Origin of the sequence: Providencia sp. PROV114, from assembly GCF_032704305.1 — a bacterium.
Classification (GTDB): domain Bacteria; phylum Pseudomonadota; class Gammaproteobacteria; order Enterobacterales; family Enterobacteriaceae; genus Providencia; species Providencia rettgeri.
In genome coordinates this window covers 1-57,671 of the sequence record NZ_CP120528.1, presented here as the reverse complement: position 1 = coordinate 57,671, position 57,671 = coordinate 1, and the positions used below count along the sequence as shown (strand labels likewise).

The 57,671-nt window shown below is 40.5% G+C and carries 45 protein-coding genes (1 of these 45 running past the window's edge); 23 read left to right on the top strand and 22 right to left on the bottom strand.

Going from position 1 to position 57,671, the window contains the following annotated elements; translation table 11 throughout:
• The 5 genes from rbsK to rbsD form a co-directional block, all read right to left on the bottom strand.
• Positions 1 to 903 carry the 5' portion of a ribokinase gene (rbsK, locus tag P3L37_RS00225; protein ID WP_004906700.1) on the bottom strand. The gene continues 27 nt to the left of window position 1, outside the view, so the window shows 903 of its 930 coding nt (coding positions 1-903); the start codon lies at positions 901 to 903; its stop codon lies off the left edge, out of view.
• An 80-nt stretch (positions 904 to 983) separates the two neighbouring features.
• Entirely contained in the window at positions 984 to 1,874 is an 891-nt protein-coding gene (gene rbsB, locus P3L37_RS00220; RefSeq protein WP_004906703.1) for a ribose ABC transporter substrate-binding protein RbsB, read from the bottom strand.
• 18 nt (positions 1,875 to 1,892) lie between these two features.
• A complete protein-coding gene (rbsC, locus tag P3L37_RS00215; protein WP_004906340.1) occupies positions 1,893 to 2,855 on the bottom strand; it encodes a ribose ABC transporter permease in 963 nt (320 codons plus the stop codon).
• Positions 2,852 to 4,366: a ribose ABC transporter ATP-binding protein RbsA gene (rbsA, locus tag P3L37_RS00210; protein WP_109912557.1), complete on the bottom strand. Its 1,515-nt coding sequence runs from the start codon at positions 4,364 to 4,366 to the stop codon at positions 2,852 to 2,854. Before rbsA ends, rbsC begins: the two co-directional genes overlap by 4 nt.
• Positions 4,367 to 4,373: 7 nt before the next feature.
• Complete coding sequence (gene rbsD, locus P3L37_RS00205; RefSeq protein ID WP_004906713.1) at positions 4,374 to 4,793, bottom strand: D-ribose pyranase; 420 nt, start codon at positions 4,791 to 4,793, stop codon at positions 4,374 to 4,376.
• Between the two features lie 282 nt (positions 4,794 to 5,075).
• Here rbsD and ravA point away from each other — a divergent pair, with 282 nt between their 5' ends.
• Together ravA and viaA are read left to right on the top strand one after the other, a co-directional pair.
• Positions 5,076 to 6,593, top strand: coding sequence for an ATPase RavA (gene ravA / locus P3L37_RS00200; RefSeq protein WP_109912556.1), 1,518 nt, complete (start codon positions 5,076 to 5,078; stop codon positions 6,591 to 6,593).
• A 2-nt stretch (positions 6,594 to 6,595) separates the two neighbouring features.
• The gene (gene viaA, locus P3L37_RS00195; RefSeq protein ID WP_115166308.1) at positions 6,596 to 8,053 is read left to right on the top strand and encodes an ATPase RavA stimulator ViaA; all 1,458 of its coding nucleotides are present in this window, start codon (positions 6,596 to 6,598) and stop codon (positions 8,051 to 8,053) included.
• On the opposite strand, the gene asnA is transcribed toward viaA, so the two are convergent.
• Positions 8,054 to 9,046, bottom strand: a complete 993-nt coding sequence (gene asnA / locus P3L37_RS00190) for an aspartate--ammonia ligase (RefSeq protein WP_004906722.1) — start codon at positions 9,044 to 9,046, stop codon at positions 8,054 to 8,056.
• 161 nt (positions 9,047 to 9,207) lie between these two features.
• On the opposite strand from asnA, the gene asnC reads away from it, so the two are divergent.
• The 16 genes from asnC (at position 9,208) to P3L37_RS00110 (ending at position 25,453) form a co-directional block, all read left to right on the top strand.
• Positions 9,208 to 9,669, top strand: a complete 462-nt coding sequence (gene asnC, locus P3L37_RS00185) for a transcriptional regulator AsnC (protein ID WP_004906728.1) — start codon at positions 9,208 to 9,210, stop codon at positions 9,667 to 9,669.
• A 91-nt stretch (positions 9,670 to 9,760) separates the two neighbouring features.
• Entirely contained in the window at positions 9,761 to 10,201 is a 441-nt protein-coding gene (gene mioC / locus P3L37_RS00180; RefSeq protein WP_109912554.1) for an FMN-binding protein MioC, read from the top strand.
• Between the two features lie 377 nt (positions 10,202 to 10,578).
• Entirely contained in the window at positions 10,579 to 12,468 is a 1,890-nt protein-coding gene (mnmG, locus tag P3L37_RS00175) for a tRNA uridine-5-carboxymethylaminomethyl(34) synthesis enzyme MnmG (protein ID WP_004906733.1), read from the top strand.
• A gap of 1 nt (position 12,469) precedes the next feature.
• Positions 12,470 to 13,090: a 16S rRNA (guanine(527)-N(7))-methyltransferase RsmG gene (rsmG, locus tag P3L37_RS00170; RefSeq protein WP_004906735.1), complete on the top strand. Its 621-nt coding sequence runs from the start codon at positions 12,470 to 12,472 to the stop codon at positions 13,088 to 13,090.
• A gap of 601 nt (positions 13,091 to 13,691) precedes the next feature.
• Positions 13,692 to 14,069: a F0F1 ATP synthase subunit I gene (gene atpI / locus P3L37_RS00165; RefSeq protein WP_004906317.1), complete on the top strand. Its 378-nt coding sequence runs from the start codon at positions 13,692 to 13,694 to the stop codon at positions 14,067 to 14,069.
• Positions 14,070 to 14,102: 33 nt separating this feature from the next.
• Positions 14,103 to 14,921: a F0F1 ATP synthase subunit A gene (gene atpB, locus P3L37_RS00160; protein ID WP_004906738.1), complete on the top strand. Its 819-nt coding sequence runs from the start codon at positions 14,103 to 14,105 to the stop codon at positions 14,919 to 14,921.
• Positions 14,922 to 14,969: 48 nt separating this feature from the next.
• Positions 14,970 to 15,209: a F0F1 ATP synthase subunit C gene (gene atpE, locus P3L37_RS00155; protein ID WP_004093904.1), complete on the top strand. Its 240-nt coding sequence runs from the start codon at positions 14,970 to 14,972 to the stop codon at positions 15,207 to 15,209.
• A 58-nt stretch (positions 15,210 to 15,267) separates the two neighbouring features.
• Positions 15,268 to 15,738 (top strand): F0F1 ATP synthase subunit B, encoded by a 471-nt coding sequence (atpF, locus tag P3L37_RS00150; protein WP_004906301.1) that lies wholly within the window; start codon positions 15,268 to 15,270, stop codon positions 15,736 to 15,738.
• Positions 15,739 to 15,750: 12 nt separating this feature from the next.
• Positions 15,751 to 16,284, top strand: coding sequence for a F0F1 ATP synthase subunit delta (gene atpH, locus P3L37_RS00145; RefSeq protein ID WP_004906300.1), 534 nt, complete (start codon positions 15,751 to 15,753; stop codon positions 16,282 to 16,284).
• 14 nt (positions 16,285 to 16,298) lie between these two features.
• Positions 16,299 to 17,840 (top strand): F0F1 ATP synthase subunit alpha, encoded by a 1,542-nt coding sequence (atpA, locus tag P3L37_RS00140; protein ID WP_004906297.1) that lies wholly within the window; start codon positions 16,299 to 16,301, stop codon positions 17,838 to 17,840.
• A gap of 51 nt (positions 17,841 to 17,891) precedes the next feature.
• On the top strand, positions 17,892 to 18,755 hold the full coding sequence (gene atpG, locus P3L37_RS00135; RefSeq protein ID WP_110731519.1) for a F0F1 ATP synthase subunit gamma: 864 nt from the start codon (positions 17,892 to 17,894) through the stop codon (positions 18,753 to 18,755).
• 34 nt (positions 18,756 to 18,789) lie between these two features.
• Complete coding sequence (atpD, locus tag P3L37_RS00130) at positions 18,790 to 20,172, top strand: F0F1 ATP synthase subunit beta (RefSeq protein WP_004906293.1); 1,383 nt, start codon at positions 18,790 to 18,792, stop codon at positions 20,170 to 20,172.
• 21 nt (positions 20,173 to 20,193) lie between these two features.
• A complete protein-coding gene (locus P3L37_RS00125; protein ID WP_004906291.1) occupies positions 20,194 to 20,619 on the top strand; it encodes a F0F1 ATP synthase subunit epsilon in 426 nt (141 codons plus the stop codon).
• Positions 20,620 to 20,745: 126 nt separating this feature from the next.
• The gene (glmU, locus tag P3L37_RS00120) at positions 20,746 to 22,116 is read left to right on the top strand and encodes a bifunctional UDP-N-acetylglucosamine diphosphorylase/glucosamine-1-phosphate N-acetyltransferase GlmU (RefSeq protein ID WP_042851475.1); all 1,371 of its coding nucleotides are present in this window, start codon (positions 20,746 to 20,748) and stop codon (positions 22,114 to 22,116) included.
• 210 nt (positions 22,117 to 22,326) lie between these two features.
• On the top strand, positions 22,327 to 24,159 hold the full coding sequence (gene glmS, locus P3L37_RS00115) for a glutamine--fructose-6-phosphate transaminase (isomerizing) (protein ID WP_004906751.1): 1,833 nt from the start codon (positions 22,327 to 22,329) through the stop codon (positions 24,157 to 24,159).
• 127 nt (positions 24,160 to 24,286) lie between these two features.
• Positions 24,287 to 25,453, top strand: a complete 1,167-nt coding sequence (locus P3L37_RS00110) for a hypothetical protein (protein WP_272667501.1) — start codon at positions 24,287 to 24,289, stop codon at positions 25,451 to 25,453.
• 112 nt (positions 25,454 to 25,565) lie between these two features.
• On the opposite strand, the gene P3L37_RS00105 is transcribed toward P3L37_RS00110, so the two are convergent.
• Together P3L37_RS00105 and P3L37_RS00100 are read right to left on the bottom strand one after the other, a co-directional pair.
• Positions 25,566 to 26,474, bottom strand: coding sequence for a hypothetical protein (locus tag P3L37_RS00105; RefSeq protein WP_272667503.1), 909 nt, complete (start codon positions 26,472 to 26,474; stop codon positions 25,566 to 25,568).
• A gap of 69 nt (positions 26,475 to 26,543) precedes the next feature.
• Positions 26,544 to 27,089 (bottom strand): TetR/AcrR family transcriptional regulator, encoded by a 546-nt coding sequence (locus P3L37_RS00100; RefSeq protein WP_272667504.1) that lies wholly within the window; start codon positions 27,087 to 27,089, stop codon positions 26,544 to 26,546.
• A gap of 95 nt (positions 27,090 to 27,184) precedes the next feature.
• On the opposite strand from P3L37_RS00100, the gene P3L37_RS00095 reads away from it, so the two are divergent.
• Complete coding sequence (locus tag P3L37_RS00095) at positions 27,185 to 28,681, top strand: MFS transporter (RefSeq protein ID WP_272667505.1); 1,497 nt, start codon at positions 27,185 to 27,187, stop codon at positions 28,679 to 28,681.
• Between the two features lie 210 nt (positions 28,682 to 28,891).
• Here the strand turns inward: P3L37_RS00095 and P3L37_RS00090 are convergent, their stop codons facing one another.
• Positions 28,892 to 30,301, bottom strand: coding sequence for an MFS transporter (locus P3L37_RS00090; protein WP_272667506.1), 1,410 nt, complete (start codon positions 30,299 to 30,301; stop codon positions 28,892 to 28,894).
• Positions 30,302 to 30,375: 74 nt separating this feature from the next.
• Here P3L37_RS00090 and P3L37_RS00085 point away from each other — a divergent pair, with 74 nt between their 5' ends.
• Positions 30,376 to 31,038: a helix-turn-helix transcriptional regulator gene (locus tag P3L37_RS00085; protein ID WP_117162963.1), complete on the top strand. Its 663-nt coding sequence runs from the start codon at positions 30,376 to 30,378 to the stop codon at positions 31,036 to 31,038.
• 37 nt (positions 31,039 to 31,075) lie between these two features.
• Here P3L37_RS00085 and P3L37_RS00080 read toward each other — a convergent pair whose 3' ends face one another.
• From P3L37_RS00080 to nagK, 6 genes are all read right to left on the bottom strand, one after another.
• Complete coding sequence (locus tag P3L37_RS00080) at positions 31,076 to 33,589, bottom strand: penicillin G acylase (protein WP_272667507.1); 2,514 nt, start codon at positions 33,587 to 33,589, stop codon at positions 31,076 to 31,078.
• Between the two features lie 167 nt (positions 33,590 to 33,756).
• Positions 33,757 to 34,332, bottom strand: a complete 576-nt coding sequence (locus tag P3L37_RS00075) for a rhomboid family intramembrane serine protease (RefSeq protein ID WP_109912547.1) — start codon at positions 34,330 to 34,332, stop codon at positions 33,757 to 33,759.
• The gene (locus tag P3L37_RS00070; protein WP_272667508.1) at positions 34,332 to 39,269 is read right to left on the bottom strand and encodes a DNA repair ATPase; all 4,938 of its coding nucleotides are present in this window, start codon (positions 39,267 to 39,269) and stop codon (positions 34,332 to 34,334) included. The genes P3L37_RS00075 and P3L37_RS00070 overlap by 1 nt, the downstream gene beginning before the upstream one ends.
• Positions 39,270 to 39,350: 81 nt before the next feature.
• A complete protein-coding gene (locus P3L37_RS00065) occupies positions 39,351 to 41,552 on the bottom strand; it encodes a hypothetical protein (protein ID WP_272667509.1) in 2,202 nt (733 codons plus the stop codon).
• Positions 41,553 to 41,627: 75 nt separating this feature from the next.
• Positions 41,628 to 42,266, bottom strand: coding sequence for an OB-fold-containig protein (locus P3L37_RS00060; RefSeq protein ID WP_196719893.1), 639 nt, complete (start codon positions 42,264 to 42,266; stop codon positions 41,628 to 41,630).
• A 389-nt stretch (positions 42,267 to 42,655) separates the two neighbouring features.
• Positions 42,656 to 43,567, bottom strand: a complete 912-nt coding sequence (gene nagK / locus P3L37_RS00055; protein WP_094962017.1) for an N-acetylglucosamine kinase — start codon at positions 43,565 to 43,567, stop codon at positions 42,656 to 42,658.
• 248 nt (positions 43,568 to 43,815) lie between these two features.
• On the opposite strand from nagK, the gene P3L37_RS00050 reads away from it, so the two are divergent.
• The 3 genes from P3L37_RS00050 to asd all read left to right on the top strand — a co-directional run bounded on the left by P3L37_RS00050 (position 43,816) and on the right by asd (position 45,777).
• Positions 43,816 to 44,076, top strand: a complete 261-nt coding sequence (locus P3L37_RS00050) for a type B 50S ribosomal protein L31 (RefSeq protein ID WP_004906261.1) — start codon at positions 43,816 to 43,818, stop codon at positions 44,074 to 44,076.
• Between the two features lie 2 nt (positions 44,077 to 44,078).
• Positions 44,079 to 44,219: a type B 50S ribosomal protein L36 gene (ykgO, locus tag P3L37_RS00045; protein ID WP_004906789.1), complete on the top strand. Its 141-nt coding sequence runs from the start codon at positions 44,079 to 44,081 to the stop codon at positions 44,217 to 44,219.
• 451 nt (positions 44,220 to 44,670) lie between these two features.
• Positions 44,671 to 45,777, top strand: a complete 1,107-nt coding sequence (gene asd / locus P3L37_RS00040; RefSeq protein ID WP_004906793.1) for an aspartate-semialdehyde dehydrogenase — start codon at positions 44,671 to 44,673, stop codon at positions 45,775 to 45,777.
• A gap of 70 nt (positions 45,778 to 45,847) precedes the next feature.
• On the opposite strand, the gene P3L37_RS00035 is transcribed toward asd, so the two are convergent.
• From P3L37_RS00035 to dnaA, 7 genes are all read right to left on the bottom strand, one after another.
• Positions 45,848 to 46,195, bottom strand: coding sequence for a DUF1622 domain-containing protein (locus P3L37_RS00035; RefSeq protein WP_004906795.1), 348 nt, complete (start codon positions 46,193 to 46,195; stop codon positions 45,848 to 45,850).
• A gap of 74 nt (positions 46,196 to 46,269) precedes the next feature.
• Positions 46,270 to 47,853 carry a phosphoethanolamine transferase gene (locus tag P3L37_RS00030; protein ID WP_196718930.1) on the bottom strand — a complete coding sequence of 528 codons (1,584 nt, stop codon included), beginning with the start codon at positions 47,851 to 47,853 and terminating at the stop codon, positions 46,270 to 46,272.
• Positions 47,854 to 48,062: 209 nt separating this feature from the next.
• Positions 48,063 to 50,960: an autotransporter domain-containing protein gene (locus P3L37_RS00025; RefSeq protein WP_222960120.1), complete on the bottom strand. Its 2,898-nt coding sequence runs from the start codon at positions 50,958 to 50,960 to the stop codon at positions 48,063 to 48,065.
• 296 nt (positions 50,961 to 51,256) lie between these two features.
• The gene (gene gyrB / locus P3L37_RS00020; protein ID WP_004906802.1) at positions 51,257 to 53,671 is read right to left on the bottom strand and encodes a DNA topoisomerase (ATP-hydrolyzing) subunit B; all 2,415 of its coding nucleotides are present in this window, start codon (positions 53,669 to 53,671) and stop codon (positions 51,257 to 51,259) included.
• A gap of 18 nt (positions 53,672 to 53,689) precedes the next feature.
• Positions 53,690 to 54,784 carry a DNA replication/repair protein RecF gene (gene recF / locus P3L37_RS00015; RefSeq protein WP_004906804.1) on the bottom strand — a complete coding sequence of 365 codons (1,095 nt, stop codon included), beginning with the start codon at positions 54,782 to 54,784 and terminating at the stop codon, positions 53,690 to 53,692.
• A gap of 9 nt (positions 54,785 to 54,793) precedes the next feature.
• Entirely contained in the window at positions 54,794 to 55,894 is a 1,101-nt protein-coding gene (dnaN, locus tag P3L37_RS00010) for a DNA polymerase III subunit beta (RefSeq protein ID WP_004906806.1), read from the bottom strand.
• A 5-nt stretch (positions 55,895 to 55,899) separates the two neighbouring features.
• Complete coding sequence (gene dnaA, locus P3L37_RS00005; RefSeq protein WP_109912543.1) at positions 55,900 to 57,291, bottom strand: chromosomal replication initiator protein DnaA; 1,392 nt, start codon at positions 57,289 to 57,291, stop codon at positions 55,900 to 55,902.
• Between the last annotated feature and the right edge of the window lie 380 nt (positions 57,292 to 57,671).

Below are 57,671 nucleotides of genomic sequence, written 5' to 3'. Positions count from 1 at the left end.
AATTTCTTTACGCCATGGAACAGAGGGTTGAGCTCCAGGGCGAGTCACAGCTATCGCTGCTGCCGCATGGGCAAAAATAATCGCTTCTTCGTCAGCCTTACCTTCCAGCAGTGCAGTAACGTAAGCCCCATTGAATGTATCACCTGCGGCAATAGTATCCACTGCTTTTACGCGAAATGCAGAAATTATTTTACCTTCTGCACCTTTTTCACTATACCAAACGCCTCGAGAACCGAGTGTTATCATCACTTTACTGATACCTTTTTGATGTAAGACTTCAGCCGCATCCTGAGCACCTTGATTATCATTAACCGCAATGCCTGTTAAATGTTCAGCTTCTGTTTCATTTGGTGTGATAATATCCACTAATGATAATAATGAATCAGGTAAAGATTGAGCGGGTGCAGGGTTCAAAATGACTTTTGTATTGTTTTTCTTCGCTATTTCAGCAGCCATTTGTACTGTTTCAATGGGAGATTCCAGTTGCATCAATACCGCATCCGCTTCCACAATTTTTTGCTGATAATGTCCTAACCTTTCCTTGGTAAGTTGCGCATTTGCACCTGCATTGATACCAATCGTATTTTCCCCTTGTTGATTCACATAAATGAGGGCGACACCTGTCGTTTCACCTTCAATGGCATCAATACATTCGGTTTTAATGTTATCGAGAGATAACTGTTTTTTTATACTCGCCCCAATATCATCATCACCAACACAGGCAATAAATGTTATGTCAGCACCACTGCGACCAGCAGCAACAGCTTGGTTAGCGCCTTTTCCACCAAACGCAACTTGGTAATGATCACCTCTAACTGTTTCACCCGGTTGAGGGAAATGCTTAACATTTAATATATGATCAGCATTGATACTACCGAGAACCACCAGCTTTGCTGTACCCATAACGTTTATTTCCTTTTTTGATGACCCAATGAATTGCAAACTAAAATAAACCGCCGCAGTATGCCGCGGCGGTTTTTATCTTATTGTTTTACCACTAATTCTAATTCAACCGGAACCGTTGGAGCCACTTTTTCACCTTTTAAGACTTTATCTGCAATCTGAACACCAACAATCCCAATTTGGTCTGGGCGCTGTGCAATCGTTGCACCTAATTTTCCGCCTTCAACGGCTTTGATACCATCATTTGTTCCATCAAAACCGACAACCAGAACATCAGTACGGCCTGCAGTTTGCAGAGCTCTTAACGCCCCTAATGCCATTTCATCGTTTTGTGCAAATACAGCTTGAACAGCTGGATGTGCCGTTAACAAGTTTTGCATTACGTTCAAGCCTTTTGTTCTATCGAAATCAGCCGGTTGGCTCGCCAGTAAATTGAATTTGTGCTCTTTCGCACCGGTGTTAAAACCTTCACCGCGCTCACGTGCGGCTGATGTGCCTGAAATGCCTTCTAATTGAATAACTTTAGCCTCACTGCCTGTTTTTTGTGCAATGTAGTCAGCGGCCATCTTCCCGCCCATGCGGTTATCAGATGCGACATGGCTGACAACTTCACCTTTGTTAGCCGCTCTATCCAAAGTAATTACAGGTATATTCGCTTTATTCGCCATTAATATTGAGTTACCCACTGCATCTGAATCTGTTGGGTTAATTAACATTAATTTTGTACCGCGAACGGTTAAATCTTGTACGTTTGCTAACTCTTTGGCTGGGTTGTCTTGAGAATCTAAAACAATCAGCTCATAACCGAGTTTATCCGCTTCTTTTTGTGCGCTGTCTTTCATCGTCACAAAGAATGGGTTATTCAATGTAGAAATTACGAGTGCAATGCTATCTTTCGCCATCGCATTCACACTAACCGTTGCACTCAGTGCAACTGCAGATAATAACGTTGCTAGTTTGTTCAGTTTCATAATAATTTTCCTGTAGGGTTACTTTTTATTATCAACAAGTACAGCAAGTAAGATGACGACAGCTTTAACAATCATCTGGTAGTTTGACGAAATACCTAATAAGTTTAATCCATTGTTTAAGAAACCAAGGATAAGCGCACCAATCAATGTTCCGACGATACGCCCCTTACCACCAGCAAGGCTGGTACCACCAAGTACAACCGCAGCGATAGCATCAAGTTCATACCCATTACCTGCCATTGGCTGAGCTGATGATAAACGTGCAACTTCAATGACACTCGCCAATGCCGCTAGCAGTCCACATAAGGCATAAACCACTATTTTAATGCGATCGACATTAATACCAGAAAGACGGGTAGCCGCTTCATTCCCACCAAGTGCGTAGATGTAACGACCAAGGCGAGTATGGTGCAACATATACCATGCCGCAGCAAAAACGATGATCATTAACCAGACTGGGGTAGGAATACCAAATGGGCGGCCAATACCAAACCAACCAAATAAGTCTGCGTTATCACTAAATCCTGTATTGATAGGGCTGCCGTCTGTGTAAACTCGTGTCACACCGCGCAGCAGTAGCATCATGACTAAAGTCGCAATGAAAGCTTGGACTTTTCCTTTTGCAACAATCACTCCTGTACATGCACCGATAGCGGCACCGAGTGCTAGTGCTCCCGCAACAGCCACTAATGCGTTAACTTCAGCCCCGACCATTGAGGCTGCAACTGCTCCCGTTAAGGCTAATAAGGACCCAACAGAGAGGTCAATTCCAGACGTTAAGATAACTAATGTCATTCCAACGGCCATAATGGCATTAACGGAGGTTTGTTGTAGGATATTGAATAGGTTATTAACCGTAAAAAAATTCGGGCTTAATGTTGATACGATGGCAATCAAAACTAATAGTGCGATTAATGATTTTTGCTCCATCAGCCATGCTTTGCTGAACCAACGTTTTGATGATGCGGTAGTTGAACTCATACTGATAACTCCTGAACTGAGCCATAATTTTTACCCACGGCGGCTGCCATTAAGGCTTCCTGCGTCGCGTCTTTGGCTGAAAATTCACCACTGATATGACCTTCGTGCATCACCAAAATGCGGTCACTCATTCCTATTACTTCAGGCATTTCTGAAGAAACTAAAATGATACTCAGCCCTTCTTTTTTAAATTGGTTAATTAATTGATAGATTTCTTTTTTAGCACCAACGTCTACACCGCGAGTTGGTTCATCAAGGATCAGTACTTTTGGTCTTGTCATCAAGCCGCGCGCAATGGCCACTTTTTGCTGATTACCACCTGAAAGATTGCCAATTATTTGGTCCATTGACGGGGTTTTAATATTGAATAACCGAATGAAATCGCTAACGGTTTGCTGTTCTTCCCCATGCTTAAGGCTTCCTCCCGCACGACTGAAATAACGTAATGCTGTCAATGACATATTTTCTTTCACTGACATACCTAATACTAATCCATCACGTTTACGGTCTTCTGAAATATAAACAATGCCATTATTCAGCCCGTCTTGTGGTGTTTTCAGTGTTACGAGTTTGCCTTCCAGTTTTATCGTGCCCGATTTTTTTGTCGCCGCGCCGTAGATGATTTTCATCAACTCTGTACGCCCCGCGCCCATCAAACCCGATACACCTAAAATTTCCCCGCTCCTCAGGGTAAAGTTGGCATTTGTTACACCAGGCCCAGATACGCCTTCAAGTTGCAGCCTAATATTTCCGGTTTCTACCTCAACTCTTGGATACTGGTCTTCAAGTTTACGACCAACCATCATTTCAATGAGTTTTTCTTCTTCTAATTCACTCACGGGTTTCTCACCAATAAACTGGCCATCGCGAAACACCGTTACATCGTCGCAAATTTCAAAAATTTCTTTTAAACGATGGGAAATATAAACAATACCGCAGCCTTGAGCTTTTAAGTCTTCGATAACTCTAAATAAGGATTCTGTTTCTGTGTCGGTTAGCGCATCTGTGGGTTCATCCATAATAATGACTTGTGATTGAAAGCTCAGGACTTTAGCGATTTCCACCATTTGTTGTTCGCCGATAGAAAGCTCCGCAATAGTTTGATGGCTATCATAATCAAGGTTAAGCCGTTTAAGCAGTTTGTCAGACTCACTGAACATTTTTTTCCAGTCAATTTTGCCAAACGCATTAACATACTCTCGACCAAGAAAAATATTCTCTGCGATGGTTAATTCAGGTATTAAATTAAGTTCTTGGTGGATAATCCCTATTCCTGCTTCTTGGGAGCTTTTAGGGCCATTGAATGCGACTTCTTTACCTAAATAGCGGATTTGACCAGCATCTTTTTTATAAATACCCGTCAGCACTTTCATCATGGTTGATTTGCCAGCCCCATTTTCCCCCACCAGCGCCATGACTTTTCCTGGGTAGACATTTAATGTCGCACCACTGAGGGCCTTTACCCCTGGAAATGATTTATCGATCCCGATAAGTTCTAATAAAGGTTGCATAATCACCTCAGAAAGTCACACCAGAACAAAGAATAATGTTAGCGAACGGTGAACATTCTCCGGTACGGATCACCGCTTTACTGTCATGAGTCAGCTGTTTAAAACGTTCATGGCTGCAATAAATAATTTCAATCGTATTATTTTGGGTGACTTCTAACTGTTGTAAGTGAGCTAAAATAGCGTCTTCCATTTGTGGGTTAATGGTACTGATTTCCTCAGCTAGAATGGCTTTTTCGACTTGCATCTCTTGAGTAATGACACTTAAAACTGACATGAAATCGGGTAAGCCTTGAGTAATGGCTAAATCAATACGCTCCGTTCCTTGAGAAATAGGCAAACCTGCATCAGCAAGCGTTATTTGGTCCGTATGACCTAACTTGGCAATTACAGAGGTAACGTTGGCATTAAGTAAAACACCCTTTTTCATTTTTCACCGCCATTCTAGTAAGCGAAACGTTTCGCTCATGTAATCATAGTAAAGATAAATCACAACTCAATATTGATGGTTGATATTTGTGATCAATATCGAAACGTTTCGTTCGCATTAGAAATACTTAAAAACAATAACTTATTGAATCACTTGTAGCTGAATCGTTTTTTCTTATTTATTGGGGCATGTCAAAGAAAAATGGAAAAATAGGTCGCAGTATGTAATAAAAGAAATTGATAGTTTTGATATCAACACCTCTATTAATAAAAGGAATGAATAATGCAGCTTGCTGAACGAATTGCCCAACTAAGCAATTACCTTGAAAGCGGTTTATATGAACGCCAGCAGGCTATTCGTTTGTGCTTATTAGCCACATTAAGCGGCGAAAGCGTATTTCTATTAGGCCCTCCGGGTATTGCCAAAAGCTTAATTGCACGAAGAATGAAATATGCTTTTCGTCATGCGAATGCTTTTGAGTACTTAATGACACGATTTTCAACACCCGAAGAAATCTTTGGCCCTCTTTCAATACAAGCGTTAAAAGATGAAGGGCGATATGAACGTTTAACTAAAGGTTATTTACCTGACGCTGAAGTCGTATTCCTTGATGAGATATGGAAAGCAGGCCCTGCCATCTTAAATACTTTATTAACCGCGGTAAATGAGCGCAAGTTCCGTAATGGTGATGAAGAAAAATCTATCCCGATGCGGTTATTAGTAACGGCATCCAATGAATTGCCTGATGCAGATAATAGCCTTGAAGCGCTATTCGACAGAATGCTAGTACGTATTTGGCTGGATAAAGTGCAAGAAAAACAAAATTTTCGCGCACTATTAACAGGAAAATCATCACTGAATGAATCTCAAATGCCGGAACATTTAAAAATCAGCGATGAAGAATACCAACAGTGGCAACAAGAAATACCCAAAATTACGCTACCCGATCACTGTTTTGAATTAATTTACCAATTACGTCAGCAACTAGATGCAACAGACAAACGGGTTTATGTTTCAGATAGGCGCTGGAAGAAAGCGGTTTATTTATTACAAGCAAGTGCTTTCTTTAATGGTCGTAATAGTGTATCTCCTCTAGATCTTGTGTTATTAAAAGATTGCCTCTGGCATGACATGCAATCTATGAATGCGTTACCACAACTATTACAGTCATTATTACAAGAAGATGGCTGGCAGCAGCGAAAGTTGACTCGAGAAATAGAGCAGACTTATCAGCAATGGATGTCATCGACCCAAGACCAAAACAACCAAGATGCATTTAAAGTCAATAAAAACAATGCGATGTTTGCTCGTAAAGCGTCATATGTATTGCCCGAAAATATCAGTGATGGTCGAATTACCCTATTTTTACATCGTCCACTGCAACTACATAATATGAAAGTGACTTTTGTAACTACTGATAAAAAATCCCTGATAACGTTTTTAAATAAAGGAACGACACTATCCGCTCACCTAAATGGGATTGGTTTTGCACAAGACATTGCCGCTGAGGTGAATAATTTAAACCAGATACAGTTATTAGATATAAGTCATCAATCATCTACTTTATATATTCAAGATAAAGCCTCATCACTCACGCCAAATACAAATAATCAAGAATGGCTAGACAAGCTAGATAAAATTCAAGGAGAAATTCAAGCCGCACGCTATCAGTTTGAAAAACAACAGCCCAACTTATTTATTGAATCACACTGGCTTGCAGATATTGAACAAAGCTTCATGAAACTCACAGAGAAACTAAACCAATTACGTAACCAAATCACGGGTAAAGTGGCTGAATAACGATGATGAGTTTAGCCACACTAGAAATGCTGCTTTCGGTTAATGAAGGTCAATTAATCGAGGAGATAATTATCTCTTTGTTAGCAACCCCTCAATTGGCGGTCTTTTTTGAAAAACACCCTAGATTAAAAAAAGCGTTACTAAAAGATTTATCCGGTTGGAAAAAAGATCTCAAACAGCGTATGCAAGATGCGCTTGTTCCTGCTCAACTTTCAGAAGAGTTTGAACTTTATCGTCAATCTCTTGGCATATCGACAGACGCCTTTTTTATCCAATTACCAAGTGTCATAGCAAAACTTCACCAACTGGATTCTCCTTTTTACCGTGAAGCACATCAGTTACAGAGCGGGAAAATAGAAAATCGCAGTGCAAGGCAATCACTGTTTGTACAAAAATGGCGAGTCAGTTTAATTTTACAAGTGACGACTCTACATAAAGAAATGTTAGAACAAGAAAAAGAACAATTGCTGGCGGAACTACAGCGCCGATTAGCACTAAGTGGCAATTTAGAGGATATCTTAGGTGAAAATGAACGTGCTGCAGGCCGGTTGTGGGATTTAACCAAAGGTGTGAACATGACTTCCGCTTATAATGACCAATTATTAAGCCGATACAGTGAATTTTTACGTCAGCAGCCTGAATTAGAAAAAATAGCACAATTATTAGGCCGTAGCCAAACTGCACAAGCAATCCCTGATGATAGCGTGGTACTAGAACCGATGACTATCATGGAAAAAGTGCCTGAAACTGTTCCTGAGCAAGTTAATGGCTTAAATCAAAGTGACGATATTTTACGGTTATTACCTGCAGAACTCGCTATGTTAGGTCTTGAAGATATTGAATTTGAGTTCTATCGAAAATTACTTGAAAAACAGCTTCTAACTTATCGATTACAAGGAGATAGCTGGCAAGAAAGGAAAGTTCTTCGCCCAATAACACATCACCATGATGAAGAACAACCGAGAGGTCCATTTGTTGTATGTATTGATACTTCCGGTTCGATGGGCGGTTTAAATGAACGCTGTGCAAAGGCTTTTTGCCTCGCATTAATGAAAATTGCGCTGGCGGATAACCGCTCATGTCATGTGATGTTATTTTCCACAGAAATTGTGCATTACGATTTACTTTCTATTGATGGCCTAGAGCAATGTATTCGATTTTTACATCAAACATTTAAAGGTGGGACTGATCTTGCGGCTTGTTTGCAAGAAACAGCAGTAAAATTGGAATCAAAGCAGTGGATAGATGCAGATGCCGTAGTGATTTCTGATTTTGTTGCTCAGCGTTTACCTGATGAGTTGATTCAAAAAATAAAAGCCATGCAGAAGAAAGGTAAATACCGCTTCCATGCGGTATCTGTATCAAATTATGGGAAACCCAGCATCATGAAAATCTTTGACCATATTTGGCGTTTTGATACTGGGTTAAAAAGCAGGTTGTTACGCCGCTTTAGTCGCTAATTACAGCATACCTTCAACGGATTCTTGCATTTCAGCACCCCATACACCACATTGCACTTGGCCAATGTGTTGGCGTTGGAGAAGTAGCATAACTAAGCGTGATTGGCCAATACCACCACCGATAGTTTGCGGCATTTCACCTTTCACTAATGCTTGGTGCCACTCTAATTCCATACGTTTTTCATCGTCAGTTAACTTTAATTGACGGGTCAAACACTCAGGACTTACGCGAATTCCCATTGAAGAAAGCTCAAATGCGTCCTGTAAAACAGGGTTCCACACAATGATGTCGCCGTTCAAACCACAAAAACCGTCTTCATTTTTTGTTGTCCAATCGTCGTAGTCTGGCGCACGAACATCATGTGATTCACCACTAGATAGCTTACCACCGATACCAATTAAGAATACTGCACCTAATTCTTTCGCGATTGCGCGTTCACGCCCTTTCGCATCTAAATCAGGATAGCGCTGTAACAATTCTTCACTGTGAATAAAGTGGATTTGGTCTGGCAGGAACGGTGCCAACCCAAACTCTTTACTTACGGCAGCTTCTGTTTCTTTTATTGCCTTATAGATTTTACCCACTGTCTGCTTCAGATAAGGAAGTGTACGTTCCTCATCTGCCATCACTTTTTCCCAATCCCACTGATCAACATAGACGGAGTGGATTGGGGTTAAGCGATCCTCGTCCGGACGCAACGCTTTCATATGCGTGTATAGACCTTGGCCTTTACTAAAACCGAAACGTCCTAATGTTTTACGTTTCCATTTAGCCAAAGAATGAACCACTTCAAAGGTTGCACCTGGAATTGATTTCACTTTTACTTGAACGGCTTTTTCACTGCCCGATAAGTTGTCTTGAGTACCATCCCCTAAACGGCTTAGGATTGGTCCTTGAACTTCAATTAACCCTAATTCTTTTTCAAGTAAACGTGAGAAATACGATTTCACAAAACTAATTTGTTGCTGATGTTCGATAAATGACTTGTCCATAATTTATTCCCATAATTTGTTAGCTGTGTTAGCTGATGTATAGATTAAGCAACAAAATGAGGTATAAATTCAATATCCATCATTAAAAAAAGCCTTTACTGTTTATTTTAAATAAAAAAACAGGTATAAAAATGAATAATCGTTAAAATAGAGGTGAAATAATGCCGGAAAATTATCAAATCGATAATCTCGATCGTGACATACTTCACGAATTAATGGGAAATGCGCGCATACCGTATGCTGAATTAGCAAAAAAATTCGCAGTTAGCCCCGGAACAATTCATGTCCGAGTCGAAAAAATGAAGCAAGCAGGAATTATTAAAGGCACACGTATTGATATAAACCCAAAACAATTAGGGTTCGATGTTTGTTGCTTTATTGGCATTATTTTAAAAAGTGCAAAAGATTACCCAACCGCACTAAAAAAATTAGATGCCTTAGAAGAAGTTGTCGAGGTGTACTACACAACAGGGCAATACAGCATTTTTATTAAAGTCATGTGCCGTTCTATCGATTCTTTACAAGACGTACTTATCAACAAAATTCAGACCATTGATGAGATACAATCCACAGAAACACTGATCTCCTTACAAAACCCGATCTTACGAACAATCAACCCGTAGAAAAAAAATGATATAACCACATTATCCACAGGTAGATCCCAGCTCATTCACAGCGTACAATAGCGCCCTATTATTGTGAAAGAGAATCACCATGACAAAAGTAACCTTAATTAGTGGCAGTACAATGGGCAGTGCGGAGTATGTTGCCGAGCACATGGCTGAGATTTTAGAAGAACTCGGTCATGAAACTGAAATTCAACATGGCCCAGAGCTTGATGACTTAACACTTGAAGGCATATGGCTGGTGGTGAGCTCAACACATGGTGCAGGTGATCTGCCTGAAAATATTCAACCTCTTTTTGATTCAATAGAAGAAAGCGCTCCTGATCTAAGCGAAGTCCAATTTGGCTCTGTTGGGATCGGTAGCTCTGAATATGACACTTTCTGTGGTGCTATCCACAAAATAGATGCGTTATTAATCAAGCAAGGGGCTAAAAGGATCGGTGAATGTTTGGAAATTGATGTCCAACAACACGAAATACCGGAAGATCCCGCAGGAGAATGGGTTAAAATTTGGGCAAACGAACTCTAATCTGATTAAAAAACCAGCAATCAACTGTGGATAACTCAGGGAAGATCCCGGTATTAACCCGTAGTTATCCAGAGTATAAGTTTTTAGGCTCCCAAGGCCTGTGTATAAGTACCCATTTTGATCCCAGCTTATACGCAAATGGATCACGGATCATTCACAGTATATGATCCTTTACAGTTTTATGATCTTTAAAGTGAAAATCCACTTATCCACAGAAACCGGTGATCCTAATAAAAGATCTAATAAAGAGATCTTTAAATAAAAAGATCTTTATATTATATAAGGGGGAAACCTAAAGCTTGGTCTCTTCCTCAAACTTGAGTAGAATTCTCTCCTCAAATGCACAATCCGCATTTTCTAACGTTTAAGGTCCACACATGTTTTATCCAGAGCAATTTGACGTCATCGTAATTGGTGGTGGTCATGCCGGTACTGAAGCAGCAATGGCAGCTGCACGTATGGGGCGTCAAACCCTATTACTGACTCACAATATTGATACATTGGGCCAGATGTCTTGCAACCCAGCCATCGGTGGGATCGGTAAGGGACATCTGGTTAGAGAAATTGATGCCCTAGGTGGTCTAATGGCCATCGCTACAGACAAAGCGGGTATTCAATTTAGAACATTAAATGCCAGCAAAGGGCCAGCTGTTCGTGCAACCCGAGCGCAAGCTGACCGTGTTCTGTATCGCCAAGCTGTCAGAATGGCTTTAGAAAATCAGCCTAATTTAATGATTTTCCAACAACCCGTAGAAGACTTGCTTGTTGAAAACAATCGAGTTACAGGGGCAATTACCCGTATGGGCTTAAAATTTAAAGCCAAAGCCGTGGTATTAACCGTTGGTACTTTCCTTGATGGCAAAATTCATATTGGTTTAGAAAATTACAGTGGCGGTCGTGCAGGGGATCCCCCTTCAATTTCACTTTCTCAACGTTTGAGAGAATTGCCTTTACGTGTTAATCGTTTAAAAACAGGAACGCCACCACGTATTGATGCAAGAACTATTGATTTCAGTCAGTTAGCTCAACAGCTAGGTGATGACCCAATGCCCGTTTTTTCATTCTTAGGTTCACAAGATCAACATCCACAACAGATGCCTTGTCATATCACCTATACCAATGAAAAAACCCATGATGTGATCAGAAATAACCTAGATCGTAGCCCTATGTATGCAGGGGTTATTGAAGGGATCGGCCCACGTTATTGCCCTTCGATCGAAGATAAAGTCATGCGTTTTGCAGATAAAGACTCACATCAGATCTTTTTAGAGCCAGAAGGCTTAACGAGCAATGAAATTTATCCTAACGGGATATCCACCAGCTTACCATTTGATGTTCAAATGCAAATTGTTCATTCCATGAAAGGAATGGAAAATGCACGGATCATTCGTCCTGGTTATGCTATCGAGTATGATTTCTTTGACCCTAGAGATCTAAAACAAACGCTTGAGAGTAAATTTATTGAAGGTTTATTCTTTGCTGGCCAAATTAACGGCACAACAGGTTATGAAGAAGCCGGAGCTCAAGGGCTATTAGCGGGCCTTAATGCTGCACAACATGCCTTTGGTTTAGACGGTTGGTTCCCTCGTCGTGACCAAGCTTATATCGGTGTTCTCGTTGACGACCTTTGTACTTTAGGGACAAAAGAACCTTACCGTATGTTTACTTCACGTGCGGAATACCGTTTGATGCTTCGTGAAGACAATGCCGATTTGCGACTCACTGAAAAAGGCCGAGAGTTAGGCTTAGTTGATGACGTACGTTGGGCTCACTTTAATAAAAAAGTTGAACTGATTGAAAAAGAACGTCAACGCTTAAAAGATATTTGGGTTCATCCTAAATCAGATAACCATACTGAGATAGATGGAATTTTAACCGTTCCATTATCGAAAGAAGCAAATGGGGAAGATTTACTACGTCGTCCAGAAATGACGTATCAAATGCTAACCTCGCTTAACCTGTTTGCCCCAGGTATTGACGATCCTCAAGCTGCGGATCAAGTGGAAATCCAAGTTAAATACGAAGGTTATATCGCTCGCCAAAAAGAAGAAATCGAAAGACAACTACGTAATGAAAATACCTTGTTGCCTGTTGACCTCGATTACAAACAAGTAAAAGGGTTGTCGAACGAAGTGATGGCGAAACTGAACGACCATAAACCGACATCTATTGGTCAAGCATCACGAATTTCAGGGATTACGCCTGCAGCAATCTCTATCTTACTTGTTTGGCTGAAAAAACAAGGCATGCTACGCCGGAGTGCTTAACATGGATTTATTATCGAAACTTAATCAATTGTTAGCAAAAACCGATATTGACTTAACGGAAAAGCAAAAACAGCAGTTAGTTGACTATGTTGGGTTATTAGCTAAATGGAACAAAGCCTATAACCTGACTTCAGTACGTGACCCACAACAGATGTTGATCCGTCATATCATGGACAGCATAGTGGTGAACGGTCAACTCAACGGAACAAAATTTATTGATGTAGGAACGGGGCCAGGCTTACCTGGCGTTCCTTTAGCTATTGTTCGGCCTGATTCCCATTTTGTTTTATTGGACAGCTTAGGGAAGCGGATACGCTTTTTAAAACAGGTTCAACATGAACTAGGGCTAACGAATATCGAACCTGTTCAATCGCGTGTTGAAGAGTACCCAATTGAAAATGGTTTTGATGGGGTGATTAGCCGCGCATTTGCTTCACTGAACGATATGCTGAGTTGGTGCCATCATTTACCTTCATCTGGCGGTCGTTTTTATGCACTTAAAGGTGTCATTCGTGATGATGAAATGGCGCTACCAGAAGGTTTTGTGATTGAATCTATCACTGAGCTTGAAGTGCCTGAACTTGATGAACAGCGGCATTTGGTTAAAGTTTCTATAAAATAAAGTTGCTTTCTGTCAAAATATTTTGTCTTTTAGAGCGATAGTCGGTGTGTTACAAAGCACCGGCTATTCTTGTTTTTAGCTAGAGAGTAAATATTTATATTTCACGTGTTATTTACATAGAAATAACGAATAAGTTTCAAAAATAAGGTGTTGAAAGAAAAAATATAGGGAAATTGGCAATTTTGACTTAATCGATTTAGCTAGATAAATAGTTAATAGTGAAATATTTGATTTATCACTTTTAAATTTAACTTAAAAATCTACTTCTTTAATTGTTTGATTTACAGATTAAATCTATTTTTTGTTGTCAGTAAAGTTGAAAGAATAAATAAAGAGAATAAAGCTAAATGTGATATTTATCACATTAATGTGAATATATGCAGCAATTCATTAACTATTTATTAATTATTACAGCGACAATTCTGCGCCAACTCGAAAAAATTAAATATTTATTCACCTTTTCGCTACTTACTGATTGAATTCATTTCGCCTGCCCGTATAATTTGCACGTTTTTGTCTCTTGACACATTTACGCAAAGGCAGTTTTATACAACACTTAGCGTTTCTGAGGCTGAGAAGAGCTGGGAGTAAACAAAAAGTTATGTCTGTATCCCTTTATGACAACAAACACGCTGCAAAGCAGTTGTCTGTTCAGTTTATAACTTTAGTGATCCTCAGTGGGGCTTTCTGTGCAAATAGTATAGAATGGGGGGCCTCTGCTCTTGCTGGTGGGTTAGCATGCTGGTTACCAAATATCGTATTTATGCTGCTAGCACAATTTCAGAAAGCAAAAGGAGAGGATGAACCTGTCCGCATTGCCTGGTTCTTAGCATTAGGAGCAGGGCTAAAGGTTGTTACAACTATCGCTGTCTTAGTTGTTGCTTTCGGTGTGTTCAAAGCGTCATTAACACCACTGGGTTTGACCTATTTAGCGGTGCTAATTGTTCAGATTGTTGCACCAGCCGTTTTTAAACGGTAAGTATTTTTAAACTACAAAAGGGTAAGAGGCATCATGTCTGCATCAGGAGAAGTGATGACTACAGAGGATTACATAGGCCACCATCTGAGAAACCTTCAGTTGGACCTGAGTACCTTTAAGTTGGTCGATCCCCACGCTAGTCCAACATTTTGGACGTTGAACATTGACTCGCTTTTTTTCTCGGTAGTTCTCGGGGCTCTGTTCCTGTGGCTATTTAGAAGAGTTGCAGTTAATGCGACTAGTGGCGTACCCGGTAAGTTACAGACTGCAATAGAACTGATCATTGGTTTCGTTGATAACTCAGTCCGTGATATGTATCACGGCAAGAGCAAAGTTATTGCTCCTTTAGCATTAACGGTGTTCGTCTGGGTATTCTTAATGAACCTAATGGATTTACTCCCAATTGATTTCCTTCCGTATATTGCTGAGCATTATCTCGGGTTACCTGCATTACGTGCAGTGCCAACCGCAGATGTTAGTGTCACATTATCGATGGCTATTGGTGTGTTTATCCTAATCCTCTTCTACAGCATCAAAATGAAAGGAATTGGCGGATTTACAAAAGAGCTCACAATGCAGCCTTTTAACCATCCTGTCTTCATTCCAGTCAACTTGATTCTTGAAGGGGTAAGCCTGCTGTCAAAACCTGTATCACTCGGTCTGCGACTGTTTGGTAACATGTATGCAGGTGAATTGATCTTTATTCTTATCGCGGCTCTGCTACCGTGGTGGTCACAGTGGTTGTTAAGCCTACCTTGGGCTATCTTCCACATACTGATTATTACGCTACAAGCCTTTATTTTTATGGTTCTGACGGTTGTCTATCTGTCGATGGCATCTGAAGAACACTAATTTAATTTTATCAATAATTGTATTAACTGAAACAAACTGGAGACTGTCATGGAAAACCTGAGTATGGATCTGCTGTACATGGCTGCCGCTGTGATGATGGGCTTAGCGGCGATCGGTGCTGCGATCGGTATCGGCATCCTAGGTGGTAAATTTTTAGAAGGTGCTGCTCGTCAGCCAGATTTAATTCCTCTGCTGCGTACACAGTTCTTTATCGTAATGGGTCTGGTCGATGCTATTCCGATGATTGCTGTTGGTCTGGGCTTGTATGTAATGTTCGCTGTTGCCTAATTAACGTTACGGAACACTGTAAGAACATTAATTCACTAATGAATATGAGGTATTGTCTGTGAATCTAAATGCAACAATCCTCGGCCAGGCTATCGCGTTTGTCCTGTTTGTTTGGTTCTGTATGAAGTATGTATGGCCACCGATTATGGCGGCCATTGAAAAGCGTCAAAAAGAAATTGCTGACGGTTTATCTTCCGCAGAACGTGCTAAAAAGAACCTGGAACTGGCGCAAACCGACGCAACCGACCGACTGAAAAAAGCGAAAGCTGAAGCTCAAGTCATCATTGAACAAGCGAATAAACAACGCGTTCAAATGATTGATGAAGCAAAAGCAGAAGCGGAAGCAGAACGTGCAAAAATCGTCGCACAAGCGCAAGCTGAAATTGATGCTGAGCGTAAACGTGCACGTGAAGAGTTACGTAAACAGGTTGCGATGCTTGCTATCGCAGGTGCCGAGAAGATCATCGAACGTTCCGTGGATGAAGCTGCTAACAGCGACATCGTTGATAAACTAGTCGCTGAACTGTAAGGAGGGAGGGGCATGTCTGAAATTGCTACTGTAGCTCGCCCCTACGCCAAAGCAGCTTTTGACTTTGCTGTGGAAAACCAAGCTGTTGCTAAATGGCAGGAAATGCTAGCCTTCACCGCTGAGGTGACGCGCAATGAACAGGTTGGGGAGCTGCTTTCTGGTTCTATTGCACCAGAAACATTAGCTAAAACGTTTATCTCTGTTTGTGGAGATGAAATTGACGAGCATGTTCAGAATCTGATTCGTGTTATGGCAGATAACGGGCGTTTAACGACGCTGCCAGAAGTGTTGACGCAGTTTATCCAATTGCGCGATTCTCTGGAATCAACCATTGAAGTTGATGTGATTTCTGCTAACGAACTGAGTGAACAGCAGTCAGCTAAAATTTCTGCAGCGATGGAAAAACGTCTGTCACGCAAAGTTAAGCTGAATTGCAAAATTGATAAGTCTGTTATTGCTGGAGTGATCATTCGTGCTGGAGACCTCGTTATTGACGGGAGTATCCGCGGTCGCTTAGAGCGTTTAACTGACGTCTTGCAGTCTTAAGGGGACTGGAGCATATGCAACTGAATTCCACCGAAATCAGCGAACTGATCAAACAGCGTATTGCTCAGTTCGATGTTGTGAGTGAAGCTCACAATGAAGGTACGATTGTATCCGTTAATGACGGTATTATTCGTATTCACGGTTTAGCCGAAGTCATGCAGGGTGAAATGATCGCGCTGCCTGGCAACCGTTACGCTATCGCACTGAACTTAGAGCGTGACTCTGTTGGTGCGGTCGTTATGGGTCCTTATGCCGACTTGGCAGAAGGCATGAAAGTTAAATGTACTGGTCGTATTCTTGAAGTTCCAGTAGGCCGTGGCCTGCTAGGACGTGTTGTGAATACACTGGGTCAACCAATTGATGGTAAAGGTCCTGTTGATAACGATGGCTTCTCTCCTGTAGAAGTTATTGCGCCAGGTGTTATCGACCGTCAATCCGTTGATCAACCAGTTCAAACTGGTTATAAATCAGTCGATGCCATGATCCCAATCGGTCGTGGTCAGCGTGAGCTTGTTATCGGTGACCGTCAAACAGGTAAAACTGCTTTGGCTATCGATGCAATCATCAACCAACGCGACTCAGGCATCAAATGTGTGTACGTGGCTATCGGCCAGAAAGCGTCTACCGTTTCTAACGTAGTTCGTAAATTGGAAGAACACGGCGCACTGCAAAACACTATCGTTGTTGTTGCTACAGCATCTGAATCAGCTGCTCTGCAATACTTAGCGCCATATGCTGGTTGCGCGATGGGTGAATATTTCCGTGACCGCGGTGAAGATGCACTGATCGTATACGATGACCTGTCTAAACAGGCTGTTGCATACCGTCAAATCTCACTGTTGCTGCGTCGTCCACCAGGACGTGAAGCTTACCCAGGTGACGTTTTCTATCTGCACTCACGTTTACTTGAGCGTGCTGCTCGCGTTAACGCTGAATACGTAGAAAACTTTACTAAAGGCGAAGTTAAAGGCAAAACAGGTTCATTGACAGCTCTGCCTATCATTGAAACCCAAGCTGGTGACGTTTCTGCATTCGTACCAACAAACGTAATTTCGATTACAGATGGTCAGATCTTCCTGGAATCTAACCTGTTTAACTCTGGTATTCGTCCAGCGGTTAACCCAGGTATTTCAGTATCTCGTGTTGGTGGTGCTGCTCAGACTAAAATTATCAAGAAACTGTCTGGTGGTATCCGTACCGCACTTGCTCAGTATCGTGAACTGGCAGCGTTTGCTCAGTTTGCTTCCGACCTCGATGACGCGACTCGTAAACAGTTAAGTCATGGTCAGAAAGTAACTGAACTGCTGAAACAGAAACAGTACGCACCAATGTCAGTAGCAGAGCAGGCACTGTCTCTGTTCGCGGCAGAACGTGGGTTCTTGGATGATGTTGAGTTAGCGAAAATTGGTGCGTTTGAAGCTGCTTTAGTTTCTTTTGCACAGCGCGAGCATGCTGACCTTATGAACGAAATTGGCCCGGCTGGTAGCTATAACGATGATATCGAAGGCAAGTTGAAAAAACTGCTCGAATCATTTAAAGCAACTCAGTCCTGGTAATACTATTCGGCCCAGTTCCTAGGGCCGTCTGGTTAATAAGGAGAAGCAGAAATGGCCGGCGCAAAAGAGATACGTTCCAAGATCGGAAGTGTACAAAATACACAAAAGATCACTAAAGCGATGGAAATGGTCGCTGCGTCCAAAATGCGTAAAACGCAGGAACGCATGGCGGCCAGCCGTCCTTATGCAGAAACCATGCGCAGTGTGATTGGTCACCTAGCGTTAGGTAATCTGGAATATAAACATCCATATCTCGAAGAGCGTGAAGTTAAGCGTGTCGGGTATCTGGTTGTTTCAACAGACCGCGGTCTGTGTGGTGGCTTGAACATTAACCTGTTCAAAAAACTATTAGCAGATATGAAGTCATGGTCTGAGAAAAACGTTCAGGTTGATTTGGCTTTAATCGGTTCTAAAGCGGTATCATTCTTCGGTTCTGTGGGCGGCAATGTCGTGACTCAAGTTACCGGAATGGGGGATAACCCAACGCTTTCGGACTTGATTGGTCCAGTTAACACAATGCTACAAGCCTATGATGAAGGGCGTTTGGATAAACTGTATGTGGTGACGAATAAGTTCATCAATACAATGTCTCAGGAGCCAACTATTCTTCAATTGTTACCATTGCCTGCAAGCGATGATGAAACACTGAAGAAGAAGTCTTGGGATTACATTTACGAACCCGATCCTAAGGCGTTGCTGGATACCCTGCTACGTCGTTATATCGAGTCGCAGGTTTATCAGGGCGTCGTTGAAAACCTGGCTAGTGAGCAGGCCGCACGAATGGTAGCGATGAAAGCCGCTACTGATAATGGTGGAAACCTGATCAAAGAGTTGCAGTTGGTTTACAACAAAGCTCGTCAGGCCAGCATTACTCAGGAGCTTACCGAAATTGTTTCGGGTGCTTCCGCGGTTTAACAGCTAGGTTTACGAATTACGTAGAGGATTCAAGATGGCTACTGGAAAGATTATCCAGGTAATCGGCGCCGTTGTGGACGTCGAGTTCCCTCAAGATGACGTACCAAAAGTGTACGACGCTCTTGAGGTTGTTAACGGTAAAGAAAAACTGGTGCTGGAAGTTCAGCAACAGTTAGGCGGTGGTGTTGTCCGTTGTATCGCAATGGGTACATCAGATGGCCTGAGCCGTGGTTTAGAAGTTGTAAACTTAGAGCACCCAATTGAAGTACCAGTAGGTAAAGCAACTTTAGGACGTATCATGAACGTTCTGGGTCAACCTATTGATATGAAAGGTGATATCGGCGAAGAAGAGCGCTGGTCAATTCACCGTGCTGCACCTAGCTATGAAGAATTAGCTAACTCAACAGAACTGCTGGAAACCGGTATCAAAGTAATGGACTTAATCTGTCCATTCGCTAAAGGTGGTAAAGTTGGTCTGTTCGGCGGTGCGGGTGTTGGTAAAACAGTAAACATGATGGAACTGATCCGTAACATCGCGATTGAGCACTCAGGTTACTCAGTATTCGCAGGTGTTGGTGAGCGTACTCGTGAAGGGAACGACTTCTATCATGAAATGACCGACTCAAACGTTCTGGATAAAGTATCACTGGTTTATGGCCAGATGAATGAGCCACCAGGAAACCGTCTGCGCGTTGCGTTGACTGGTCTGACTATGGCTGAAAAATTCCGTGACGAAGGTCGTGACGTACTGCTGTTCGTTGACAACATCTATCGTTATACACTGGCAGGTACTGAAGTATCAGCACTGTTAGGTCGTATGCCTTCAGCGGTAGGTTATCAGCCAACGCTGGCGGAAGAGATGGGTGTTCTGCAAGAACGTATTACCTCAACTCAAACGGGTTCTATCACTTCCGTTCAAGCGGTTTACGTTCCTGCGGATGACTTAACTGACCCATCACCAGCAACTACCTTTGCTCACTTAGACGCAACAGTTGTTCTGAGCCGTCAAATCGCATCACTGGGTATTTACCCTGCGGTTGACCCTCTGGATTCTACTAGCCGTCAGCTTGACCCACTGGTTGTTGGTCAAGAGCACTATGATGTTGCTCGTGGCGTTCAGTCTATTCTGCAACGTTACCAAGAACTGAAAGATATCATTGCAATTCTGGGTATGGATGAACTGTCTGAAGAAGACAAACTGGTTGTTGCTCGTGCTCGTAAGATCCAGCGCTTCCTGTCTCAACCATTCTTCGTTGCTGAAGTATTTACCGGTTCACCAGGTAAGTTCGTTTCTCTGAAAGACACTATCCGTGGCTTCAGTGGGATCCTGAACGGTGATTACGACCACCTGCCAGAACAAGCGTTCTATATGGTTGGTACCATTGAAGAAGCTGTGGAAAAAGCGAAAAAGCTTTAATCCAGCTGACAGGAGGTTGATATGGTAGCTGCAATGACATACCACCTGACTGTAGTGAGTGCTGAAAAACAAATGTTTGAAGGCATGGTACAGAAAATTCAGGTGACAGGTAGTGAAGGTGAGCTGGGGATTTACCCGCAGCATACCCCGCTGCTGACTGCCATAAAACCGGGCATGGTACGTATTACCAAACAGTTTGGTGAAGAAGAGCTAATTTACCTCTCCGGCGGTATTTTAGAAGTACAACCAAATGGTGTTATCGTACTCGCTGATACAGCGATCCGTGGTAAAGATTTAGACGAAGCTCGTGCAGTGGAGTCTAAACGCAAAGCGGAAGAACACGTCCGTAAAGCTCACGGCGATGTTGATTATGCTCAGGCATCAGCAGAACTTGCAAAAGCAATAGCGAAACTTCGAGTCATCGAGTTAACTAAAAAGCTAATGTAATGATAGCGGTATAGTAAAAAAAGCCAGTTGGTTAAGTCTAACTGGCTTTTTTATTTGAGCGAAATATGTAGTAATTTATAAAGGAAATAGGTTTACTTTCATCCCTAAGTTGGAGTTTCAGGAAAAATGACTGTGCAAAGAAAAAGTGTCGTGATTTTAGCTGCCGGTAAAGGCACACGGATGTATTCAGAGCTACCTAAAGTTTTGCATTTGCTTGCAGGCAAACCAATGGTTCAGCATGTTATAGATACAGCAAAATCCATTGGTGCATCAGATATTCATCTGGTATACGGACATGGCGGTGATTTACTGAAAGAAAAACTAGGTGAGCAAAACCTCAATTGGGTATTGCAGGCCGAACAGCTCGGCACTGGCCATGCGATGCAACAAGCCGCGCCAAGCTTTCAAGACGATGAAAATATTGTCATGTTATATGGCGATGTACCATTAATTGCTAAAGATACCTTAGATCGCTTAATTGAAGTGAAGCCAGAAGGTGGTATTGGCTTGCTGACGGTTATTTTAGATAACCCAACAGGGTATGGCCGTATCATTCGTGAAAATAATGAAGTTGTCGGTATTATTGAGCAAAAAGATGCGACTGAAGAGCAACGTAAAATCCAAGAGATTAACACTGGGATCATGGTTGCCAGTGGTAAAGATTTCAAACGTTGGTTGGCACAGCTGAATAACGATAACGCACAAGGCGAATACTATATTACTGATATTATTGCATTAGCACATAAAGAAGGTAATAAAATTGCAACCGTTCATCCTAAACATTTAAGTGAGATGGAAGGGGTGAATAACCGCCTACAGCTGGCTGCATTAGAAAGAGTTTATCAGAAAGAACAAGCGGAAAAACTGTTATTAGCCGGTGTTATGTTGATTGACCCTGCTCGTTTTGACCTGCGCGGAAATCTAACTCATGGTCGCGATATTATTATTGATACTAACGTGATTATCGAAGGTAACGTTACATTAGGGAATAACGTACATATTCAATCTGGCTGTATTTTGAAAGATTGTGTAATCGGTGATAACTCAGTGATTAGCCCGTATTCAGTCATAGAAAACTCTGAATTATCAGCTGAATGTACGGTTGGTCCTTTTGCGCGTTTACGTCCAGGTGCTAAATTAGCAGCCAAAGCACACGTCGGTAATTTCGTCGAAATGAAAAATGCCTCTTTAGGTTTAGGTTCTAAAGCGGGTCATTTAAGTTACCTAGGCGATGCTCAAATCGGTGATAACGTTAATATTGGCGCAGGTACCATAACTTGTAATTATGATGGCGCCAATAAACATAAAACTGTTATTGGTGATGATGTATTTGTAGGTTCAGACACTCAATTAGTCGCTCCAGTTTCTGTAGCAAAAGGTGCAACAATTGGCGCGGGTACGACGGTAACTCGTGACGTGAATGAAGACGAACTCGTTGTCAGCCGTGTAAAGCAAATGCATATTAAAAACTGGCAACGTCCAGTTAAGAAAAAATAAGTAAATATTGAGGAGAGGTAGCGTTATCTCTCCTATGATAAAAAAGCTATTTAAATAGCAAAAATTAAAATAGCTACCCAAGGTAGCAATATAAAAATAATATCCCCATTTTCTACAAGGCTGGGGAGCAGTGAAAACTGTACAACAATTAGGTTGCGACAAATAAAGGTTTCTCAAGAAAGAAACCTTTTGTCTAGGAATCAAAAAAATATGTGTGGAATTGTAGGTGCTGTTGCACAACGTGATATTGCAGAAATTCTGTTAGAAGGTCTTCGTCGTCTTGAATATCGTGGTTATGACTCAGCGGGTATGGCTGTAGTTGATCACGAAGGTCATTTGCAACGCTTACGTGAAGTCGGCAAAGTGCAAATGTTAGCGGAAGAAGCGGAGAAAAACCCAGTATCGGGTGGAACGGGGATTGCACATACCCGTTGGGCGACTCATGGTATTCCAAGTGAACGTAATGCTCACCCACATACCTCTGGTTATATTGCCGTTGTTCATAACGGCATTATTGAAAACTATTTAGAACTGAAAGATGAACTGAAAAAACTCGGTTATGTCTTTAGTTCAGAAACAGACACTGAAGTGATTGCCCATCTTGTTCACCATGAACAACAAAAAGGTGGCTCGCTGGTGGAAGTGGTTCAACGTGTTATCCCACAATTACGCGGTGCTTACGGTACGGTAATTATGGATAGCCGTATTCCTGAATTATTAGTCGCTGCACGTTCTGGTAGCCCATTGGTTATTGGTTTAGGTGTCGGTGAAAACTTCTTAGCATCAGACCAATTAGCATTGTTGCCTGTGACTCGCCGCTTTATCTACCTTGAAGAAGGGGATGTTGCTGAAGTTACTCGTCGTACTGTTCGTATTTTTGATAAAAATGGTGAAGCTGTTGACCGTGAGCAAATTGAATCAAACGTTCAATATGATGCGGGCGATAAAGGCGTTTACCGTCATTACATGCAAAAAGAGATTTATGAACAGCCGATGGCGATTAAAAACACCCTTGAAGGGCGTTTTAGCAAAGACAATGGTATCGATTTAAGCGAATTAGGCCCTCGTGCGAGTGAAATTTTATCTCAAGTTGAACATATCCAAATCGTAGCTTGCGGAACATCTTACAATGCTGGCATGGTGGCGCGTTATTGGTTTGAGTCTTTGGCCGGTATTCCCTGTGATGTGGAAATTGCTTCTGAGTATCGTTATCGCAACCCTGCACACCGTAAAAACAGTTTAATGATAACACTGTCTCAATCAGGTGAAACCGCAGATACACTCGCAGCCCTGCGTTTATCTAAAGAATTAGGCTATTTGACCTCTTTAGCAGTGTGTAACGTTGCGGGCTCTTCACTGGTACGTGAATCTGAATTTGCCCTGATGACCAAAGCAGGGGCTGAAATTGGTGTGGCATCCACTAAAGCGTTTACTACTCAGCTAACTGTCTTACTGATGCTAGTGGCGTATATGGGTCGCTTGAAAGGCGCCAACCCTGAGCTCGAAGAAAACATTTCTCACGCTCTACATGCATTGCCTGCGCGTATTGAAAGCATGTTATCGCAAGATAAAGTTATCGAAGCATTGGCAGAAGATTTCTCAGATAAACACCATGCGTTGTTCTTAGGCCGCGGTGATCAGTTCCCTATTGCCGTTGAAGGAGCACTGAAATTAAAAGAGATTTCTTACATTCACGCAGAAGCGTATGCTGCTGGTGAGTTAAAGCATGGCCCATTAGCGTTAATTGATGCCGACATGCCTGTTATCATCGTTGCACCTAACAATGAACTGTTAGAAAAACTGAAATCAAACATCGAGGAAGTTCGTGCGCGTGGTGGTTTGCTGTATGTATTTGCTGACCAAGATGCGGGCTTTGAAGCCAGTGAAAATATGAAAATTGTTTCTCTGCCTCATGTTGAAGAGCTCATCGCACCAATTTTCTACACTGTTCCTCTGCAACTGTTGTCTTATCACGTTGCATTGATTAAAGGTACAGACGTAGACCAACCCCGTAACTTGGCGAAGTCGGTGACAGTTGAGTAATCAATAAATTGATTAATAAAGGGCTCATTATTTAACCGTAATGAGCCTTTTTGTTTTTTTGTCATAATATAATTTCTATTTTTTGTTTTTTTTAATATAACATAATAAAAAACAAGGAAATAAACATATGGAAATTATATTTATTGATATTATTGATAAGGAATATGAATTTGTATGCCAACTATATTGGCAGCTTGAAGAAAATGGCCGATTTTCATATTCAATGATTAAGATAGAAGAAAAAACACAATTAAAATCCAAAGAAATAAAAGCTATTGTGGCTAGAAGCTGCAAAGCTTATTGTTTAAAACTAAAATGTGTAGCATGTGGTGAAATGGAATTTTTACGAGATAGGAGCCATTTTTCACATTTAATTAATTTTGAACATATTTGTGTTGATTGTATTCGTATAGAGAATGAAAAAGAAAGGCAAGAAAAAATTGAATATATTGATAATCTATTCTTTTTAAAAAAAGAAAATGCTTTAAGTATCAATGATCTTTCTTTTGAAAATAGTGTTTTTTTACTTGCACTTATACGGTGTTGTGCTGATGAAAATCTAATGTATTTAGATAGCTTGGATAATCAAAGGTATAAAAAATTAACACCGAATTATAAGTTTGACCTGTTAATCATAGAACAGCTTTATACTGCAGGTGTGATTGCAGTAAGTTCAGTTACTAATTTAAAGTATATAAGTGTTAGTGAAGATTATATTTATTTTAATAATATATTTATGTGCTGGGAAGTTATTTTTAAAGAAACTAATAGTTTATCTACGATTATTGACCTACTAGAGCTAAAGTTAGCCAATATTTATTACTTACAAGAAAATAAAAAATCACTGATTGAGTTATGTAAGAAAAATAATCTATTTGAGTGTTTTTTTTATTTGAATTATGAAATGGATGAATATAATTTTACATCTTTTCAGATTGGTGAAAAAACAACAAAAAACATCACCTATTTATTAGAAAAATTATCTGTTGGGCAAGTTTTCTATATTATATCTAAAACGGTTACTGATGCTTTTTTATATCACCAAAAAAAATCGACTAAAATCAACAAAGGGCAAGCTGCGAACTCTGTTGTTGATGCAATGAAGCGAATGCATGAAAGGTATCTAGCTAATGGATGGTCTCCCTATACAAAATATCGGCCTCGTCATTGCCCTCAATCGGTACTTTGTCAGGTTTTATTTGTATTTATCTTGCAAACAGATGATGGCGGTATTCATAAATCGTTAAAACAAATTATAACTGACGATGATAAGGGGATTTTCTTGAATCATTAAAACTGATTTTATGTCTTTCCATAATGGTTTAGTCATTCATTTTCCTGCATTAGGGGCATTTTTCGTGCAAAAAATGACCCTATGTCGTGGAATAATATTGTTTGTAAGGATGTTATTTCACTTTTGGTAAAAGACCTTCTATTTCAGAGTAATAGAGAGGTTTTATTTCAGTAGCTCTAAGAGGTTTTCTGATAAATTTATTTTTATAAAGTTTACGTATTTCCAGTGTTTCTAATGAGGGATATCTTTTTAATTCTGTTGGTTGCGCTACGAGGTCAGCATCAATAACATATTTTTTTCCATTATTATCCATTTTAACATTACCATTAGAACTATAATCAAACATGATGCGTCCTCTTTGTTTAACAAAATCATAGGCACTATTACCTTTAATATCTTTTCCAGAAATATATTTCGTAATTAAAACATCTTTTCCCTCATTCAGAGTTATTGCTCTTGAAAAATTAGTATTTTTGTTTAATGCATTGAGTATAGAGGAGCAGCGATTTACATTACTGTGAGGATTGATTTCATAGGTATCATAAAAAGGAACTTTAATAACAAAATTTCCAACGCGGTAGGCTGTTCCATAAACCCCGTGGCCTAATGAATTGGTTACGTTGAGATATAAATCTGTAGGTTTTCTTTTTCCTATCGTATTTAATGGACCTTGATAAATATAACTTTTTTTATCTATTGCTATAAAATAGATATTTTCCTCTTTTATTCTTCTAACGAAAGAATCGATCGATTTGATATCTTCTAGTTTGGTTCTATTTACAGGCGTTATCGGTTCTTGTTTTTTATTTAAATGAGAGGTTTTTTTTTCTTTTGATGCAAGATAGGGAATGTTAACATTAAATTTATATTCGTTTTTATAACTAGGCTGATTAAAATTTAAATCGCCATCATTTTTTGATTTTACACTTTTTATATTATCTATAATGAAATTTTTATTCGTTTTTTGAGGTTGATAATAATAGTTATGACTTGGAATTGTAGTAGTAATTATTTTTCTCATGATAATCTCCATTTGGATATTTTATCCAATAATATTGGATTAGGAGATTATTTATTTAAAAAAATGATGCTATGAATGACTTTTTAATAAATTTTCCAAATCACTAAATATAGATTGCCATTCATTATCATCAATTTCCATGAATCCCATATAGCGCAGCATAAAAGCGCCTTCAGTGGCTAGAAAAACAATTCTGGCCTGTTTACCTTTTTCTGTTGAGGTGTCTAACTTAGCAAGCCGTTCACGATACCAAGTACGCGTACTTTCCAGGTATTCAGGGGTTTGTAATAAGGATGCCATTAAGGAAGCGCCTTTTGCCATTGCAACTTTATCGTGCTGGTGGGTAGCTTGCATATGAGCAAAAATTTGCCCTTCAGGAGAGTTATCTTGCAGCGTCACTTGATTAAAAATTTCATCGTAAGACTGGCCCCAACGCTCAAACATTGCATCAATTAAGGCATCTTTATTGCCAAAACAGTACTGAACACCGCCTTTGGAGATCCCCATCGCTTTGGCAACTGCATCGATAGTGAGAGCGGTAGCACCTTGTTGTAGAACAATATCTTCAGCGGCATCAAGTAATTTTTCTCTATCGATTGTTCGTTGACGTCCCATTTAGAAAAACCTCTTTTCAATACGTACGTATGGATTTATATTGTAGCACGATCAGCACAAAAATCATGATCAAATAAACTCATTGAGAGAATTTTATGTTAACCGATTATAAGCGCTGGATAGTGCTTCTATTAGTTTCAAGTGTACTGTTTCTTATCGTTATTGATGTCACTGTACTGTATACCGCGTTACCTAAATTAACCCATGATTTAGGCGCTACGTCATCTGAAAAACTGTGGATAATGAATGCTTACCCACTGGTGGTCGCTGGGTTATTACCTGCTGCAGGGATGCTAAGTGATAAAGTTGGTCACAAGCAAATGTTTTTATTGGGGCTACCGTTATTTGGTTTAGCCTCGTTGTGTGCTGCTTTTTCACCAACAGCAACAAGTTTGATTTTGTCTCGAGGTTTTTTAGCTGTTGGCGCAGCGTTAAGTATGCCTGCCACCCTTGCTATTGTCAGGCATGTTTTTTTAGATCCGAAAGAAAGGGCGTTAGCAATTGGAATATGGTCGGCAGTTGCTTCAGGTGGAGCGGCAATAGGCCCTTTGATCGGCGGTATCTTACTTAACCACTTTTGGTGGGGCTCTGTTTTTTTAATTAATGTCCCAGTGGTCTTATTGGTTATTCCGTTTGCGTGTTACTTGATCCCTAAGTGTGGTGGTAACAGCGACAAAAAAATCGACATTTTCGGTTCCATTTTAGTGTTAATTGGTTTAATTGGCGTTATTTATGCGTTGAAGGAGCTCGGAAAACCTTATACAGACTGGCCTGCTGTATGGGCTTCAGGCGTTATTGGTGTTTTCTTTTTGGTGGTATTTAGAAATCGACAAGTTAAATCAATATCCCCAATGATTGATTTTACGCTATTAAAGCATCCTAAATTCAATGCAGGGCTGATGATGGCTGTGTTATCTATCGTGGTTATCGTTGGTGTTGAATTATTGCTCAGCCAACGGCTGCAACTGGTTTTAGGTTATACTCCGTTTGAAGCGGCTTTATATATCATTCCAATTCCATTGGCTTCAGTGATAGCTGCACCATTGGCAGGTATGTACCTTCATAAATTTGGTGAGATAAAACTCACTGTTTTCGGGTTTACTTGTACGTTAATTGGTGTCGTTGGTTTAACGATGGTGTACCAAACTTCGACAGGTATTTTGTTACTTTCATTCCTCTTTCTTATTGGGTTTGGCCTGGGTGCGATATTCACGACGGCGTCAACGACAGTGATGTTAAATGCCCCTGATGAAAAAGCAGGAATGGCAGCATCAATTGAAGAAATTGCTTATGAAATTGGCAGTGTCTTAGGTGTAACCTTTATGGGGGGACTAATGAGTGCAATTTATACTTTGAAACTCTCATTACCTGAAGGCTTAACAGTCAGTGATAAAGTTTATGACAGTATTGATGAGGCCTTATTAGTTTCTGAGTCACTACCAGCAAATAATGCATCTGCGTTGATAAATCAGGCCAATATTGCCTTTGATAATGCTTTCTTAGGGGTGATGGTGGCAACTATTTTTGTCTTGCTGATCAGTATTATTGTTCTGCCCTATTTTTTACGCTCTAAAAAGGCATTAACGAACTAAACTAGGTGATTTGACCTCAAAAAGGGAGCTTTTGCTCCCTTGAGGTTGTTGACAAAGCGGGATAAAAGCGTGGTTTTTCCCGCTTTGTGTTATCAGCCGAAAATCAATAAATTGATTTTCCTAGTTTATTTTCAAAACCGATTAGACTTGCTGCTAAACATAATATGTTTGTCAGCAGTCTGAAGGGAGCTTTTGCTCCCTTATACTTTTTTATCTTATTTTGCGGATTAATACCGTTGCGAGTAATGGGCTAATTGCAAATAGGGCGAATAACCAGATTGAAGCTTGCTGTGCCCCCGCGATCCCCCCAGGGTTAATTAGCCCGCTATTATTGACGACGACTCCCACTAAGGCGGCAGATAGCGCGGTTGCATACAATTGAATGGTAATAATTGAAGATGATGCGAGATTTTCCTCACCCTCTGGCGCATTCTTAAAAACTCGTAGTACGAGATGAGGCCAACACACGCCAATTCCTAGACCAACCCCAGCCATGGCGATGAGATAAATAACGAACAATGGCCATGATTCGATAAGCTGTTGATTATGCGTTAGAACAGCAAGTACAATTAAAGAAATAAATATGATGAACGGGCCTGTTCGAATAATTCGGATAACAATAGCCCCCGTTTTATTGGCACTAAAGAGTGCCCCAATGGTCCAACCCGCTGCCATTATTGCAGTTAAATAACCGGCTGTGAGCGGAGAAAACAGATGGATGGTTTGTAAGAAATAAGGGACATAAATTTCGGTTGTCATGCCACCAACTAACAAACACATGGTTAAAAATATGACGCCAAGGGGATTCTTGAGTGAATAGGCTCCTGTTGGTAATAAACGTTTGTCATTTTTACCATCGAGTAAAGCAATAGTCAGCAGTATGGCTAGGCCAATTAACAAGCCAATTAGGTTCATGAATAAACTATCAGACAAACTTCCAATTGAGATAGCAAGAACGGATATCACTAACAGAGAAATCGCTAAGAATGGAATTTTACTGGTTTTTGGTGCTTGAGTTTGTTTTTTAGGGAGTTGATTGATGACAATGAGCGCTAGAAAAACCGCGACAGGAAGTAAAGCCCAAAACGCCCAACGCCAGTGGCCACTTTCAGCAAAAATACCACCAATTGCAGGGCCACAGAGTGTTGCTATTCCCCACATACCTGAAACAACACCCATGGCTCGAGACCATAAGTTTTCAGTAAAAACAATGCGAATTAATGCATAGCTAAGAGCAAATAAAATACCGCCACCAAGTCCTTGTAATGCCCTCCCGCCTAGTAATACCAACATTGATGGGGAAGCTGCGCACCAAATAGACCCTAAAGAAAATAGAATGAGCGCGAATAAATAAGAAAATTTAGGCCCAAAACTGTCTAATACTTTACTAGAAAGGGCAGAGCCGACAATAGATGTTGCCACAAATAAAGTGGTATTCCATGCGTAATATTCAAGGCCGCCAATATCGTTAACGACACTGGGCAATATGGTTGTTATGATATAAATATTGATAGCATGTAATGCTACTCCGCCAGTTAAGGCAATAGTGAGTAATGCGTTGGCGCCACTGAGTAAATCAGCCCACTTGGCTTGAGGTACGGTTGATGTTTCATTGCTCATAGAGAGACCCGCTAGACGGAATGGTGGAAAAAGAGGTATTATCCAAGTAACAGCTTGGATAATAGAGTCGCATAATGATTAATGCAAGTAATTACTTTGATAATCTAAATCTAACACAGGCCGTGGATAAGGTTCTTTTTTGTATCAAAACAAAAGGGCCTATTTCTACCGCAGTGATCGCAAATGATTTAAATATGACAGGGGAAGCAGCAAGGCAACACATTCAAAAACTGACGTCGTTGGGGTTAGTTGAGGGGGCGCAGTGCTTATCGCAAACAGGGGCTGGGCGCCCTCGGCAAAATTGGGTATTAACAGAGTTAGGGCATCAACGTTTTCCGGATACTCACGCGCAACTTGCTCTTCAATTGATTGATTCTGTTCGTACTATTTTTGGTGATGAAGGACTAGAGAAGCTGATTAGCCAAAGGGAAGCGGAAAGCCGAGAAAAATATTTTGCGCGTTGTAAAAATTTACCGTTAGCTGAGCGGCTTGAGGCGTTGGCTGAAGTGCGTAGCGAAGAAGGGTATATGGCGAAGGTTGAACAAGATGATGACAGTTGGTTGTTTATCGAAAACCATTGTCCAATTTGTGCCGCAGCCACTGCTTGCCAAAATTTTTGTCGTTCGGAATTGGCGTTGTTCAGTGATATTGTGGGTGATGACGCTAGCATTGAGCGTGAACAGTACTTATTAAATGGCGCAGGGCGTTGTGTCTATCGTGTAAAGGTTAATAACTAAATACCAAGACAGCTTGGTATTTAGTTTAGTAATAGTATTATCTCTCAATCATCAATGTTTCAGTTGACTCTATATGTGGCGCTAGCTCTTCGTTATCAAGCCATAACGGTTTCTTACCAAACTGCTGATATAACGAGAATTGGTCTTGGTAGTGAGGTGAAGGTTTTCCTTGCGGGGAAATAAAGCCACTTTGCCCTGGAGCAACAATGTCCCATGCATGCACTCCTTCTTCGGTAAACACGATTAGGTCGTTTTCAGTTCCCCGATTATGGTATTCATTTTGATGGAAATTTTCTTGAGGTAAGGCTTGTGGCACACCAAAGAAATTATTTTCACGGAAGGTTAATGCTGTGGCGGGTGTTTGCCAATTAGCTGGGTTATCACCGTATTTTACTCTCATTTTTTGGTAGGTCGCATTCAGTGCTTTTCTAATTACATCATTCCGCGATTGTCCTGAAAATAGATCGATAGGCTGGGGTATTGGCGATTTATCTTCTAAGAGAGACTCATACAGTAATTTTGCGCCTGTACTGATATTTAAAGACCCTGTAGGGCCTTCTTGTGTCGTTTCATAACCACTTGCTAGATACCATTTATCAAATGGTGCGGGGATCGTTTGGCTTAGAGTGGCTTTAAGCATTTCTTTTAACCAAATATCGAGGATTGCAGACCCTGGATGAACATAGTGTTTTCCATCACCTGATAACTGGTTTATACCATCCCACTGTTGGAGCAAGGAGACTAATTTGACGGTATTGTCATTTGACGGCAAACCTTGTGTCGCTTGAGCTAAAAATGGGGTAAATAAGCGATGATTGAGGTCGACACGGCTAGTTTGCTGTAAAATCGTCCACATATCATCAGCTGTTAACTTATCATAGGCCTCAATGCGGTTATCGATTTCTGTTACTCTATCTGCACTTCCCCATAAGAAGGCAAATAAGTCGCTAGCAGGATAATTTTTAGCTGGGGAGTTATTCCAGTTAGCGATGTAACCGGATTTGGGATTATAGACTTTAGGATTATTTGCAAAGGGCTGCATCCCTTTCCAGTCCCATTCTCCCGTGCCTGATACGGGTAAACGGGGGTCATGGTTAGTTTGGCGTTTAGGGTAGTGCCCGGTATGTACATAACCAATATTTCCGTTTTTATCCGCATAATACCAATTAATCGTCAGTGCTTGGTTTTGTGCTTGGTCTAGCCATTGCTGCCAGTTTTGCGCCTGCCCTTGTTTTACCCAAGCCATTAAGGATGTAAGCTCTTTGCCATCCCATGCGCGAGCTTTGCTGTATGCGGTGTGAGTGGTATTATCACGCTTGACTACATTACCATGCACAGTGCGGTATACTTCAAAAGTAATGGGTTTTTCACCTTTTACATTTAATGTCTCTTGGCGCGATAGCATTTGTTTCCACTGCCCTTGGTGGAAGTAGCTATTTGGATCTTCAGGTGAAATTTGTTCTGCAAAAATATCAACGCCGTCACCAAAACCCGCTGTAGAGCCCCAAGAAATTTGCCCATTATGACCGAATAAAATAGCGGGATAAGCAAACGGTGTATTTCCAACAATATTAAACCCGGCTCCATGTAACCCTATACCGTATGTATAGGCAGGGTTAAACCAACCAAACTGTGGGCCATTAAGTAAAATGGCTTTTGCGCCAGACGCTTTTGTTTTTCCAACAAGCCAAACATTACTGGTGGTTGGATACCCTGCTAGGCCATTAGCACCGCTTTGTTCATATTGTTTAGCGATTAACGCATTATTTTCCTGGGAAGAAAGCGCTATTAATTTTCCTGTTGCATCTTTTGCCGTGCGTTCAAACATGGGAGCAGTAAGTCGGTAATCACTAATTTGATTCAATTGCGCTATATTTTTTGTTTTTTGTGAATTTGAATAGGTGAATTCTTCTGATGAGATTGTTGTTGGTGCGTTGGGGTTATTAAGCCAATTAATTTGGTTAAAAAACGCCACTCCCATTTGTTCACCATACTTATCTTTAAGCGCAGTGAGTAATGCTAGGTTATCAATTTCACTATTCATATCGGAAAAGCGGTTTGCCATTGTACCGACCATTATCATCGCAACATCAAAACTCGTCCATTGGGATGGTAAAAAATCATAATCAATGAACTGTTTAGGCATTAAGTCATCCGGTTTAGCATTGATTTGTTTAATCCATGCATTCATGCCATCCGCATAACCCTGCAAAATATCTTGTTCTTTAGGGGATAATTGCGTGATTTGCTGGTGGATAGAATCAGGCCAATAGTTGTTTCTGATTTCTTTATCAAAAGAAATGTAATCTTTACCTAACACTTCGGAAACTGTTCCTTGGGTACTGCGTTTAGCCATTTCCATTTGGAATAATCGGTCTTGTGCCACAGCATAGCCATATCCATAGAAAAGGCTATAAGTATCATTCGCATAGATGTGAGGAACACCATAGTTATCTCGTTCAATTTTAATTTGAATTGACTGAGAAAATGATGAGAGTGGTAGTGAACTTAAACTTAAAACAATAGCGGTAGAGATGAGGTGTTTTTTCATTTATTGAGTCTCATGTTGTTATTATTTTTTTGAGACTAGCACTATTGTGTTGTTAATAAATGGTTAATTTATGGTTAATTGTTAATATGTGAATCACGATCACAGAAAAAGATACATAAATTTAAATAAATTACAAAAAATGTGTCATAACTGTATTGGATACTATTTTAAGGTGAGTGATTGCTGTTTTTTTTATGGTAATGATGACTTAGCCATGCATAGATAACTCCAGCAATAGCCCCAGCTATATGTGACTCTGTTGAGATGTATAAGTGAGTAGGTAATAAGCCGCTGGCCATTGTGCCAAAATAGAATAGCACTAATAACGCGATAGCTATATCAACCCAGTTTCGACGGAAAAAACCTTGGGCGATGAGTAAGCCCCATAACCCAAAAACCCAGCCACTGGCACCAATATGAACTGCATTTCGGCCAAATAACCAAACAGTTAAACCCCCAGCAACGATGATAAACAGTGATGCCAATACGTAAGCTTTTATGGTGCGATGCAGTAATAGCGTACTTAAGATGATAAATGGGGGTAAGTTACTGATTAAATGCTGCCAACTGCCATGGATAAATGGGGCAAAGAAGATACCTAATAACCCCCATTCAGTGCGAGGAATGAGACCAAATTGAATGAGTCCCCCCGCGGTTAAACTGTTAATTAGTTGAGCAATAATAAAAATTACAACAATACAGACTAATAGCTTAATGCGAGGATGCCCTTGTAAATAGTTCATTAGGGGTTACCAAGCGCTTGAACACTTTCGACTAATGAGGCCAATTGCCCCACAACGCGATCACCAATATCTGCATTATCACCGCCAAGAGCCTTATTACGCATAAAGTCTTTCTTAATTTGTTGCCAACGTGCTGCGTCTTTTTCTGTTAACGTGCCACGTAACTCTGCAAGTTTTAATAAGTTTTCTTCAGCGCCAGTCGTTAAAAGTTGCGCTTCTCCAAGGTAATGGTCATCCAGTACCCTTTCCAGTTCATCATCATTCATAACAGAAGAGACTTTTTCGCTGAGTTTATTCATATTACGGTAGCTACCTTGCAAGCGAAATGCAGGTTCTGTTCGGTATTTATCGGATTGCGCAGCACTGGCGATATAGTGTTGATTTACTTTCAATACAACATTCCGTAGTTTGATTAATTTACTGATTACTGAAGTAATTTCATTAATTTCCGCATCCGAATATGGGTAACTTAAGGTGTTGGTAGAGACAGATTTCCCCATTGATTTATCGACAAATAAGTACAGGTCGTTCAGGTCTCGTAATGCAAGAGGGGCTAATACTGGGTTTGATGTCAGGCTGTTTTCGATATAGCTCAGAGCAAATGCTTCATCCATACCCCCTAATACTTCACCAAGGTTATAAATATCGGCACGGTTTGCAAGCATGTCAGGAATTCGGAAAACTTCCCCTGACTCGGTATAGGGATTACCCGCCATCACGACACAGAATTTTTTACCCCGCATGTCATACGTTTTGGTTTTGCCTTTCCAAACGCCTTCAATGCGCCTTGTTCCATCACATAAGGATATAAATTTTTGCAAAAACTCAGGGTGGGTGTGCTGAATATCATCGATGTATAACATGACATTATTACCCATTTCTAAGGCTAGATTGAGTTTTTCTAACTCTTGTCTTGCTGTTGCATTAGGTGCTTGTTCAGGGTCAAGAGAGAGTACATCATGGCCAAGTGCAGGGCCATTGACCTTCATAAAAATGAGCCCTAAACGATCAGCGGCATATTCCATTAAGGTGGTTTTACCGTATCCGGGAGGTGAAATCATTAATAGCAGCCCCATGAGATCTGTGCGTTTACCTTCCCCTAAAGCGCCAATTTGTTTTGCCATATTATCGCCAATGATAGGTAAATAGACATCGTTTATCAGCTTGTTACGCACAAAAGAACTTAATGGTTTTGCTTTATATTCATGCAGTTTTAAACGGCTACGCTCTTCAGTAACAATCTGTTGGCGCAGGGATTGATATTGACGAAATTCAGGAATAAAACGTTTCCGTTGTCCGCGCATCCGACTGAAGTAGTTATCTAAGCTCAATGATAGAGTTTGGTTTTCAATAGTCGGGTGTTCACCAAGTAACCCGTTAACTTTAAAGTAAAGATCAACTTCACTAAAGCGTGCTGAAGCTACTTTATCTAAGATAATAATGGCAATAGCACCCGGTATGTATGGAACAAGATGAGCAAATTCAGGGGTCGAGCACAGCCCTTGTAACCAGTTTTGAACTAATGACCAGCGCTGGGCATAACGAGTCCCTAAGTTCTGTTGTGAGCGATTAAAATCAACCCACATATGGGCCTCTTCTAAGCGGCTTTGGAGTGCTAAAACTAACTCCCTCGCGTATTTGCTATAGACGAGTTCTATCGGGGTTCTTGCTAGTGCAAAGCTAAGGTATTCAGCAGCTTGAGTTTGCTCATAGGTTTGACATTGAATGGGGTTATCTTGCAAAAACAAGCTAACTCCAGCTTCAATTTCGGCTTGTAGGTCAAGTAATGCATTGTCATTATGGAATAACTGGTGAATATTCATGGCTGTTCTTGCTCGTTCAGGCCATAGTGCAGGAAAATCATCGTTTTGAACTTGCTGCCAATAAATAGCTGCGATAGCACGAGCTGTTGGGCTATACCGTAATAAATCTGCACCTTCACCGATTGGTATTAGTTTTTTCAGTAAAGCAACGGCATCGTGGTCATGAATACCTTTTTCATAACCTTCTTTATAGCGTGGATTTGCAAAATCACGGACAATTTTTTCAAGTTTTTCCGTTGATGCTAACGCGTTTTTTAGTACGCCAAAATCTAGTCCTTCTTGGCGTTTTGTTGCAGCATAGATAATTGAATAAGCAAGGTATTCAGCGCGGTAAACCGTATCAGATTCAGATTCTAATGAGGCGCTCCAATAGGGTTTGAGCTGTGATAGTCGTTCATTTTCTATTGGTTCTTGGAAATCTGTCCCTGTGAGATAAATCCATAGTTGTTCATTTTTCGGTAAAATGGTGAGGTCTAGCTCTTGGGTATTGACACTGAATCGGTGGCGCCCGAGTTTAATGACATTCCCACCATCTTCAAAAATATCTGTTTTATCGCGTAAAACTCGAATGGCTTGGTCCCGAGAGGATTTGAGTCGTGCATCAATATCATCAGCTTTAACGTTATCGTTAATTTCCCTTAATTTTTCAATGATTTCACGCGTTTTAATTGCGAGAGGGTCGGAAGCAAAGAAGGCATTGAGTTCATCTTGAGACTGTAAACGAGTTGTTCGTCGTTGCAGGCTGTCTAGTAGACGATCGGCTGCTGTGGCTAAATTTTGTGCACGTCGTTGGCGGTCATCAATAAGAACTTGTTTATGAGATTCAAAGGTTTCGAGTAATTCTTCCCGTTTAGATAAGATATCATCAAGAAATTCATCATGACTACTAAATTGGCTTTCGAGCTCTTCTAACTGAACGAGTAATCTTGATAGCTGATCATCACAACGTTCAGGGTCAGTGGCAAGAGACAGTGCATTGGTAATGCCTTGGCTAAACAGCCGGAATTGAGCACCAAATTGTGCGACAGTTTCCACACTGCTTTGTGATTTTCGTTTTTGTTGTAAGCGGGCTCGGGATTGGTTTAGTTGAGCATAGATTTGCGAAATAGCATCAATAATGTGAGTTTGTTGTGTGACATCATTGAAACTCAGTGAAGCCATTAGGTTTGAAAGCATATCTAAGTCAGCAGACATTTTTTCCATATCTTTCATGGGAATGTCTAACTGGGCACTGTTTTGGGCTTTTTCTATTTGTTCTTCGAAAACAGTTAACTGTGTTTTAAAGGGGTGTAAAGCTTTATCACTCGCAAGGAAAACAGCGGTTTCTTGTGAGACATATTGTTGATTTTTTTCTATTTCAGCTTCCATTTCGCTAAGCTTTTTTAAATCCATATAGCGAAATTCACGTAGTGAAATCAAGTGCCCGCGTTGAGCACTTAGGGCATTTAAGCCATCAACAAATTGTTGAATATCGGCCCAGCTTTCAGGCAACGTAAGTGAAATCAGTGATTTTTGGCGGTTAATGGCCTCATTCATTGATTTGGCAGATTGCTGCCGTATGCTTTCGACCTTTTCATATTCATCAAGAACCAGTTCACTGGTTTGGGTGATTTCTTTGAGTAATTTGCCAATACCAAGGCATTGCTCATCACCAAACCAGTAATAAATATCCAGTAAATTTTTTGCTTGTTGGCTGAGTTGTTCGTAGCGAGCGATAGAAATTTGGCTGCCTTCTATTTCTTTGGAAACATGTAATATTTCAGAAATACCACGAACTAAGTCTGCATTGCCTATACGTCCTAAAAAACCGCTACGAGTCGGCTGTTGATCGGCAAATTCTTCTGAGTAAAACGGGGTTTGCCAAACTTGCATAGGGTGAACGCGAGTCGCTTCTTCCCCTTCACCTTCAAATAGTACCATTTTTCCATCTTCAAGCATGGCGTAACCATGGCCAATGAGTGGAATTGAAAGTGTTCGTTCAATTAAATTATAATTGAATAGAGCTATGCGCCCTTGATTTGGTGAATAAAAAACATATAGAACATCTTCCCCATTCGGAGAGCGGCGCAAACGGCGAAAACGCATTCCATCCATAGGTTGTTCAAACGTTTTATAGTCACCATTTTGTAAGTAATAGCCGCCAGGAAAAATAATGCCGTGGTCTTCTGGTAACTGGACACAAGCTTGCCCGATGGCATCAATGCGTTGTACTGATTGAGATAGCGTGTTGTAAACTAAGTAACGCCAAGTTTCTTCCCGATAAGGTAATACTTTTAGGATAATTAAACTGCCGGTTTGTGCATATTCAATTTGCGCGTCGTCTAGTGATTGGTTTTTATCAAGAACCGCCTCTCGGTAAATCCCTAAACCGTCTTCAGTATTATTTTCACACTTTATGGTTAGATCACCGCCGATAGTTTCAATGAATACAGTGTCAAGAATATTGATGTGAGGGTATCGACCGTTAACAGTGTCTTCTCGTGTGGTTTTTTGCCATTCAAAGTCATAGGCTGGAGGGAGGGCAATATCGCGTTCACCCCGGTTATCAATATACTCAATTTTGCGCTTGTCGCTGGAGATTGACCAGCGAAAAACTCGCACGTCCGTGATGCGATCGCCAATTTGAAAACTAGCAAGAAGTTTGCCGTCCCGTTCAACAAGTTGCAGTAACTGTGTGTTCTTATAGTAGGTATAGAGTTCAGTGAAATCTTGAACAAAGCGATTATTGCTTAAGAAGGTATCTTCATAAGGGACAGCTTCAACATCAAATTCATCGTCGTTTTCAATTAACCGATATAGTGAAAACACATCTTCGAGGTGTGTCTCTTTTTTCAGGCCGAGGAAGACATTATAACCAAATAAAAGCCATTTACCTACGCGGACAATATCCCTTGCTTGGCAATTATTTTCAGTACGAATGCGAATGCGACCAATAATATCCATTTGGCTTTGGCCGAATTCATCTAACCGCATTTCATTGAGTTGTGCAGCTTTTTGATGAAGTTGTTGCCCTTGGTCGGTCAGGCGTTTGCGTAATATTTCATAAGCACCACCTTCTGCAACGGCACTATCGAGTATTTCTTGTTCGCGATCCGTATCCTGAATATCTGACATTGCGCAGCGAATTCCCTTAACTAAGACAATAAAAATGGAAAACAATGAGGGGTAGGTTCACTACCCCAATGTACCAAAGGTTTACAGTTGGTCATCCGTTGGTGGAATCGGTTTTGATATGACATTTTTTGCTGGCTGATTAGCCCCTTTAGCTGCCATAAAACCGTTTATAAGATCTTGAACTTCAGGATTTTTCAATAATGTGGCAATATCAACTTTTTTGTCTTCTTTGCTACGATTAATGAGTTTTTCTACATTTTCTTTTGCAAAGCTGCTTTTATCCATAAAACCATCAACGGCTTTGCCGAGGCTTAGTGCCTTAGAGAAAGTATTGAAGAAGCTGCCATCGCCACCCACAATTTCAATATTAGTTTTGCTAAGTGCTGCAGCCAATACATCAGCTTGCTCTCGGGCAATTTCTTTATTAGCGTCGATAGAGGCCATGGCTTGTTCGAACTCTTTCTCAAGGCGCATGCGGAACTCTTCGTGAGAACGAGCGGTATCACTGAGGTGATCCATTGATTTAAATTTGTCAGTTAAACCATCGGCTTCAGCTTTCAGGCGTTGGCGGATAACCTCTGCTTGTGCCGAACCTAATTGGCCTTCCCCTCGAGCTTGTGCTGCCAGTTTTTCTTCCAGTACTTTCGCATCAGCCAAGCCTAGTTTTTCTTTGGCATTTGCTTGTTGTTCTTCACCACGAGCTTGGGCGGCTAATTTCTCTTCAAGGATTTTTGCTTCAGCAAACCCTTGTTGTTGTTCTGCTTTGGCTTTGGCTTCCATTACTTGAGCTTCCGTTAAGCCTTTTTCTTTCAGCCCACGAGCTTCTGCTAACAGTTTCTCAGCCGTAATATTGGCAAGAACAAGCCCTTCTTTTTCTTCTGCCTCTGCGGTTGCTTGGCGAACTCGAGCTTCTGCTAAACCTAATGCCGCGTGTTCGGCTTCTACTCCTTCAGCTAAGCGTTTTTTGGCTTCGGCTTGTTTTGCCGATGCTTCTAACTCTGCTTGTGCCATGGTGCTTATTTCTTCTGCACGGTGCTTAGCGCTGGCCTCATCCGCTTCGGCTTTTTTCACTTGGCGAACTAATGATTCTTCGGCTTCTGCTTGTGCGTTAATCACGGTGACTTGGCGCATGCGTTCAGCTTCAGATATTTCACGAACTTCTTTGATTCGTTCTTCTTCTTGTGCCACGGTTTTTTCAACGGCTACACGTTCACGTATAACATTGGAGATATTTTTACGTTCTTCTTCGAGAGCTTTTTCTTTTTCTATACGCTGTAATTCAACTTCTCTTTCACGGGCAACAATTTCGAGCTCACGTGCGCGGCTCACTCGTTCTTCTTCGATGGCGACTGCACGAGTACGGTTTTGTTGGGCGACTTCAACTTCGCGCATGCGGTTTTCTTCACGAATTTCAATCTCTTGCTGAGTTTGGATACGAGCTTGTTCTGATTTTAGACGTTCTTCTTCTTGAACACGTAAAGTTTCAGCTTGTTCACGCGTACGAATATTATCAATTTCACGTTTTTGACGCGCTTCGGCATCGGCTTGTTGGCGCTCTAGGGCCAAACTTGCTTCGCGAGTTTCAACATTTTTCTTTTGAATAGCCAGCTCTTGGTCACGTTCTTTTTGGTTGGTTTCAATATTGTGAATCGCAGTGATTTCAGTAATTTTACGAATACCTTCGGAGTCAAAGATATTGTTTGGGTCTAACGCTGATTTTGGTGTTTGTTCTAGGTAATCAATCGCCACATCTTCAAGAGCATAGCCGTTAAGATCTTTTCCTATCACATCAACAATGCGATCACGGAAATCTTGTCGGTTTTCAAATAAGGTCGCTAAATCCAGTTGCTTACCTACTGTTTTTAAGGCTTCAGAGAATTTTGCGCTGAATAAAGCACTGACTGCTTGATGGTCTGATGCACGGTCAACACCGATAGCTTTCGCAACTTTTAGGACATCTTCCGTCGTTTCGTTTACACGCAAATAGAAAGCAACTGTGATATCAGCACGTAAGTTATCGTGGCAAATCAAGCCATCTTTACCTCGACGGTCAACTTCAAGTGTTAACAATGAAATGCGCATGAATTCTTTTTTGTAGATGACAGGGTAAACTAATGCCCCTGTAAAATGCACTTTAGGTTGTGATGACATGTCATTGACAATCAAAGCAGTACCTTGTGGAACTTTGATATAGAAGGCTTTGAATAACCCAAAGAACCCTAAAATAACTAGGATGATCCCCCCGATAATTGTTAAAAAGGGCATTAGTGCAGCCAAGTCCATATTGATTCTCCATTGGTTCTGACGATGACGTCATTTCGATTATGCAAGCAAGATATTTATTTTTAAAAAGAGAAGTTATCCGTGGCGAAATTCATTTTCACTGACAACTTGATAACTGTGCGATGCTGCGTCATAGCTAATGATGACAACATGATCACCGCGTTTTAACTGTTCGGAAGATGGCGCTCGTATTTGTAAAATTAACCCAGCTCCACCATCTTCTAATAGCGCCTCACCATTTTGTTCACTTACTGTTCCCGAACGTACAGTGGCGTATTTACCAATAAGCTGTTGTACTGTTTTGGGTTTATTGAGACTCACCAATTTTTTGCGCACAGGTTTTAAGCACAAAGCGGTTAAATGAAGAGAGATAAATAGGGTGATCGCAAAAACGGCGAAGCTGACGAGATAGCGTAATAAATCAGTATCAATGAAGCGAATGAAGACATGTACGCTGAAATAACTGATTATCCAACCAAAAAGAGTAAATAGTGTGACAATAATGGTGACAGGGATTCCGGCTAAGCCAAGCTTGGTTAACCAGCCAGCAAAACCAGTTGCATCAATACCAGCATTAAATTCAGTATCAAGATTAAATACGTCGATATCCAATAAGCCAAAAGCGGCACATAACCAATAAAATAAAACAATGATTAGTAAACCACTAAAGATAATTGTTGGGAACATCAAACTGTTATGGAAAAACAAACTCATAGGGTTTTCTCTTTATTATTAATGCATTATTGAGCTTATGCGAAAAGGAATGTTTGTTTAATTTATCACCATAAAATAATTTAGCTTAATAATATATTTTTTAATTAATAGCAGTATCAGACTAGTCTATAAGCACTTTTAATTTATTGAAGTCTCTTATAGCACTGGTTGTTTATCCAGTTTTATTTGATGAAGTTATTCCTAAAGTGTTATCAATAATAGTAAGCCATTAATGAGATAGGATTTTACCATTAATAACTAAGTTGATGATAATCATTCTCAACTATAATAAGCATATTTAAAGTACAAAATGGGGAAAATAAATAAGATTAAAGTGATAAATTCGCGCTTCATGGATGAAAACCGTTATGAAGCGCAAAAAAGTAAGATTAGTCTATCAAGTTGAGGAATGCAGCACCTCTTGCGCCTCCAGAGTCACCATAACGTGCTTTTTCGATTGCTGGTAATGTCGCTATGCCATAGAGGTATTGTGGAAGCACTTCTGGTAGTTGTTTATAGATCTCTTCAAACTGCGATAATCCTCCGCCAATCACCACTAAATCGGGGTCAAAAACAGTGACAATTTGCCCCATAAACATCGCAAGTAATGACATATAGCGGTTAACATGTTCTTTTGCTTGAATATCGCCTTGTTTATATTGCTCGATAATTTCGATAGCTGAACGTTTTTCATTGGTGAATGAGGAGTAAATGCGCTCAAAACCTGGGCCTGATAGGTAGGTTTCAAAGCAAGCAGTTTGGCCACAGCCGCAAGTTATTTCAGGAACTTTTTCCCCTAACAATTTTGCTCCACGAACACTGAGGTTCATGTGGCCTATTTCCCCTGCAATTCCATTTTTACCGGATAAAACTTTACCATTGATAATGAACCCACCGCCTACACCGGTACCTAAAATTAAGCCAAGTACAGTTGGATAGCGTTTGAAATCAGGATCCCAAGCTTCTGATAATGCAAAGCAATTGGCATCATTTTCCACTTTTACTGGGCGCTGTAATATATTAGCAAGATCATGAATTAAAGGCTTATATTGAGCGGTAGGGACATTGGTTGTAAAAACGGTTCCTTCAGCGTGGTTTACGATACCAGGAACACCAACACCCACTTTTCCTTGGCAGTTAAATTTTTCATCTGCTTCCAGTGTGAGTTCGAGAAACGTATTTAAGAGCGTTTGGTAATCATCTTTAGGTGTGGGGACACGTTTTTGCCAGACCTGATTTAGTTCGTTGTCAAAGACGGCAAGTTCAATTTTTGTCCCGCCCATGTCAAAGCCGTAATACATTTTCATCTTCCCCTAATGGTTTATTTATTAAAAAGATAATGTATCTATTTGATAAATAATAAATGATGGAATCTACTAATCTAATTATACAAAAGTTCATTGGAGGATAAATTACTGTTTTGGTATTTATTTTTTATGTGAAATTTTTTCATCGTTTTTCGTCTTAAATATTTTTGAATAAAAAATAATTGCACCACTATTTTAAATGAGCTATTGTTATATTATAACATTACATTTAGGTGGTTATTATGAAACAGGGGATCCATCCACAATACCGTACCGTGGTTTTTCATGACACAAGTGCTGATGCCTATTTCAAAGTAGGATCAACAATAAAGACTGAAAAAACAATTGAATATGAAGGTGAAATATTTCCATATGTCACGCTTGATGTTTCTTCTCAGTCACATCCGTTTTATACCGGTAAACAGAAAATGATTTCTCAGGAAGGTAAAACGGCACAGTTCCAGAAGCGTTTTGGTCGTTTTTTACAGTCAGAGGGTAAATAAAGATGAAAGTACTGAGTTCATTAAAAACGGCAAAAACCCGTCATCCAGATTGCCAAGTTGTTCGCCGCCGTGGTCGAGTGTATGTGATATGCAAGACAAACCCGCGCTTTAAAGCGGTGCAAGGTTGTAAGAAAAAACGCTAGCTATTTGATTCACACATAATTATAAAATTTTTCCTGTATCGCTTTATATTTTATTTGCTTAGCCATTGCAGATTATTGCTCTCTGCCGTGGCTTTTTTTTATTTGTTTTTTATCCACTGATTTCTTCGATTATTAGCATGATTACTAATCTTCTTATTATTAGTGATGAAATTCACTTGCGCACTGGTGCATATTTTGTCAAGTTTATACTTATCATCCTTCAAGTTGCATGGGTGTTGACTGCGCTCAGACTGACGAATCACATACATATGTATGCTCATCGGACTCTCTTCACTTGTCGCTTACCTGCAACTCGAATGATATAACGCAAGATACATCCGAAAAATTTCTAGTTTCAATTTGGGTGAATGACAAAAATGACAGTATCCATGTTGTAAAGTCGGAACTGGAAATTTTTTGGTGAAAATTTAAACGAACAGGGTGAGTAAAAATGAAAAATGTCGGGTTTGTTGGCTGGCGAGGAATGGTCGGCTCAGTATTGATGCAGAGAATGGTAGAAGAACGTGATTTTGATGCGATTCATCCTGTTTTCTTTACCACATCACAACAGGGTGAAGAAGCCCCTGTCTACGGTGGTCATCGTGGTGTTTTACAGGATGCTTTTGATATTGATGCGCTAAAGGCATTGGATATCATTATTAGCTGCCAAGGTGGCGATTACACCAACGAAGTTTATCCTAAACTTCGTGAATCAGGTTGGAATGGCTATTGGATTGATGCTGCGTCTTCATTACGTATGAAAGATGATGCGATTATTATTCTTGATCCTGTGAACAACCAACATATCCAAGACGGCTTAAATAAAGGCATTAAGACCTTTGTCGGTGGGAATTGTACGGTAAGTTTGATGTTGATGTCTTTAGGTGGGCTGTTCACTAATAATTTAGTGGAATGGGCATCTGTGGCAACGTATCAAGCGGCATCAGGGGCTGGGGCACGTAATATGCGTGAGCTTCTGGCTCAAATGGGGTCTTTGCACACACAAGTTGCTAAAGAACTCCAAGACCCGGCCTCAGCTATTTTAGATATCGAGAAAAAAGTCACAGACTTCACTCGTAGTGGCACAATGCCAACGGATGCATTCGGCGTACCATTAGCAGGTAGCCTGATCCCATGGATTGATAAAGCATTAGAAAACGGCCAAAGCCGCGAAGAGTGGAAAGGCCAAGCAGAAACTAACAAAATTCTTGCGACAGGAAGTCATATTATTCCTGTTGATGGTTTATGTGTACGTATTGGTGCGTTGCGTTGCCATAGCCAAGCTTTCACATTGAAGCTGAAAAAAGATGTTCCGTTGAATGAAGTTGAGCAATTACTTGCCTCACATAATGACTGGGTGAAAGTAGTTCCTAATGACCGTGAAATCACCATGCGTGAGTTAACACCTGCGGCAGTAACTGGTACGCTTAGCACCCCTGTTGGTCGCTTACGTAAACTGAATATGGGCCCTGAATACCTATCTGCCTTTACGGTTGGTGACCAATTACTGTGGGGCGCCGCTGAGCCGCTTCGTCGTATGTTACGTATTTTGCTATAGTTTCTGAACTGTAATCAGTAATTTTATATTAACCTGCACACTAAAATGTGCAGGTTTTTTTGTGCCTAAATTAATGACGAGCAGGGTCATTCTGCGGAGGCTGATGTTCTAACTCTTTTGCTAAGAAGTAGTTTAAGAATGTACGGATCACGGCAATGATACCTAATTTGATAAGGCTATCTAAATCTGGGTCGACGGTCGTTGCTAAAATATCAGCAGCGAGCTGGAACTCTAATGCAGTTGCTAACCAATCACCAAAACAATAACGAGCCTTACGTGATTTCTGGGTGCGTATCCAGACTATCAGGGTCTTTACTAACCCAATCACCACGCAGATGACTGAAATAGCTTCTAAAAGTAACTGGAGTACGTGAACACTAGACACCAGTAATTCACGTAAAAAAACTAAATCGAACATTAAGACCTCGACTCGATAAGTAAGCTGGATTCATATTTGTTAACTATGAGCAAATATTGGCAAAATATCGAGTTTTATTGTGGGTCTATGGTTTCTGAAGGTAATTGACTAATGGATAAAATATTTCGATTTCCATCGATTACCTGAATATTTTTGTTGGGTTGATAACATTTACGTAAAGGCGATAAGCAAGCTTGCTCTGCGCCTTGTTGTATATTAAGCCAATCACTGATTAGCCAATAATTATTCGCTGTAGAATAGGGGGACTGCAAATTTTCTGGGTTGATACTTGGTTTACTCGCACTTTGGCTGTACCAAATCAGCAAGGGGATTTCATAGGCTTCTTTTCTTGGGTTGTTAACACCATGATGGTAGTGAATATTGTTATCACTGTCTAAGCGTTGCAATGCGTGATCTGAATAGTACATCAAAGTTGCAGGTTTACCTTCGAGTTGCTGCATAAGATTTTCGATAAATTTATCGGTATAAGCAATTGAACTGTCGTAGCAATCGTCATCTTCTTGGCCACTAAATGTTTTTAGCTCAGTTTCAGGAAAGCGGTTACAGGCTGGTTCATGGCTACCATAAGTGTGTAAAACAATAAGTTTTTTCTTATCAGTGGGGTCATTGATAGCGTTCTTGAAGTCATCTTGTAGCTCTTCGTCATAGCCGACAAATTCGTTCCAAGTTTTCTTTTGCGACATAGAGGCAATAGCAGAAATGATACTGGTACGTTTATTGGTTTTGCCTTGGTTGCTGATCCAGTAGGTTTTAAAGCCCGCATGATTGGCCAATGAAATGATATTGTCTGAATAGTGTGATTTATCCTGCATTTGCTCAAAGCGGATATTAGACAGTGAAATAGGAACCGACAATATAGTCACTGGTGCTGGAGAATACGCTTGTTGAAACGCCAATATCTGAGATTTGCGCTGATTTAAATTAGGTGTTGTATCATATTGATAGCCATAAAAGCCCATATGGTCACGGCGTAATGATTCACCGATGACAAGTACATAGATTTCAGTATCAGAGGTTTTTTTCTGGTAATTAAAAGCAACTTTCTGTGATGATATTTTTTTTATCCCCCGGTTTTCATATAAGTTTTTGACTAAAGCCGCGGCATTGTAGAAGGGAGTATTTAAGAAGTATTTTTCCGTGATCAATAACGCGCTATCAGGTTTATTAAATAATGATGCGTAATAGGCTGGAATGGCTAATAGATAGCCACAAATTAGCGCCATACTTATCGCTGTGATACGGCGATTCATGTATTTTGCGCATTGATGAATACATACTAAATAAGCTGAAAAAACAAAAAGATAAAATATAACATAACCAATGTTATAGGAAAGCATTCCTACCGTTTCACTGCTATTGGTATTGATAAAAGTTTCTGCAATCGAAGAAGAAAAGCGGATATCGTGCTTTTGATAAAAGAAAAATGAAACAGATAAATTGAGAGCCCACAGGAGTGAAACAAACACCGTGAAAATTTTGCCAAGCAAAAAACGATAGATACCTGCACATAACAGTATTATCAGCGCTCCTGAAATTACGATGGCAATATCCGCGATATTGCTAATATCTCCACTGAAAAACACAGGAGTTATAGATATCAATAATGCATAAATTAAAATAATAATTTGGCGTATCATAGTGTTATTTTAAGTATTTTTGACCTTACCTGAGGTTATAGAGGCAATTAAAAATAATAAGTTAACATCTAATTAACTTAAGACATTGTTCGTTTATAACATAAAAAAAGGTAAGGTAATCAAAATAATGGCGTAAAAAACTGTAAAATCTCGTGATGTTTAGTCATGACCTGCCCCTCACAACTTGCGAGGGGAGGTGAGATATTGATTTAGAAAGTTACCGCAATTTTGGCATCAATATTGTTATCGCTATAATTTTTTGATAAAAATTTATTATAATTAATTGATAGCTTAGTATTTTCTTTTATATTGATATCGGTACCGACTTTTAATGCCATTCCATGGCGTGATGTAGGAACACTTTGTGTCATAAATGAGCTCGTGGTATCGGAAAAATTCAGTTTTATACCTCTATTCAGATTCCCATATTGATATTGCCAGTTAAGCTCACCATGCAAACCAATATTTGATGTTTTACCTAGTTTCCATTGATTATCAAGACGTAGCCCAACAGTTGAAAGCGTTGTATTGATGCGTTGCTTACGCGCCTGCAGTGATGTGCTGCTAATATTCTCATTAATTGCATGGTTCATCGCACTAATATAAGTGAAATTGGTAAATGGCTCAATATTCATCCAATTTGATTGGATTGGATAGGCCAGCTCCATAAATGCCTGATGGGTATTAGTGTAATAGCTTGCAGAGTGACTCGTACCATTACTGATTGTACGTTCAGTATGAATGAGGTGTGAAGTGTGACTAAGCCCTGCACGAACCGCAAGCGGCTGCCATAAAGCGCTACCATAAATGGCAGCATGGTAGTTATTACTATTACCGTGGCCAAGATGGCCAGATAAGTCACTTTGGCTAAAGCCTGCGGCGATACCGAAAGTCATTTTGTCGTTAATAAAACGTCTATTTGCCCCAAGCAATAGACCATAATTTGATGATTGATACCCAGAGGCATTGTTATCGCCAGTTGTTTTATCCCAATCATAGAGCATTTTTGCCCATACATTGCCCTTGTTTTCGCTACTCCATGATTCAGACAATCGAGCTTGATCAAGGAGTGCCTCTTTAATCTGACGGCTATTATTTATTTGGTTGGATAATATGTCAGCGTATATTTGCCCAGTGACATCGTGAAATATTGCTCGAGCTTGTTGTTTTGTTTGGCTTTTCAATGTGCGGTCATAAAGCGTATGGTACGTAGGAAGCGTTTCAATAGCCTTAGCCACGGCGATTTGGTTTTGCGTTGCAGCTGCACTAGAAAATGCAGTGTTATTACGCCCTATTTTAAGAGTGACTTCTTTGGGAGTGTAATTTAGTGTCGTTCCAATAAACTGGTAATTAGGCACAACGCCATCAAATTGGCCATCAACCCCTTTTTGAGCACTTAATATTGTATATTCTGTATTAAATAAGCGGTTGATATCTTGTTTAGAGAGCGGACTATTATGATTTTCAAGAGTGACACTGACGGTACCGCCTTTTAATGAAGCAGAGCCTTGGCTGATGATCTGATCGTTTTGACCTGCTGGATTGATTTCAACCACATAATGGCTGCCCGGAGCAAAAGTCACAGAATCAACAATGTTAATTGTGCCAATTGAGTGGCCGGGTGCAACGGCAGCACCTTGGTTGGCGGTTAATTGTCGAATGCTTCCATTGCCCATAAGTAAACCGTGGCGGTTAATATTAACAGAAGCACCGATTTTTCCATCATCTAGAACTAACGTTCCTTTTTGGATATCAACTGCGGAGTCTAAGTGTTTTTTAAGGGTAACCATTCCGCCATTAATGTCGGATTTTTGCGAATATTTATTTTCGCCGGTTAAGACTAAATGGCCTTGATTTACTGTGAAGCCAGCAAAGGTATTATTACCTGACAATACTAATGTCCCTTGGCCTTGTTTCGTTAACTTTCCAGTCCCTTGAATATTATTTTTCCATTCATCTAACTTTCCAAAATTGGCAATATCAAAGTCATTAGTATCTTGATTAATGATAAAATTTTCATATAAATAAGAGGGACCCTGATAAGCCGCAGGTAAGTTAATTAATCCCCAATAGGAGTTTGGGTCATTTTCTTTGATATTCCAACCTGCAATTGATTGGCTTGGATATGCGGTACTGGCTAAAATATGATCCCATTGTGCTTTATTCAAGTAAGGGAAACGTAATCGAAGTAAATAACCTGCCGTTTTAGGTATATTTTTAGGCTCGATCATTGATATATTTTGTATTTCTTTTTTTCCATAATAACCCATGTGGTCATTGGTTATAGGAGTAGAAGCTGTTAGGCAATTTAGTATGTTATTTGAACATGATGATGAAATATCATTACGAATATTTTTTGCCGAATCAACAATGAATTTGGTATTTTTCTCATCGGATAGGAGCTGTGACAATAAATAATAATTACCTACACGAGAAGCGATTGTATCAGTGGCAAAGTGTGCGCCAACAATCACACGGCTTTCACCATATTCAATAGCTCGATTGAAAGTTTCACTGCCTTTTTCAGGAAAAATCATCGCCAATACCGCAGCTTGCTTAAAACCATTCCACGTATGGCCACTAGGGTAAGATGAGCCCTGTATTTGTGAATAGCCTGCAATATAGTGACCTTCTTCATCCAATACTTGATAAGGACGACCGCGTTTAAAATGATCTTTTAGAATAAAATCAATTGACCTAGTACGTTGTTTTTTTTCATCATAGGCACGAGTACTTGTATCATGTAATAAGCTGATTGCTTTATATTGGTTATGATCTCTTAGATTAATATCATGTTTACCAAACAGTATCGTTTGATAACTGTTAAATAAATAACCTGAGTCTTGGGATTTATCTGCGAGTGCTAAACTTTCCCGCTCACCAGTGATATTGATGTATTCGTTACTAATAAGCCTATCTTGCTCAGCAACTTCGCTGCCTTCTTTAGGCGTATTATTAATAATATTATTTTTAATGTCTTCAAGCCATACACCTCTTGTATCAATAATATTTTTCTCTAATTCTAAAATATTAGTTTTAGCTGTTAGAGTATTCATGAATATGAATGGCAATAAAGTCATTGATGCTGAAATAAAAGTTTTTCTCATTATAATTCCGCCGATGCTCTTGGTAAAAATTTTATTTTGCGGAGTTTATTTATAATATGTTTATTTTTTATGACAGTTTTGAAAATAAAAAAATCTTATTAATTAGAACGTTAAGCTTTATTTTTTAATTGTTTTTTCCTTTGTAAAGTGGTTTTGTATTGATTAGTTTCGTTTTTTTTTTTTTATTATTGGTTTAATTAAATCATAAAAATAAGATAATAATTATAGAAAAAATCAAAAAAATAACCCCAAACTTTCGGATGGGGTTATTAAATATTATTTAGTTAGCTGAATAATTAGATATCAATATTCGCTGCTTTTAAGGCATTTTCTTCGATAAATGCACGACGTGGCTCAACAGCATCACCCATTAATGTGGTGAATAGTAAGTCTGTTGCAATCGCATCTTTCACCGTCACACGCATCATACGGCGCGTTTCTGGGTTCATGGTGGTTTCCCAAAGTTGTTCTGGGTTCATTTCACCAAGACCTTTATAACGTTGTACGTATAGGCCACGACGAGACTCACGTGTTAACCAAGCCAGAGCTTCTTCAAAGTTACTGATATCTTGGCGACGTTCACCGCGCTTGATATAAGCACCTTCTTCAATTAAGCCGCTGATTAAGTCGCCTAAATGAGTGATACGGCGGTATTCGCTGCCATGAACAAAGTCAAAATCGAGGTTATAGTCGGTATCAACACCATGGGTACGAATACGGATTGTTGGCTCGAATAATTGACGTTCACGGTTTTCATTAATGACATAACTATAAGTGCTACCGAATTGTTCGTTATCTTCTAAGCGCTTAACCAGCGTTTTAGCCCATTCTTCCACTTTTTCGCTGACTTTTAAATCATCTTCAGTCAAGGTTGACTGATAAACCAGGCTGTTAAGTAGGGCTTGAGGATAAAGGCGCTCAAGACGACGAATAATACGGTGTGCGGCATTATATTCGACAACCAGTTTTTCGAGTTCTTCACCTTTCATAGCTGGCGCTTCGGCACTTAAATGCAGCTCTGCGCCATCAAGGGCGATAGAAATCAGGTAATCGTCCATCGCATCGTCATCTTTAATGTACTGCTCTTGTTTACCACGTTTCACTTTATACAGTGGTGGTTGAGCAATAAAGATATGGCCACGTTCAACGATTTCAGGCATTTGGCGATAGAAGAAGGTCAACAGTAACGTACGAATGTGCGAACCATCGACGTCCGCATCCGTCATGATAATAATGCTGTGATAACGCAGTTTGTCAGGATTGTATTCATCACGGCCAATACCACAGCCTAATGCCGTAATCAGGGTTGCAACTTCCTGTGAAGACAGCATTTTATCGAAACGCGCTTTTTCTACGTTTAGAATTTTACCTTTCAGTGGCAAAATGGCTTGGTTCTTACGGTTACGGCCTTGTTTTGCAGAGCCGCCCGCGGAGTCCCCTTCCACAAGGTACAGTTCAGATAGCGCAGGGTCACGTTCTTGGCAGTCAGCCAGTTTACCTGGCAAGCCAGCTAAATCTAATGCGCCTTTACGACGAGTCATTTCGCGAGCTTTGCGCGCCGCTTCACGTGCGCGTGCGGCATCAATAATTTTGCCCACAACGATTTTTGCATCGTTCGGGTTTTCCAGTAAATATTCAACCAGTTTTTCGTTCATCATCGTTTCAACCGCCGTTTTCACTTCGGAAGAGACCAATTTTTCTTTGGTTTGTGATGAGAATTTAGGGTCGGGAACTTTTACTGAAATAACTGCAATCAGGCCTTCACGTGCATCGTCACCGGTTGCGTTGACTTTGCTTTTCTTCTGATAGCCTTCTTTTTCCATGTAGTTATTTAATGTGCGTGTCATTGCTGCACGGAAACCAGCGAGGTGAGTACCCCCATCACGCTGAGGAATGTTATTGGTGAAGCAGTATACATTTTCTTGGAACCCATCATTCCACTGCATTGAAACTTCAACGCCAATACCGTCTTTTTCAGTTGAAAAATAAAAGACAGAAGGGTGGATAGGGGTTTTATTACGACTTAAATACTCAACAAAGGCTTTGATACCGCCTTCATAATGGAAATGGTCTTCTTTGCCATCGCGTTTATCGACGAGCTTAATAGAAACACCTGAGTTTAGGAACGATAGCTCACGTAAGCGTTTTGCTAAGACATCATATTCAAATTCAGTCACACCTTTAAAGGTGTCCATGCTTGGCCAAAAACGAACGCGTGTTCCTGTTTGGTCAGTTTCACCGACAACAGTCAGAGGCCCTTGAGGCTCACCGTGTTTGTAGATTTGCTCATGAACTTTGCCATCACGGCGGATAACTAATTCTAATTTTTCAGATAAGGCGTTAACAACGGAAACCCCAACACCGTGTAAACCACCGGAGACTTTATAGGAGTTGTCATCAAATTTTCCGCCTGCGTGCAGAACGGTCATGATAACCTCTGCGGCTGATACACCTTCTTCTTCGTGGATACCTGTAGGGATACCACGTCCATCATCCTGTACGGAGATAGAGTTATCGGCATGGATAGTGATCACGATATCATCACAAAAGCCTGCGAGGGCTTCGTCGATAGCGTTGTCGACAACCTCGAAAACCATGTGATGAAGACCTGTTCCATCGTCTGTATCACCGATATACATGCCCGGGCGCTTACGCACCGCATCCAGTCCTTTTAATACCTTGATACTTGAGGAGTCATATGTATTCGACATCAACGTTTCCTGCTCTTTCTATTCCTGAGGTTGAACTTCTATTTTGCCATGTTCTACACTAAACATCTTGCTATTTGCATCTATCATATCATTAACTTGCTCAGGTGTAATGGCACTGACAAACACTTGCGCTTGTGTAGCTTTGAGGCGGGCTGCCAGTAATTGGCGACGGCCAGCATCAAGTTCAGAAGCAAAATCATCCAGTAGATACAGGCATCGTTGCCCGCTCTGATGGGTGAAAAACTCACCCTGCGCTAATCTTAATGCACACATAAGTAGCTTCAATTGGCCCCGTGAAAGCATATCTTCAACAGGTGTTCCATTTGCTCGAATACGCAAATCAGCTTTATGTGGCCCTGAAGCGGTATAGGTTAGCGCTCTATCACGCTCAAATTGGCGCTCTAATTGTTCTGAATAATCAATTTCTTTATCCCAACCGCGTTGGAAGGATACTGAGAGTGAAAATTCGGGTAAAAATTGTTGGCAAGTTTGCTCGATATTTTCGGCAATACCTGCAATATAGTCATGGCGCCATTGGCTTATTTGCTCAGAAAGCGGTGCCAGTTGTTTATCCCAATGACGAATTTGCTCATAACGAGTAACTTGCCGTAAAGCGGCATTGCGTTGTTTTAATAACCGTTTTAAATCTGACCATACTGAAAAAAACAGCGGGTCATTGTGAAAACAACCCCAATCAATAAAAGCACGTCGATATTTAGGACCACCATTTAGCAAAGTAAACCCTTCAGGGGTAATCAGTTGCATTGGCAATAATTTTGCTAGCTCTGCAATTTTATGGCCATCAGTACCGTCTATTCGAACTTTACTATCACCATCACGGTTTTTGCTTAAACCTAGTGAAAGGTCGTTTCGCTGTTCATCTAAATGGCTAAGTTTACCATGAAGAATGAATTGCTCTTGCTCATGACGAATAACTCGGTTCGCTTGAATGCTGCGAAATGCACGGCCATGACCGAGTGTATATATGGCTTCCAATATGCTGGTTTTACCGCTCCCATTGGGGCCAATTAAAAAATTGAACCCATTAGCAAGGGAGAGATCCGCATTTTCAATATTTCGAAAATCACGGATCAATAAACGCGAAAGGATCATAAATACCGATTACAAGCGCATTGGCATGACAACATACACCGCTGCTTTACTGTCAGCGTCTTCAATCTGCACACTGGAAACGGCATCGGTTAACAGAAGTTGCACATTTTCACTTTTTAGTGCATTTAAGACATCTAAGATGTAGCTGACGTTAAAGCCAATTTCCATCTCAGTACCTTGGTAGCTAACATCAACAATTTCTTCAGCTTCTTCTTGCTCTGGGTTATTAGCTGTAATGCGCAGTTGGTTTTCACTGAAATATAAACGCACACCGCGGAATTTCTCATTCGATAAAATCGCAGCGCGAGAAAAGGCTTGTTTGAGTAAATCACAGCGTGCTTCTAAGGTTTTGTTTGGATTTTTCGGTAGTACTCGGCGGTAATCAGGGAAACGGCCGTCAACCAATTTAGAGGTAAAGATAAAATCCCCAACGTGAGCACGAATATTATTACTGCCGATTTGCAGTTGTAGAGGGGTGTCACCACCATCTAACAAACGCATTAACTCAATGACCCCTTTACGAGGTACTATCACTGAATGAGAAGGTAGCGATTGACCAATATCCATCGCACACACGGCAAGCCTGTGACCGTCTGTGGAAACGGTTCTGAGCATTTGGTCTTCGGTTTCAAATAGCATACCGTTAAGGTAATAACGGACATCTTGGTGCGCCATTGAAAACTGAGTAGCTTCAATTAAACGTTTCAGTATTGATTGCGGAAGAGAAAATTCCACTTCGCTTTGCCAGTCATCCAAGTTTGGAAAGTCAGCAGCTGGCAATGTGGATAATGAAAAGCGGCTACGTCCAGAACGGACGAGCAGTCTGTCATCATTCAGCTCTACATGAATTTCAGAACCTTCAGGTAGCCCACGCCAGATATCAAAAAATTTGCGTGCGGGCACGGTGGTTGCGCCAATTTCGTGCTCCCCTGTTAGGGCAACATTGGCCATCATCTCCATTTCAAGGTCGGTCCCAGTGAGTTGGAGGGTGCCTTCTTTCACCTGTAATAAAAGGTTACCTAAAATAGGCAGAGTTGGACGCCCACCTAAAGGACCACTAACCTGTTGTAACGGTTTTAATAACTGCTCGCGTTCTATTGTAAATTTCATAGCAATTAAGATGATAATGTTCTGATTAAATTAGAAAAATCTTCTTTGATGTCATGGCTTTCTTCCCGTAATTGTTCAATTTTACGGCAAGCATGTAACACCGTGGTATGGTCACGGCCGCCAAAGGCATCCCCGATTTCAGGTAAACTATGGTTAGTCAGCTCTTTTGCCAGTGCCATTGCCATCTGACGCGGACGCGCGACAGAACGGGAACGGCGCTTAGACAATAAATCTGCTACCTTAATTTTATAATATTCAGCAACTGTTTTTTGAATATTATCAATAGTTACCAGCTTTTCTTGTAGTGCTAATAGGTCACGCAGTGCTTCTCTGACAAAATCGATAGTAATCGCGCGGCCAGTAAAGTTTGCGTTGGCAATCACACGATTTAACGCCCCTTCTAATTCACGAACGTTCGAGCGAAGGCGTTTGGCGATGAAAAAGGCCACTTCACCCGGAAGTTGGATTTCATTTTCATCTGCTTTTTTCATTAAAATCGCCACGCGAGTTTCTAACTCTGGTGGTTCGATTGCAACAGTTAGGCCCCAACCAAAACGCGATTTTAAGCGATCTTCCACACCGTTAATCTCTTTTGGGTAACGGTCAGAGGTCAAAATAATTTGCTGATTGCCTTCCAGTAGCGCATTAAAAGTATGGAAAAATTCTTCTTGTGAGCGCTCTTTGTTAGCAAAAAACTGGATATCATCAATGAGTAGCGCATCTACAGAACGGTAATAACGTTTGAATTCTTCAATTGCGTTGTTCTGTAGAGCTTTGACCATATCTTGAACAAAACGTTCAGAGTGCATATAAACCACGCGAGCGTTGGCTTTATGCTGCATAATACTATTGCCGACAGCATGTAATAAGTGGGTTTTACCTAAACCAGTCCCACCATAAAGAAATAATGGGTTGTAGGCACCACCTGGATTTTCTGCCACTTGCCTCGCAGCAGCGCGAGCCAATTGGTTCGATTTACCTTCAACAAAGTTATCAAAAGTGTGCTTAGGGTTTACATTAGAACGATAAGCAACTTCTGGTTGTACTTTGGCTGAGTTGTCCCAACTCGGTTTAATTGGGGCTGACGGAACGGCAAACGCAGGTACTTGTTGAGTTGTACGTGCTTGTGTTGCTGCCGGTGCGACTGTAATCGGTTTGTTGCCTACCTCAAAGTGTAGTGCAGGCGCGTCAGTTCCACAAAAGTCATTCAATAATTCATTGATATTATTGATGTACTTGTCTCTAACCCAGTCGAGAACGAAACGATTTGGGGCATAAAGTGCCAGTGTATTGTCGTTTAATTCAGCTTGAAGGGGTCGTATCCACATACTGAATTCTGTGGCAGGTAGTTCATCCTGCAATCGGGCAAGACATTGCTGCCAAAGCGAAAGTGACACGTTGGACTCCCCTAAACAAGGTCAATGGAACAAGAAGTACGGATGTAAACAAAGAGTTTCTCGGGCTCATTCTTAGTGCTATGACCCAAAAATATTTTAGATTAACGCTTACTTACTGCATATTGCCGATCGATGGATCAGAAATAGACCAGTGATCATACCGCAAAATTAGTCAGAGATCTCCATTCTTTTACACAGTTTTTATGCTTTTTATCCACAGGTAAATGTGATAAGGCCCCTCTTATAAAGAAGAAATAGACTGGGCTACCTAAATTTATCGTCATTTTTCCACATGCTGGGGATAACTTTAGACGATTTACAGTAAATATTCTGTATGATCAAAAAATATTTTTAGATCTCTTGAAGATCCTTGCGCTTTG

Bases quoted from the DNA above. Each gene is read 5' to 3' on its own strand.
- rbsB (WP_004906703.1), bottom strand. From the start codon at position 1,874: ATGAAACTGAACAAACTAGCAACGTTATTATCTGCAGTTGCACTGAGT.
- rbsC (WP_004906340.1), bottom strand. From the start codon at position 2,855: ATGAGTTCAACTACCGCATCATCAAAACGTTGGTTCAGCAAAGCATGG.
- rbsA (WP_109912557.1), bottom strand. From the start codon at position 4,366: ATGCAACCTTTATTAGAACTTATCGGGATCGATAAATCATTTCCAGGG.
- rbsD (WP_004906713.1), bottom strand. From the start codon at position 4,793: ATGAAAAAGGGTGTTTTACTTAATGCCAACGTTACCTCTGTAATTGCC.
- ravA (WP_109912556.1), top strand. From the start codon at position 5,076: ATGCAGCTTGCTGAACGAATTGCCCAACTAAGCAATTACCTTGAAAGC.
- viaA (WP_115166308.1), top strand. From the start codon at position 6,596: ATGATGAGTTTAGCCACACTAGAAATGCTGCTTTCGGTTAATGAAGGT.
- asnA (WP_004906722.1), bottom strand. From the start codon at position 9,046: ATGGACAAGTCATTTATCGAACATCAGCAACAAATTAGTTTTGTGAAA.
- asnC (WP_004906728.1), top strand. From the start codon at position 9,208: ATGCCGGAAAATTATCAAATCGATAATCTCGATCGTGACATACTTCAC.
- mioC (WP_109912554.1), top strand. From the start codon at position 9,761: ATGACAAAAGTAACCTTAATTAGTGGCAGTACAATGGGCAGTGCGGAG.
- mnmG (WP_004906733.1), top strand. From the start codon at position 10,579: ATGTTTTATCCAGAGCAATTTGACGTCATCGTAATTGGTGGTGGTCAT.
- rsmG (WP_004906735.1), top strand. From the start codon at position 12,470: ATGGATTTATTATCGAAACTTAATCAATTGTTAGCAAAAACCGATATT.
- atpI (WP_004906317.1), top strand. From the start codon at position 13,692: ATGTCTGTATCCCTTTATGACAACAAACACGCTGCAAAGCAGTTGTCT.
- atpB (WP_004906738.1), top strand. From the start codon at position 14,103: ATGTCTGCATCAGGAGAAGTGATGACTACAGAGGATTACATAGGCCAC.
- atpE (WP_004093904.1), top strand. From the start codon at position 14,970: ATGGAAAACCTGAGTATGGATCTGCTGTACATGGCTGCCGCTGTGATG.
- atpH (WP_004906300.1), top strand. From the start codon at position 15,751: ATGTCTGAAATTGCTACTGTAGCTCGCCCCTACGCCAAAGCAGCTTTT.
- atpA (WP_004906297.1), top strand. From the start codon at position 16,299: ATGCAACTGAATTCCACCGAAATCAGCGAACTGATCAAACAGCGTATT.
- atpG (WP_110731519.1), top strand. From the start codon at position 17,892: ATGGCCGGCGCAAAAGAGATACGTTCCAAGATCGGAAGTGTACAAAAT.
- atpD (WP_004906293.1), top strand. From the start codon at position 18,790: ATGGCTACTGGAAAGATTATCCAGGTAATCGGCGCCGTTGTGGACGTC.
- P3L37_RS00125 (WP_004906291.1), top strand. From the start codon at position 20,194: ATGGTAGCTGCAATGACATACCACCTGACTGTAGTGAGTGCTGAAAAA.
- glmU (WP_042851475.1), top strand. From the start codon at position 20,746: ATGACTGTGCAAAGAAAAAGTGTCGTGATTTTAGCTGCCGGTAAAGGC.
- glmS (WP_004906751.1), top strand. From the start codon at position 22,327: ATGTGTGGAATTGTAGGTGCTGTTGCACAACGTGATATTGCAGAAATT.
- P3L37_RS00110 (WP_272667501.1), top strand. From the start codon at position 24,287: ATGGAAATTATATTTATTGATATTATTGATAAGGAATATGAATTTGTA.
- P3L37_RS00105 (WP_272667503.1), bottom strand. From the start codon at position 26,474: ATGAGAAAAATAATTACTACTACAATTCCAAGTCATAACTATTATTAT.
- P3L37_RS00100 (WP_272667504.1), bottom strand. From the start codon at position 27,089: ATGGGACGTCAACGAACAATCGATAGAGAAAAATTACTTGATGCCGCT.
- P3L37_RS00095 (WP_272667505.1), top strand. From the start codon at position 27,185: ATGTTAACCGATTATAAGCGCTGGATAGTGCTTCTATTAGTTTCAAGT.
- P3L37_RS00090 (WP_272667506.1), bottom strand. From the start codon at position 30,301: ATGAGCAATGAAACATCAACCGTACCTCAAGCCAAGTGGGCTGATTTA.
- P3L37_RS00085 (WP_117162963.1), top strand. From the start codon at position 30,376: ATGATTAATGCAAGTAATTACTTTGATAATCTAAATCTAACACAGGCC.
- P3L37_RS00080 (WP_272667507.1), bottom strand. From the start codon at position 33,589: ATGAAAAAACACCTCATCTCTACCGCTATTGTTTTAAGTTTAAGTTCA.
- P3L37_RS00075 (WP_109912547.1), bottom strand. From the start codon at position 34,332: ATGAACTATTTACAAGGGCATCCTCGCATTAAGCTATTAGTCTGTATT.
- P3L37_RS00070 (WP_272667508.1), bottom strand. From the start codon at position 39,269: ATGTCAGATATTCAGGATACGGATCGCGAACAAGAAATACTCGATAGT.
- P3L37_RS00065 (WP_272667509.1), bottom strand. From the start codon at position 41,552: ATGGACTTGGCTGCACTAATGCCCTTTTTAACAATTATCGGGGGGATC.
- P3L37_RS00060 (WP_196719893.1), bottom strand. From the start codon at position 42,266: ATGAGTTTGTTTTTCCATAACAGTTTGATGTTCCCAACAATTATCTTT.
- nagK (WP_094962017.1), bottom strand. From the start codon at position 43,567: ATGTATTACGGCTTTGACATGGGCGGGACAAAAATTGAACTTGCCGTC.
- P3L37_RS00050 (WP_004906261.1), top strand. From the start codon at position 43,816: ATGAAACAGGGGATCCATCCACAATACCGTACCGTGGTTTTTCATGAC.
- ykgO (WP_004906789.1), top strand. From the start codon at position 44,079: ATGAAAGTACTGAGTTCATTAAAAACGGCAAAAACCCGTCATCCAGAT.
- asd (WP_004906793.1), top strand. From the start codon at position 44,671: ATGAAAAATGTCGGGTTTGTTGGCTGGCGAGGAATGGTCGGCTCAGTA.
- P3L37_RS00035 (WP_004906795.1), bottom strand. From the start codon at position 46,195: ATGTTCGATTTAGTTTTTTTACGTGAATTACTGGTGTCTAGTGTTCAC.
- P3L37_RS00030 (WP_196718930.1), bottom strand. From the start codon at position 47,853: ATGATACGCCAAATTATTATTTTAATTTATGCATTATTGATATCTATA.
- P3L37_RS00025 (WP_222960120.1), bottom strand. From the start codon at position 50,960: ATGAGAAAAACTTTTATTTCAGCATCAATGACTTTATTGCCATTCATA.
- gyrB (WP_004906802.1), bottom strand. From the start codon at position 53,671: ATGTCGAATACATATGACTCCTCAAGTATCAAGGTATTAAAAGGACTG.
- recF (WP_004906804.1), bottom strand. From the start codon at position 54,784: ATGATCCTTTCGCGTTTATTGATCCGTGATTTTCGAAATATTGAAAAT.
- dnaN (WP_004906806.1), bottom strand. From the start codon at position 55,894: ATGAAATTTACAATAGAACGCGAGCAGTTATTAAAACCGTTACAACAG.